Source organism: Streptomyces sp. RLA012 (assembly GCF_056270325.1).
In genome coordinates this window covers 8,297,963-8,355,633 of record NZ_JBWDPA010000002.1, presented here as the reverse complement: position 1 = coordinate 8,355,633, position 57,671 = coordinate 8,297,963, and the positions used below count along the sequence as shown (strand labels likewise).

The window sequence follows — 57,671 nt, the reverse complement described above, 5'->3', positions numbered from 1 at the left end:
GATCGACCTGGGTCAGGTGGGTGTCTGGCAGCTGCGCGGCGGCTGGCAGTGGCTGGCCGCGGTGGTGATCCTCCTCGGCTGGATCCTGGCGACGACGGTGGCGGCGGGGGCGACACGACTGCTGCGCCGCAGCTGAGGGGCTCGCAGGGGACCGGCCGACCACTCTGTTGACAGTGGTTCAATAGTAGAACAACAGTCACTTTTTACTCACCCTTGACTGATCAACGTACAACCAAACGAGGGTTACGAAAGTGTCACCGCCCACCCTCTGGTACAGCTCCGACCTGCGGTTTTCAATGGTCGACACCATGGCACTGCTGCGCGCGCTCATCCGTACGGCTCGGATGGCCAGGAACACTTCGCGCCTCGCCGCCGGACTGCCCGCCGACGACGAGGTACTGCTGGACGCCCCGGACGAACGGCTCGGCCCGGCCCTCGTCGCGGCGGGCCGCGGCGAGTACGACGCCGCCGCCAAACTGCTCGCCACCACCCGCGAGGCCGCCGAGTGGGAGAACCGCGACCGGTACGCGATGCGTCTGGCGGCCTTCGCGCGCTCCCGCGACGAGTGGCTCCAGGCCTGGCAGAACGAGTCCCCGCACGACCCGGACGCCCTGCTCGTCAAGGCCGAGCTCGCGGTGCGCCGCTGGTGGGACTCCCCCGCCCGCGCGGAACTGCTGCGCGAGGTCGGCCCGCTGATCGGCGCCGCCGCCGAGGGCGACCCGCGCGACCCGGTGCCCTGGCGGATCGCGCTCGACCACGCCCGTGGCACCAACGCCGGGCACACCGAGTTCGAGAAGCTGTGGGGCGAGGCCGTACGCCGCTCCCCGCACCACTACGGCTGCCATGTGGCCGCCCTGAAGTACCTGTCGGCCGCCTGGTACGGCTCGCACCGCGAGTGCTTCGACTTCGCCGAGCGGGCGGCACAGGACGCGCTGCCCGGTTCGCTGGTCCAGGCGCTGCCGGTCCGCGCGGCCTTCGCCTATCTGACCGAGACCGGCCGGGCGGTGGTACCGCGCGAGCGGCTCGACACGGCGGCCGACCTCGCGATCGCGGTCTCGGCGACCTACGCGGCCGCCGACCCGTGGCCCGCCGAGGTCCGCAACCTCCTCACCTACGTCCTGATCAGGCTGGAGCGCTGGCAGGACGCCCTCGACCAGCTCCGCCTGATCGGCCCGTACGCGACCTCGTTCCCCTGGGACCGGGTCTCCGACGACCCGCTGGGCCAGTTCCTGGAACTGCGCGACGGAGTCCGCCTGGAGGTCGCCGCGGGCATGCCCCTGCATCCACGGAGTGAGCACGGCGGACGTGCCCCCTCCGCCGACGACTAGGCTTTCGCGTCGTGACCACCGTCCGGCTCCCACTCTTCCCGCTGAACTCGGTTCTGTTCCCGGGGCTCGTGCTTCCTCTGAACATCTTCGAGGAGCGCTATCGCGCCATGATGCGCGAGTTGCTCAAGACCCCCGAGGACGAACCGCGCCGGTTCGCCGTCGTCGCCATCCGCGACGGCCACGAGGTCGCGCCCTCCTCGCACGGCTTGCCGGACCAGACGGCGGTGCCGCAGCGCGGTCCCGCGGCCGGTTTCGGCGACGACCCGCTCAAGGCCTTCCACGAGGTGGGCTGTGTCGCCGACGCCGCCACCATCCGGGAGCGCCCCGACGGCAGCTTCGAGGTCCTCGCCACCGGCACGACACGGGTACGGCTCCTGTCGGTGGACGCCTCCGGTGCCTTCCTGACGGCCGAACTGGAGGAGCTGCCGGAGCAGCCGGGCGACGAGGCGGGCGCGCTTGCCGAGGGGGTCCTGCGGGCCTTCCGCCAGTACCAGAAGCGGCTGGCGGGCGCCCGCGAACGCTCGCTTGCCACCGGCGCGGACCTCCCCGACGACCCGGCGGTGGTCTCCTACCTGGTGGCAGCCGCCGTGATGCTCGACATCCCCGCGAAGCAGAAGCTGCTCCAGGCCACCGACACGGCCACGCGCCTGCGCGAGGAGCTGAAACTCCTGCGCGCCGAGACCGCGATCATCCGTAATCTGCCGTCGTTGCCGGCGTCCGAACTGACGCGCGGCCCGACCAGTCTCAACTGAAGGCATCGGCACCTTGGCGAAGAAGTCGAAGAAGCAGCAGCAGTCCGGGGGCACGCCCGCGACGGTGGCCCTGACGGCGGCGGGCGTCACGTACACGGTCCACGCGTACGAGCACGACCCCGCCCACCCCTCCTACGGCGAGGAGGCCGCCGAGGCGATGGGCGTCTCGCCGGACCGGGTCTTCAAGACGCTGGTGGCGGACGTGGACGGCGCCCTGGTGGTCGCGGTGGTCCCCGTGGCCGGCTCCCTGGACCTGAAGGCCCTGGCCACGGCGGTGGGCGGCAAGCGCGCCGCCATGGCCGACCCGGCCGCCGCCGAACGCACCACGGGCTATGTCCGTGGCGGCATCTCCCCCTTGGGCCAGCGCAGGAAACTCCGCACGGTCCTGGACGAGTCCGCCCACCTGCACACCACGATCTGTGTCTCGGCGGGGCGCCGCGGCCTGGAGGTGGAGCTCGCCCCCGACGACTTGGCGACACTCACGGAAGCGGTGTCCGCCCCGGTCGCCCGTGCGTGACCCCTCGACGGGTGCCCCGTCCTCGGCTAAGCACAAAAGGCATGTCGAAGAAAACCCGCAAACGCAAGTGGCGCACCAAAAAAGGCCGCTCCAACCACGGCCACCGCCCGGCCTGACCCAGCCCGAAGGGGCGCGAGGAACTGCGCGACCAGCCCCCACCCACCCGCAGCCAAAACCCGACCACCGCAGGTCAAGGGGCGAAGCCCCGACCCGAGGGGCGCGAGGAACTGCGCGACCAACCCCCACCCACCCGCAGCCAAAACCCGACCACCGGGGGTCTGGGGGCGGAGCCCCCAGGTTCGGGATGGGTCGGGTAGGGGCGGCGGGGGCGAGAAAACCCGCCCGGCCCCGCCGGAGCCCCCCGCTCAGACCGCCGGAGGCTCCCGCTCAGACCGCCGGAGGCTCCGGCGGGGCCGCAGCCGCGTACGGACTCGCATAGGGATCCGGATCCCGGGGCCCGAACAACGCGGTCAGCCCAAGATGAACCACCAGCCCCGCCAGGGACCACGCCAACAACGCCCCCTTCGCCCCCAGCTTCAACGGCGCGGAGAAGGTCACCCCCTTGCCCACGGCCTTGGCATGGGCGACCACGTTCTGCGTGGGCCCGAGCCAGATCCCGACCCGCCAGGCGAGCAACGACCCGAGCACACCCCCGACCCCCAGCGCCACGACCAGCGGCACACCCCCACGCCGCCGCACCAGAAACACCACCACCGCACAGACCGCCCCGAACCCGAGCGCCAGCAGCGTGAACGTCCCGTCGACCCCGATGGCCTGCTCCCCCTCGGTGTCCTTCAGATACACCGCGCTGTCGTCCGCGACCAACGGCACATGCGGCGCCAGCCACGACCACAGCACCCCGAGCAGCACACCCGCGATCGCCACCGCCACCGTCACGACGGCGGCCTCCCGCACTTCCGTCTTCATCCCGGGCCCGTCCTGTTCGTACCCGACGCTCCCCGCGGCGCCACCGGCGGGCGGTGCCTGCCAGGCGTCGGCGTCGTCGGAGGGCGGTTGATGCGGCGGCGGAGGCGGCGTCAGCGGTGCGGTCACCCTGCCATCGTGCCAGGCGTGGCTGTCAGCCGCGTCACCGGACGGCCGCCCGACGGTACGCCCAGGTCGCCACGGCCAGCGAGGCCACCCCGACGCCCGCGCAGACCGCGAGGTCACCGAGGACGAAGGCCCAGTCCGGGTGCGCCCCGAAGCTGCGCGCGAAAGCCTCGACCCCGTACGTGGAGGGCAGCAGATCACGGGCGTACTGCACCACCGTCGGCAGCCGGTCCGCCGGCAGCACCCCGAGCAGCAGCGCCGCCGACATCCCGAGCTGTCCCAGCAGCGTGGCGAGTTCGGGCCGCGGCGCGAGCAGCCCGAGCGCCGCCCCGAGCCCGGCGAGCGCGGCCCCCGCGAGCGGGATCACCGCGGCGAGCACCCACAGGTGGGCCATCGGCAGCCCGAAGAGCACACAGCCGAAGACGGCGGTGACAAGGGTCCCGGGCACGGTGAAGGACGCGTACGCGCCCGCGGCGCCCAGCACGACGGCGGACGGCGGCACGGGCAGGGTCGCGTAGTGGTCGAGCCCGCCGTCGGCCCGCAGGTGTCCGAAGTACTGCGCGAGGAGGTTGAGCCCGACGAAGGCGACCACCAGGACCGACGCCCCGGCCACGATGGAACGGGCCTCGCCCCCGCCGTCCACCACGCCCCGCATCATGACCATGATCCCGACGGACTGCACCGTGGCCACGAACAGCAGCGGAATCCGCGCCACCCGCGCCCGGGAGAGCTGAGCCCGGTACACGGCGGCGAGCGCGGGCGCGAACCGCGCCCGCGGCCCGAGCTCCACCGCGTCCTCGAACTCCTCGGCAACGGACAGCGCGCTGCCGCCCGTCAGCACCTCAGCGGGTACGACACTCATGTCGAGCTGCTCCTCTGCACTTCGGCAGCCGTGCTGTTCCTGTTGCGCACACCGTGGGCCACGCCGTTCGCCCGGCCCACCACGCCCGTCCGCGTCCCCGTCCGTACAGACTCCCCTACGGATTCCGGGCCCCTCGTGCTCACGACTTCACCAGCCCCTGCGTGTTGCCGCCGAGCGCGAGGTACACGTCCTCCAGGCTCGGCGTGGTCAGGGTGAAGTCGTCGAGCGCGGCGAAGGCGGCGCCTCCGGTGACCGTGGCGACGGCCGCGCGGGCCTCCTCCGGGGCGAGCCGCAGCGTCCAGCGGCGGCCCGACTCGACGGCGCGGGCGCGCAGCGCGGCGACCTCGGGCACGTCCAGCGGAGCGTTCTCGCGCCAGACGAGTTCGACCCGCACCTCGCCCGCGACCCGCTCCTTCAGCCCGGCTGGGGTGTCGCAGGCGATGACACGGCCCCGGTCCAGGACGGCGACCCGGTCGAGGACGGTCTCGGCCTCGATGACGTTGTGGGTGACCAGCAGCACGGTCGTACCCTGCTCGGCCCGGCGCCGGTCGACGGCGGTCCAGACGGCGCGCCGGGCGACGGGGTCCATGCCGGTGGTCGGCTCGTCGAGAACGAGCAGCGGCCGCCGGCCGACCAGCGCGGAGGCGAAGCAGGCCAGCCGCCGCTGCCCGCCGGAGAGCTTCTTCAGGGGGCGGGAGGCGAGCGGCGTGAGACCCAGCTCGTCGAGCACGGCGTCCCGCTCGATCCGCGCCTCGCGCAGTTCCAGTCCGCGCAGCCGCCCGGTCGTCTCCGCGGCCAGCGACACGGTCAGCTCGTCGAGGGCGGTGGACTCCTGCCCGAGGTACGCGAGGATCCGCGCAGCCCGCTCGGGGTGGCGCACGATGTCGTGCCCGAGGATCTCGACCGTGCCGCTGTCGGGGCGCATCAGCCCGGTCAGTTGGCGTACGAGGGTCGACTTGCCGGCGCCGTTGGGCCCGAGCAGTCCGAAGATCTCACCGCGCCGGATGTCCAGTCGTACGCCGTCGGTGGCCCGCACCTCGGGTGTGCCGGGGGTGCCACGGCGTCCTCGTACGGCCGGGTACGTCTTGGTCAACGCGCGCACCGAGCACACGACATCGCCCCTGTGCCCGTTCCGGACTGCCTGTGCCGTGCGCGTACTCACGAAGGACGAGCCTACGGGGTCCGATGCCCCGTTATGCGCCCGGGGCCCTTGAGAGCCGCCCTGTGAGGGGCGCGGCGAACCGCGCGACCAGCCCCCACCCACCCGCGGAAAAAGAACACAGCCGGGGTTCCGGGGCTCGGCCCCGGTCGGCCCCGGTCACTCCCCGGCAGGGGCATGCTCGGCCGCCGTACGGACATCGATCTCGCGCCAGAACCCCGCCCGGATCGCATACCGGTCGTGCTCGTCGATCTGGTCGTCCTTGTGCGCGAGCAGTCCGAAGCGCGCGGCGTAGCGCAGCAGCTCGCCGTCCACGCGGTGCGGAACCCGCGGGTACATCGTGGACAGCTTCTGCAGATGGCTCGGGTCGGTGAGGCGCCCCATCCAACGGCGTGCGAAGACCTGTCCCACCTCGTACGGATCGCCGCCGACCGTGGTGATGTCCTCCTCGCGGTCGGCCCAGCGCTGCTCGGCGGAGGTGAGCTGGGCGAGCGTGGGCAGCGCGGCGGCCTCCTGCGACTCCGTGGCGCCCCCGGGCCGCTCGATCCACCCCTTGTCGGACGACCAGCGCAGCGTGGCGCTCGCGGGGGGCTGGGCGGTCTGGACGCCGGGTGCGCGCAGCGCGGCGAGGTCCTTCGGTGTGGGCACGCCCTTGGGGGCGGGAACCCGCTCCTCGGCGCCGTTCTGCGACTCGGCCGCCGGGCCGTGTTCGGGTTCCTGCGCGGGCCGCTCGGCCGCCCCGGTGAGCGCCGCGTCGGGCAGCGGCGCGGAGAGGATCGCGGCGATCTCGGGGCGCGGCACGGGCTGCGGCGCGCAGATCCCGCCGACTTCCTTGGCCCGTACGGCTTTGGTGATCCAGGCCCGGTCCAGCACCCGGCGCTCGTCGGCCTCGGCGACCAGGTCCTCGGACTGGTTGTAGTCGCCGTCCGCGGCCTGTACGGCCCACAGGTGTACGGCGACCCCGTGTTCCTTGGCGGCCATCATGCCCGGCAGCAGATCCCCGTCGCCGGTCACCAGGACCACGTCGGAGCAGGCGCGGTTGCGGGCCAGCTCGGTCAGTTCGGCGTGCATGGCGGCGTCGACGCCCTTCTGCGCCCACCGCCCGTCACTTCGGGTCAGGGCGCCCAGGCGGACCGTCACCCGTGGCATCACGCGCAGCCTGCGGTGTTCCGGCTGCGGTACGCGGTCGGGGGCGCCGTCGAACCAGTAGATGCGCAGCAGGGGCCGCTCCGTGTCGGACTCGGCGCGCTCGCGCAGGCCCTGGATCAGGGCGGCGTGGTCGACGGTGATCCGGGATCGCGAAGGTTCCCCGGCGAGGAGACTGGCGGCAGCCCCGAGCAGATACCCGGCGTCCACCAGGACGATGCAGCGGTCCACGCGGTCCACCCTCTTTCCGGTTCCGGGAGGTTTGCTTCGGGCTTCCTTCGAGTCTGCCCGACCGCGGAGAGGTTAACGGCCCGAACTCGATCTTCGGCGTGGCGTATCGGGAGATAACGCTCCGACGGGGCTTATTACGCACGGTAATTCTCCGAAATGCACTGCTTGTCAGGCTATGTGAATCTGGTTCCGGCCCTGGCCCCTAGAGCCCCACAGGAGGCAATCACCATGGCCAAGAACAAGAACCGCAAGCAGGGCGGCCAGCAGGACCGCTCCTCGCAGGCCGAGCGCGCGCAGGAGCAGGCGCAGCGGTCCTCGACGGAGGCGCACACGCCGATGTCGCAGGCGCAGGGCAACCCCTCGGATATCGCCCGCAAGCACCAGAAGCGCTTCGGCCACAACTGAGGCCGCGCGTAAGGGCTGTTGAAGCCCGGACACACACCGAGGGGCGCATCCGGCAGCGGATGCGCCCCTCGCGTACATCATCTGATCCTGTCGGCCCGCCCGATCCCGTCAGCCCGCCAGGCAGGACGGGCCGAGCAGCACCTTCAAGTCGCCGAACAGCGCCGGGTCCGGCTTCACCCGGTGCCGGTCGAGCCGCAGGACGGTGGTCTTGCGCGGGCCCTGGAGCCTGATGCGCACCTCGCTCTCGCCCCTGTGGTGGCTGAGGATCTCGCCGAGGCGGCTCACCATCGGCGGGGTGACCTTCAGCGCCGGGATGGTGAGGATCACGGGCGCGTTGGTGCCCGCGTTGGACAGGTCCGGGACCTGGAGCTCCATCGCGACCAGCCGCGGCACGTCCTCGCGCTTGTCGAGGCGTCCCTTGACGAAGACGACGGCGTCCTCGACCAGTTGGGTCGACACCAACTGGTACGTCGCCGGGAAGAACATGCACTCGATGGAGCCCGCGAGGTCCTCGACCGTGGCGATCGCCCAGGCGTTGCCCTGCTTGGTCATCTTGCGCTGCAGACCCGAGATGATGCCGCCGATGGTGACGACGGCGCCGTCCGCGTGCTCACCTCCGGTGAGCTGGGAGATGCCCGCGTCGGCCTTGTCGGACAGCACGTGTTCCAGGCCGAACAGCGGGTGGTCGGAGACGTACAGACCGAGCATCTCCCGCTCCTGGGCGAGCAGATAGCCCTTCTCCCACTCGTCGGTGGTGAACTCCACGTCGAGCCCGAAGCCGGGCTCGTCGGTGTCCTCCTCGCCCATGCCTCCGAAGAGGTCGAACTGGCCCTCGGCCTCCTTGCGCTTGACCGCGACCACGTTGTCGATCATCGAGTCGAAGTGCGCGGTCAGTCCCTTGCGGGTGTGCCCCATCGTGTCGAAGGCGCCCGCCTTGATCAGCGACTCCGTGGTCCGCTTGTTGCAGGCGACCGCCTCGACCTTGTCCAGGTAGTCCGGGAAGGAGCCGTACTTCCCCTTGGCCTTGCGGCTGCGGATGATCGACTCGACCACGTTCGTACCGACGTTGCGGACGGCTTCGAGGCCGAACAGGATGACGTCGTCACCCTGGGCGGCGAAGTTGTGCACCGACTCGTTGACGTTGGGCGGCAGCACCTTGATGCCCATGCGCCGGCACTCGTTCAGATAGATCGCGGACTTGTCCTTGTCGTCCTTGACCGAGGTGAGCAGGCCCGCCATGTACTCGGCGGGGTAGTTCGCCTTCAGGTAGGCGGTCCAGTACGAGACCAGGCCGTACGCGGCCGAGTGGGCCTTGTTGAAGGCGTAGCCGGCGAAGGGGACCAGGACGTCCCACAGGGCCTGGATCGCCTCGTCGCTGTAGCCGTTCTTGCGGGCGCCCGCCTGGAAGATGCTGAAGTTCTTCGCCAGCTCGTCGGGCTTCTTCTTGCCCATCACGCGGCGGAGGATGTCGGCCTCGCCGAGCGAGTACCCGGCGATGATCTGGGCGGCCTTCTGCACCTGCTCCTGGTACACGATCAGGCCGTAGGTGACCGCCAGGACCTCCTGGAGGGGCTCCTCCAGCTCCTTGTGGATCGGCGTGATCTCCTGCAGCTTGTTCTTGCGGAGCGCGTAGTTCGTGTGCGAGTCCATGCCCATCGGGCCGGGACGGTAGAGCGCCGAGACGGCGGAGATGTCTTCGAAGTTGTCGGGCTTCATCAGGCGCAGCAGCGAGCGCATGGGTCCGCCGTCGAACTGGAAGACGCCCAGGGTCTCGCCGCGCTGGAGCAGTTCGAAGGTCGTCGGATCGTCGAGCGGGAGGGCCAGCAGGTCGAGGTCGATGCCCTTGTTGGACTTCACCATCTTGACGGCGTCGTCCATGATCGTCAGGTTGCGCAGGCCGAGGAAGTCCATCTTCAGCAGGCCGAGCGACTCGCACTGCGGGTAGTCCCACTGCGTGATGGTCACGCCGTCGGTGTGCCGCACCCAGACCGGGGCATGGTCGACGATGGGCTCGCTGGACATGATGACGCCGGCGGCGTGCACGCCCATCTGCCGGACCAGTCCCTCGACGCCCTTGGCCGTGTCGATGACCTTCTTCACGTCCGGCTCGTTCTCGTACATCGCCCGGATCTCGCCGGCCTCGCTGTAGCGCGGGTGCGAGGAGTCGGTGATGCCGCTGAGGTCGATGCCCTTGCCGAGGACGTCGGCGGGCATCGCCTTGGTGAGGCGGTCGCCCATCGCGTACGGGTAGCCCAGCACGCGCGCGGAGTCCTTGATGGCGTTCTTCGCCTTGATCTTGCCGTACGTGCCGATCATGGCGACCTTGTCGGCGCCGTACTTCTCGGTCACGTACCTGATCACCTCGACGCGCCTGCGCTCGTCGAAGTCGATGTCGACGTCGGGCATGGAGACGCGCTCGGGGTTCAGGAACCGCTCGAAGATCAGACCGTGCGGGATCGGGTCGAGGTCGGTGATGCCCATGGCGTACGCGACGATCGAACCGGCCGCGGAGCCTCGGCCGGGGCCCACCGCGATGCCCTGCTTCTTGGCCCACATGATGAAGTCGGCGACGACGAGGAAGTACCCCGGGAACCCCATCTGGATGATGACGTCCATCTCGTACTCGGCCTGCTTCTGGCGGTCGTCGGGGACGCCGCCGGGGAAGCGGCGCTCCATGCCGAGGCGCACCTCCTCCTGGAACCAGGTGACCTCGGTGTACCCCTCGGGGATGTCGAACTTCGGCATGAGGTTCTTCGCCTCGAACATGCCGGTGGTGTCGATCTGCTCGGCCACCAGGAGCGTGTTGGCGCAGCCCTGCTGCCAGGCGTCCGAGGAGTCGACCGCGTACATCTCGTCCGTGGACTTCAGGTAGTAGCCGGTGCCGTCGAAGCGGAAGCGGTCCGGGTCGGAGAGGTTCTTGCCGGTCTGGATGCACAGCAGGGCGTCGTGGGCGGTCGCCTCGTGCGCGTACGTGTAGTGCGAGTCGTTCGTCACCAGGGGCGGGATGCCGAGCTTCTTGCCGATGTCCAGGAGGCCGTCGCGGACCCGGCGCTCGATCTCGATGCCGTGGTCCATCAGCTCCAGGAAGTAGCGGTCCTTGCCGAAGATGTCCTGGTACTCGGAGGCCGCCTTCAGCGCCTCGTCGTACTGACCGAGGCGCAGCCGGGTCTGGAGCTCGCCGGAGGGGCAGCCGGTGGAGGCGATGAGCCCCTCGGACCACTGGGAGATGGTCTCCTTGTCCATGCGGGGCCACTTCTGCAGCCAGCCCTCGGCGTACGCGTCCGAGGAGAGCCGGAAGAGGTTGTGCAGGCCCGTCGCGTTGGCCGCCCAGATCGTCTTGTGCGTGTAACCACCCGAACCGGACACGTCGTCGCGCTTCTGGTGCGGCTGGCCCCACTGGATCTTGCGCTTGTTGCGCCGGGACTCCGGGGCGACGTACGCCTCGATGCCGATGATCGGCGTGACGCCCGCCTTCTTGGCCGTATGGAAGAAGTCGTACGCCCCGTGGAGGTTGCCGTGGTCGCTCATGGCGATGTGGGTCATGCCCATCTCGTTGCAGGCATTGAACATGTCCTTGAGCCGCGCGGCACCGTCCAGCAGCGAGTACTGGGTGTGGACGTGCAGGTGCGTGAACGGCGGCTTTGACACGGCTTCGGCCTCCAAGAAGAACAGATGTCGACAGGCTGCGGACAGTCTGGGGGGACAGCGTCGAAGTCTATGACGCGGGACTGACACTCCGCGGCCGATCACCCGTACCTTCTGCGGGGGACGCGGGCACTCCCGCGTACCTTCGTCCGTTGGGACAGGACGGAAGCAACCGTCCCGGCGGACGGACACGTCCTTCCCTCATGTCACGCACCACCTGCACCAGGAGGCACCCAGCGATGTCGGTCCCGCAGCTCAGCGCCGAGCAACGCGGCGAGCAGATCCTCGCCGTCTTCGACACCGCCTTCGGCGAGCTCCTGGCCGCCGACCCGGCCGCGTTCCGCGTGAAGTTCCGCAAGATGGCGGCCTCCGCCTTCGCGTTCTACCGGGGCACGGCCGCGCTCTTCTACCACGACCTGACCGCGGACATCGGGTTCGGGTCGAAGCGCGGCGGTCCGTACCTGGACGAGCGCACCTCACGGGTCTGGATCCACGGCGACCTGCACGCGGAGAACTTCGGCACCTACATGGACGCCCAGGGCCGCCTGATCTTCAACGTGAACGACTTCGACGAGGCGTACGTCGGCCCCTTCACCTGGGACCTCAAGCGTTTCGCCGCCTCCGTGGCCCTCGTCGGGTACGCGAAGGCGCTCAGCGACGACCAGATCACCGCGCTGGTCAAGGTGTACGCGGCGGCCTACCGCGAGCGCGTCCACGCCCTGGCCACCGGCGCCAAGAGCGACGAGGTGCCGCCCTTCACGCTGGACACCGCCGAGGGCCCGCTCCTGGACGCGCTGCGCGACGCCCGCTCGCTGACCCGCTTCGGGCTGCTCGACTCGATGACCGAGATCCGTGACTTCGAGCGCCGCTTCGCGCCCGGCGGCGGCTCCATCGAGCTCGACGCGGCCACCCGGTACAAGGTGCTGGCCGCCTTCGACGGCTACCTGGAGACGCTCCCGGAGTCCTCCCTGACCCGCCCCGACTCCTACCGCGTGAAGGACGTCGTGGGCCGCCGCGGCATCGGTATCGGCTCGGCCGGCCTGCCGTCGTACAACATCCTTCTGGAGGGCAACAGCGACGCCCTGGAGAACGATGTGGTGATCTACATCAAGCAGGCACAGACCCCGGCCGTCTCCCGGCACATCACGGACTCCTCGATCCGCGAGTACTTCCAGCACGAGGGCCACCGCACGGTGATCTCCCAGCGTGCCCTGCAGGCGCACGCCGACCCGTGGCTGGGCTGGACCGAGCTGGACGGCGCGGGCCAGCTCGTCGCCGAGGTCTCGCCGTACGCGGTGGACCTCAACTGGGGCGACATCGACGACACGGAGGAGATCGCCTCGGTCGTCGCGGACCTCGGCCGGGCCACGGCCACCATGCACGCGGCGGCGGACGACGAGAGCGGCCACTCGGAGCTGGTCCCGTTCTCCACCGAGCGGGCCATCGACGCGGCGATCGCCGCCGACGAGGACGGCTTCGCGGGCCTCCTGGTGGACTTCGCGCACAGCTACGGCGCACGCGCGCGCGGTGACCACCAGATCTTCGTCGACCTCTTCCGCAACGGCCGGATCCCGGGCCTGTAGGCACCCCGGGCGACGGACTCACAACGCTCCCGTAACGCATAGGAACCCTTTAGGGAGGCCTTACGGGAGCCCGTGGGACACTCGGCTCCGCTATGGACATATCCGGGACCCAGCTCAGAGCCGTGCGCGCGGCGCTGTTCACGGCTGTCGTCGTGACGCTCTCCGCCGCGTCGCACGTGCTGCTGTCCCAGGTCCCGCTGCCGCTGGGCACGGTCGCCACGATCGCCGCCGCCGTCTTCGTCATCGCGTACGCGCTGGCGGGCCGCGAGCGCGGCTTCGGGCGCATCGCGGCCCTGCTGATCCCGCTGGAGCTGGCCGCCGACACCGTGTTCACCACGGGCCAGCACGTCTGTTACGGCAGGGCGGGCGGCCCCGTGGCGGGCCCGCTGCGCTCGGTCGGCCTCGACGTACTGTGCGGCGGCAGCCTGGGCACTCCGCTGGCCCGTGTGACCGGCGGCGGCACCGACCGCGCCACGGCCCTGCTCGCCCACGCCGACCCGGCCGCCGCCTGGCTGCTGCTCGCCGCGCACGTCACCGTCGGACTGCTCGCGGCCGCCTGGCTGCGCCGCGGCGAGCGGGCCCTGCAGCAACTGCTGCGCGCGCTGGCCGCGGCCACCTTCCGGCCCCTGCTGATCGCGGTCGCCGCGGTGACCGTACGCCTCGCCCCGGTACGCCGGCTCCCGCGCCCCGCACGCCGGAGCGCGGGCGCCCGCACCCGTCTGTTCGTGCACTCCCTGGGACGGCGCGGACCGCCTCGCTCGGCCGCTTTCGCCTGAGCAACCGCTCGTTTCGCCTGAGCAACCGCTCCAGAACGACAGCCCCTGAGCACCAGCAGTCCCCCATACGTATCCCGCGTACGACGTGTGCGCGTCCCCCATGGAGATCATCAAGATGAGCAAGCGGAACAGCCTGGCGTCGAAGTCGGCGGCCCGAGAGAAGCTGCGCCTCGAACGCGAGCGCCAGGCCAAGCGCGACAAGATCAAGCGACAGGTCATCGTGGCCTGTTCCATCGTCGGCGTCCTCGCGATAGCCGGCGGCATCGGCTACGCGGTCGTGCAGAACAACAAGCCGGGCTACTGGGAGGCCGCCAAGGACGACAAGCTCGTCAAGCCGGCCAACACCACCGGCACCAACGGCACGACCGTCGTGATCGGCAAGAGCACCGCCAAGAAGACCCTGCAGATGTACGAGGACCCGCGCTGCCCGATCTGCGCCCAGTTCGAGCAGACCGTCGGCTCGACGGTGAAGAAGGACATCGACGACGGCAAGTTCAAGGTCCAGTACATCGGCGCCACATTCATCGACAGCGGCAGCCCCGGCGAGGGCTCCAAGAACGCGCTCAGCGCCATGGGCGCCGCGCTGAACGTCAGCGGCGAGGCCTTCCTCGAGTACAAGACCGCGCTGTACTCGACGAAGTACCACCCGGAGGAGACGGACGACAAGTTCAAGAGCGACGCCTACCTGATCGAGGTCGCGAACACCGTGTCCGCCCTCAAGAACAACGCGGCGTTCCAGAAGGCCGTGAAGGACGGCACCTACGACAAGTGGGCGCTCGACATGTCGGCGACCTTCGACAAGAGCGGTGTGCAGGGAACTCCGACGCTGAAGATGGACGGCAAGACCCTGACGGGCTCCGACGGCCAGAACGCGCCGATGACCGTCGCCGACTTCACGACGGCGATCGACAAGGCACTCGCGGCCTGAGCCGTCCGGCGGGCTCCCCGGCTCCCGGCGGCGGGAGACCGTAGCCGTCCAGCAGTCGAAGAGCGGGCGAACTTTGTCGGTTCGCCCGCTCTTGGCGTGTACTCGTCGGTAACCTGATCGCTCGTGACCAGCCGTCTCAGCTCATCCGACTCCTCGGGCGCCGCCAACTCCCGCGCCCCGCGCCGCCGTACGGTCGTCAAGGCCGCGGCCGCCACCGCCGTCCTCGCCGCTCCGCTCGCGGCCGTGCTTCCGGCCCGCGCCGCCGAGGCACCCGCCTTCCTGCACGGCGTCGCCTCCGGCGACCCGCTCCCGGACGGCATCCTGCTGTGGACCCGGGTGACGCCCACCTCCGCCGCGATACCCGGCTCCGGTCTCGGTCCGGACACCGAGGTCAGCTGGACCGTCGCCAAGGACAAGGCGTTCACCACGATCGTCGCCAAGGGCTCCCTCACCGCGACGGCCGCCTCCGACCACACCGTGAAGGCGGACATCCGCGGCCTGGAACCGGCCACCGACTACTGGTTCCGCTTCTCCTCGGGCGGCACCGACTCCCCCGTCGCCCGCACCCGCACCGCCCCGGCCGCCGACGCCGCCGTGCCGGGCCTGCGCTTCGGCGTGGCCACCTGCGCCAACTGGGAGGCGGGGTACTTCTCCCCGTACCGCCACCTGGCCGCGCGCGGCGACCTGGACGCCTGGCTGCACCTGGGCGACTACATCTACGAGTACAAGTCCGGCGAGTACGGGACGCGCGGCACGGTCGTCCGGCCGCACTCCCCCGCCAACGAGATCATCACCCTCGCCGACTACCGCACCCGGCACGGCCGTTACAAGACCGACCCGGACCTGCAGGCCCTGCACCACAAGGCGCCGGTCGTGGCGATCTGGGACGACCACGAGTTCGCCGACAACGCCTGGTCGGGCGGCGCGGTCAACCACACCGAGGGCGCCGAGGGCACCTGGACGGCACGCCAGGCCGCCGCCAGGCAGGCCTACTTCGAGTGGATGCCGGTCCGCCCGGCGATCGAGGGCACCACCTACCGCCGGCTGCGCTTCGGCAAGCTGGCCGACCTCTCGCTGCTGGACCTGCGGTCCTTCCGCTCCCAGCAGGCGTCCACGGGCAGCGGCACGGTCGACGACCCGGACCGTACGATCACGGGCCGGGCCCAGCTCGACTGGCTGAAGGCCGGGCTCAAGGCCTCGGACACCACCTGGCGGCTGGTCGGCAACTCGGTGATGATCGCGCCCTTCGCGATCGGTTCGCTCTCGGCCGACCTGCTGAAGCCGCTCGCCAAGCTGCTCGGCCTGCCCCAGGAGGGCATCGCCCTCAACACCGACCAGTGGGACGGCTACACGGACGACCGCCGCGAACTGCTGGCGCATCTGCGCTCCAACGCCATCCGCAACACCGTCTTCCTGACCGGCGACATCCACATGTCGTGGGCCAACGACGTGCCGGTGGACGCCGGTACGTACCCGCTGTCCGCGTCCGCCGCCACGGAGTTCGTCATCACCTCGGTGACCTCCGACAACCTCGACGACATCGTCAAGGTCCCCGAGGGCGTCGTGTCCGCGATCGCCTCGCCGATCATCCGCGCCGCGAACCGGCACGTCCACTGGGTCGACACCGACCGCCACGGCTACGGCGTCCTGGACATCACCGCGGACCGCGCGCAGATGGACTACTACGTGATCTCGGACCGCACGAACGCGAACGCCACGTCGTCCTGGGCCCGTTCGTACCGCACGCCCACCGGCACGCAGAAGGTGGAGCGGACGTACGACCCGGTATGACCCCGTAGCGGCCCCGCGGGGGCTCTACAGGCTGTCGAGGAAGCCGAGCGCCACCTTCCAGGTGGCCTCGGCCGCCTCCGCGTCGTGGTCGGGCAGGTCGGGGTCGGTGTAGAGGTGCCCGGCACCGGCATACCGGTAGATCTCCACATCGGCCCCCGCTCTGCGCATCTGCAGATACCAGGCGCTCAGCCAGTCGTCCGTCTCGAACGCGTCGGGCTCCGCGACATGCAGCTGGACCGGGAGCTCGTCCACCGACGCGCTCTCGGCGATGTCCGACGTGCCGTGCAGGAGCAGCAGTCCGCGGGCCTTCTCGTCGCCGAGCGCCAGGGTCTGCGCGACGGAGGCACCGAGCGAGAACCCCGCGTACACCAGACCGCGTTCGGAATAGGGAGCCGCGGCCAGGACGGCACGCTTGAGCAGCTCCTCCTTGGCGATCCCCTCGTTGAAGGCTATGCCCTCCTCCACGGTCTCGAAGGTGCGCCCCTCGAAGAGGTCCGGCGTCCACACCTCGTGGCCCGCGGCACGCAGGCGGTCCGCCGCGGCGCGCACCGCGGGCCGCAGCCCGTAGGTCGAGTGAAAGAGCATGATGTTCATGAGCCCCATGGTGCCAGCCGGGACCGACAACGCCGGTTCGAGGCCCCGGTGCCCGGGCGACATGTTCAGGGCACCCCCGGGCCGGTTACGGTCTCAGGCATGGAGAACGTACTGCGTCCCCTGATCGTCGTCGGTGGCTCGGTCGTGCTCACGCTGCTCATCGGGTGGGCCGTGGACCGGCTGCTGCGACAGGCCGACGCCCGGCGGGAGACCCCGCTGTGGGGTCTGCTGCGCCGCGCCCGGATCCCCTTCCAGCTCGTGCTGTTCGCAGCCCTGCTGCGTGGCTCGTACGACCAGGCGAAGCTGCTCGTGGAGCACCGGGTCGGCGTCGGCCGCACCCTGACCCTGATCCTCATCGGGTCCGCCGCGTGGCTGGTGATGCGCATCGCGACGGCGATCGTCGAGACCTCCTACACCCGCTACGCGGCCGCCCACCGCGACCCGGCACGGGTCCGCCGGGTACGCACGCAGGTGACGCTGATCCAGCGCGTGGTGTCCGCGATCGTCGCCGTGGTGGCCGTCGCCTCGATGCTGCTCACCTTCCCCGCGATGCGGGCGGCCGGCGCCTCACTGCTCGCCTCGGCCGGCATCCTCGGCATCGTCGCCGGTGTCGCCGCCCAGGCCACGCTCGCAAATCTCTTCGCCGGGCTGCAGATCGCCTTCGGCGACATGGTGCGCCTCGGTGACACGGTCGTGGTGGACGGCGAGTGGGGCACGGTCGAGGAGATCACCCTGACGTTCCTGACGGTACGGACGTGGGACGAGCGCCGGATCACCATGCCGGTGTCGTACTTCACGTCCAAACCCTTCGAGAACTGGTCCCGTGGCACCCCCCAGATGACCGGGATCGTCTTCTTCCACGTCGACCACTGCGCGCCGGTGGAGGCGATGCGCGAGCACCTCCGCGACATCCTGCGTGAGTGTCCGGCCTGGGACGGCCGCGACTACGGCCTCGCCGTCACCGACTCCACCCCCAACACCATGCAGGTACGCGCCCTGGTCACCGCGAAGGACGCGGACGACATCTGGACGGTACGGGTCACCGTGCGCGAGCAGATGATCCGCTGGCTGACCGACGAGCACCCCTACGCCCTCCCCCGCGTCAACACGGCCGAGGCGGTCCTGCCCCCGGGATGGCCTGCCGCGCAGACCCCCCGCCCGGACCGCGACGACGCCGACGGCGCGCTGGCCCACTCGCCGACCCCCCACGCCCCGGATCTCCCGAGGACGGGCCCGGGAAGGGCCTGAACCCGGCCACAGGGCACCGATGGACCAACACTGATTCCGCAAGCCCGCAGCCCACAGCCCACAGCCGCCAACGGCGAATCCGCCCCACAGGCGACCTTCACTTGTCAGCGGGGTGGAAACGGGCGGTGCGCGGGCGGGAGAACAAGCCCCTCCCAAGCCCAGTGCAACGTCACCGCAGGCTGCGGACGTCCAGGTGCCGCAACACCCGGTCCACGATCTCCGGGTCGGCCCCCGGCTCGCTCCGCGCCGACAACACCTCGTGCCGCGCCGCGCTCAGCATCTCCCCCTGGATCCGCCGAATCCGCTTGATCCGCCGGGCCCGCTGCTGATGTGCCTCGCGCCGCTCCTCGTCGCCCAGATCCGGACTGATCCGCGTCCCGATGTCGAAGGCCCGCCGCAGCAACTGCTCGGTCACCTCCTCCGACAGCTCCTCGACCTCCTCGATCTCCCTGAGCCTCCGCTTCGCGGCCTTGGCCGCCCGAACCGCCAACTCCTTCTCGAACGCCTTCTCGACATCCGTATCGGCCCGCACCCCGAGCCTCCGCACCAGCCACGGCAGGGTGAGCCCCTGCAGCACGAGCGTCGCCACGATCACCCCGAACGCGATGAAGACGATCTCGTCCCGGTCCGGAAACGGCGACCCGTCGTCCGTCTTCAGCGGAATCGCCAGTGCGAGGGCCACGGACGCGACCCCGCGCATCCCCGCCCACCACATCACCACGGTCTCCCGCCACGAGGTGGGGATCTCCTCGTCGTAGTCCCGCTTGGCGTGCAGGCGTTTCGTCAGCCACGTCGCCGGCATCAGATACGCCAGCCGTACGAGCACGACGACGGCGACGATCGCGGCGGCCCACCCGAGCATCTCCGCCCACCGCCCCGCCGCCGTCCTGAGCGCGTTGTGCAGTTCCAGCCCGATCAGCCCGAACGCCACCCCGGTGACGAGCGTGTCCACCACGTCCCAGAACGTGTATCCGGCGAGCCGTGTCATGACGTCGTCGGCATCGGTGGCGTACTCCGCGAGGAACAGCGCGGTGGTGAGCACGGCGAGCACCCCGGACCCGTGCAGTTCCTCGGCCAGCACATACGAGACGAACGGCACCAGCAGCGTCAGCCCGATCTGCAGCGTGGCGTCACCGAGCGCCGACATCAGCTTGTTCGCCGCCCACCCCAGCGCCAGCCCGACGGCGACCGCGACGACGGCGGACAGCACGAGGTCCAGCCCGGCCCGCCACGGTGAGAAGGTGCCGCTCACCGCGGCGGCGATCGCGACGTGGTAGAGCACGATGGCGGTCACGTCGTTGAAGAGCCCCTCGCCCTCCAGGATCGACACCAGTCGGCGCGGCAGCCCGAGCTGCCCCGCGACGGCGGTCGCCGCGACCGGGTCGGGCGGCGCCACGAGGGCGCCCAGCGCGACGGCGGCGGCGATCGGCAGCCCCGGCACGACGGCGGTGGCGACAGCGGCCACGGCCGCCGTGGTGACGAACACCAGCGCCACGGCCAGCAGGAAGATCGGCCGTTTGTTGGCGGTGAACTGTCTCCACGACGTGCGCCGCACCGAGGCGTACAGCAGCGGCGGCAGCAGCGCGGGCAGGATCAGGTCGGGCGGGATGTCCACGTTGGGCACGAAGTCCAGGACGGCCAGCACGATCCCGAGGAGCGTCATCAGCACCGGAGCGGGCAACCCGAACCGCTCCCCCACCGGCACGCTCACCAGGGCCCCGAGCAGCAGCACGAACAACAGGGCCAACTGATCCACGGTCAGCGCTCCGACGGGTCTCGACGATCAAGCGAGCAGACGTCCAGCGTGCCATCGAAGAGCGGGTGGAGGGTGAACGACCGCCACGGACGGAGCCCGCTAGAGCGAACGCCGCATCGCCAGGTGCGCAATCCCGGCGTCGGGGAACTCCTCGCCGTACGCCACATACCCGAGCCGCTCGTAGAACCCCAGCGCGTGCGTCTGCGCGTGCAGGTCCACCGCGGCGAGCCCACGCGCGCGTGCCGCGTCCTCGATGGCCCGTACGAGGGTCACGCCGACGCCGAGCCCGCGCGCCGCCTTCGTCACGGCGAGCCGCCCGAGCGAGCCGACCGTCAGGTCGCCGTCGGTCTTCGCGGCCGCCTCCGGTCCGTACAGGAGCCGCCCGGTGCCCAGCGGCACCCCGTCCTCGCGGATCGCCAGCACATGCAGGGCACCGGCGTCGTAGGCGTCGTACTCGATGTCCTCGGGGACGCCCTGTTCGCCGACGAAGACCTCCTTGCGCACCGTGAAGCACGCCTCGCGGTCGGCGACGTCCTCGGCCACCCGCACCGTGTAGGAGCCGCCCCGCACCACGTAGGAGCCGCCCCGCGCCCCGTCCGAGCCGCTCACGCGTAGCTCTCCTCACGCACCTTGTCGAGCGCCTGCTGCAGATCCTCGGGGTAGTCGCTCTCGAACTCCGCCCACTGCCCGTCCCCGGGGTGCTCGAAGCCGAGCCGTACCGCGTGCAGCCACTGCCGGGTGAGGCCGAGCCGCTTGGCGATCGTCGGGTCCGCGCCGTAGGTCAGGTCTCCCACACAGGGGTGCCGGTGGGCCGCCATGTGGACACGGATCTGATGGGTACGGCCGGTCTCCAGCTTGATGTCGAGCAGGCTGGCCGCGCGGAACGCCTCGATCAGGTCGTAGTGCGTGACGGACGGCTTGCCCTCGGCCGTCACCGCCCACTTGTAGTCGTGGTTCGGATGCCGGCCGATGGGCGCGTCGATGGTGCCGCTCATCGGGTCGGGGTGTCCCTGGACCAGCGCGTTGTACCGCTTGTCGACCGTGCGTTCCTTGAACTGCCGCTTCAGCGAGGTGTACGCGCGCTCCGACTTGGCCACGGCCATCAGCCCGGAGGTGCCGACGTCCAGCCGGTGCACGATGCCCTGGCGCTCGGCGGCGCCCGAGGTCGAGATCCGGTATCCGGCCGCCGCGAGCCCGCCGATCACCGTCGGGCCGGTCCAGCCGGGGCTCGGGTGGGCGGCCACCCCGACCGGCTTGAGGATCACGACGATGTCGTCGTCGTCGTGCACGATCTCCATGCCCTCGACGGGCTCGGCGACGATCTGCACGGGAGCGGGAGCCTGCGGCATCTCCACTTCCAGCCAGGCGCCGCCGTGCACCCGCTCCGACTTGCCGACCACCGAGCCGTCGACCGTGACCTTCCCCGCCGCGGCGAGCTCGGCGGCCTTCGTGCGGGAGAAGCCGAACATGCGGGAGATGGCGGCGTCGACACGCTCGCCCTCCAGGCCGTCGGGCACGGGCAGGTTACGGATCTCGGGAATGGTGCTCACCCGTCGAGTATGCCGGACGGGTCGGACAACGCCGGACCATCGCCCGAACATCAGTGCCCGTGGACCGGCCTTCGGCGGCTCCGGTACCCCCGTACGTCACCCCGTGCGAGCCATGCGACCTGCGCCGGCCGTTCAGTCCTTGTGGACGGTCCCGTCGGGGTCGAGTCCGCGGAAGGACAGCAGCACGATCAGGATGCCGCCGCAGACGATCGCCGAGTCGGCCAGGTTGAAGACCGCGAAGTGCTTGGGCGCGATGAAGTCGACGACCGCGCCCTCGAAGACGCCCGGCGAGCGGAAGATCCGGTCGGTCAGGTTGCCCAGCGCACCGCCCAGCAGCAGTCCGAGCGCGATCGCCCAGGGCAGGCTGTAGAGCTTGCGCGCGAGCCGCGCGATCACCACGATCACGGCCGCGGCGATCACCGTGAAGATGATCGTGAAGGCCTCGCCGAAGCCGAAGGCGGCGCCCGCGTTGCGGATCGCCTCGAACTTCAGCCAGTCCCCGACGATCTGGATCGGCGCGTGGTGCTCCAGCTTCGCGACCACGATCAGCTTGCTGACCAGGTCGAGTGCGTACGCCAGGGCGGCGACCGTGAACAGGACGGCGATCCTGCGCCTGCCCCTGGGCTCCTCGGCCGGGGCCCCGGTCCCTTCCACGCCGGACTGCTCCGGCTCGGCGCCCCCCGCTCCTGGGGTATCCGGCGTACCGATGATGCGCTCCGCCTCTGCCACGTGAGTGAGTCCCTCGACCTAGGTGCCTGACTGAGGACGAGGGTACGGCACACCCCCCGGCGCCCACGTGCCCAGGAGCCCTCCCACGCCGTTCAGTAGCGGCGTTCCTGCTTCTGCTTGCACTCGACGCACAGGGTGGCCCGCGGGAAGGCCTGCATCCGCGCCTTTCCGATGGGATTGCCGCAGTTCTCGCAGAGTCCGTACGTGCCTGCCTCCAGCCGTTCCAGCGCGCGCTCGGTCTGCTCCAGCATCTCGCGCGCGTTGGCGTTGAGCGCCATCTCGTGCTCGCGCGTGATGTTCTTGGTGCCGGTGTCCGCCTGGTCGTCGCCCGCGCCGTCGCCGGAGTCGCGCATCAGGCCTGCCAGGGCCTCCTCGGACGACGAGATCTCGGTGCTCAGCCGCAACGCCTCGGACTGCAGCTCCGCACGCGCTTCCGCGACCTCCTCCGGGGTCCAGGGGTCCTCCCCGGGGCGCACCGCGAGTTCACCGGGCTCCACCGCGGCGAGCCTCGCCTTGGGAACCGCGCCGGGGTTCTTCGCCGCCGTGGCCGTGCCAGGAGTCTTCTTCGCAACCACCGTCGTGGCTCCCGTCGTCTTCGCGGCCTGGGCCGCGCCTTCGGCCGCGGAAGCGACCGACTTCTTCCTCGTACTGGTGCTTTTCCTTGTCGTACCGGTGCTCTTCGTCGTATCGGTGCTCTTCTTGGCCGCGCTCTTCGCTCCGGTTCTCTTCGTAGTGCCGCCCTTCGCGGGCCCGGTCTTCGCCGGCCCTGTCTCGTCCGGTGGGCCCTTCGCCGAAGCGGCCTTCTTCCCGGTGACCTTGCCGACCGCCGCTCTCCCGGCGGTCGTCTTCCCGTCCGCCGACTTCCTGGCCGACGCCTTCTTGTCCTTGGTGATCCCCTCCGTAGCGGCCGATTCCTCGACGGCCCCCTTCGCGGACGCCGTTTTCCTCCTGGACTTCGTGGCCGCCTTCACCGGCTTGGCCGCCGGACCCGTGGATCTGCCGGACGCCGACTGCTGTACGGCGGTCTTTTTCGCCACCATGGCCGCGGCCCCTTCACATATTGTGATTTTGCGCGCAAATCGTGCTGGGACGATAAATCGACTTCTGGCCCGCGGCAACGGGGCACACCAACGTTTTGCACGCCCCTCGGGTCCCGCGCGAGGAACCTGCATGCGTTGTGCCCAGCTCCCCGCCGGGTAATCCGCCGGGTCCGGCGTCCCGGGATCCGGACCCCCGCGCCTCGCCAATCGGGTCACGTCGCAGGCCACGGCACCGCCCCGGCCGCCCCCGGCACCGCGCCACGGAAAACCGGTCGGCCGCCGTCCGCGCGGCCCCGTACACTGGGCGCAGCGAGAAGCGTGGATGGGGACGAGTAGCGGCGTACGCAGCCAGGAGCGACCCGGGGACGGTGGAAGCCCGGGGGCGAGCGCGACGCGAAGATCACCCCGGAGCCGCCGGAAGAAAGCCGCAGCGAGCGAGCAGCGGCCGTTAGACCCGGCATCGCGACCCCAATGAGGGGGCTCACTGGTGCACAGCAAGCACCGGAGGGCCAAGGAGGGTGGTACCGCGGGAGCGCGCCGCGCACGGCGTCCGCAGCGGCTACGAAGTAGCAGCGCAGGCTCTCGTCCCTCCGGACGGAAGGCAGAAAGTCCGCCGGAGGAAGCTCGCTGATGACAACGCCGACGTACCGCCAGGTGCCCGCCCAGGTCGACCTGCCCGCCCTTGAGCACGCCGTGCTCGACTTCTGGCGCGAGCAGAAGATCTTCGCCAAGAGCCTTGAGCAGTCCGAGGGCCGCCCTGAATGGGTGTTCTACGAGGGCCCGCCCACCGCCAACGGCATGCCGGGCGCCCACCACATCGAGGCACGCGTCTTCAAGGACGTCTTCCCACGCTTCCGCACCATGCGCGGCTACCACGTGGCCCGCAAGGCCGGCTGGGACTGCCACGGCCTCCCGGTCGAGCTCGCCGTGGAGAAGGAGCTCGGCTTCACCGGCAAGCAGGACATCGAGGCGTACGGCATCGCCGAGTTCAACGCCAAGTGCCGCGAGTCCGTGACCCGCCACACCGACGCCTTCACCGACCTGACGAACCGCATGGGTTACTGGGTCGACCTCGACGACGCGTACCGCACGATGGACCCCGAGTACGTGGAGTCCGTGTGGTGGTCGCTCAAGGAGATCTTCAACAAGGGCCTGCTGGTCCAGGACTACCGCGTGGCCCCATGGTGCCCGCGCGACGAGACGGGCCTGTCGGACCACGAGCTGGCGCAGGGCTACGAGACGGTCGTCGACCCGTCCGTGTACGTCCGTTTCCCGCTCACCTCCGGTCCGCTCGCGGGCCGGGCCGCGCTCCTGGTGTGGACGACGACCCCGTGGACGCTGGTCTCCAACACCGCGGTCGCCGCGCACCCCGAGGTCACCTACGTCGTCGCGACGAACGGCGAAGAGAAGTTCGTCGTCGCCGCGCCGCTCGTCGACAAGGCACTCGGCGAGGGCTGGGAGACCACCGGCGAGACCTTCACCGGCGCCGAGATGGAGCGCTGGACGTATCAACGTCCGTTCGAGCTCGTAGAGTTCCCCACGGACGTGGAAACCCACTACGTGGTCAACGCCGAGTACGTGACGACCGAGGACGGTACGGGTCTGGTCCACCAGTCCCCCGCCTTCGGCGAGGACGACCTCAAGGTCTGCCGGGCGTACGGACTGCCCGTGGTGAACCCCGTCCGACCGAACGGCACCTTCGAGGAGAGTGTCCCGCTCGTCGGCGGTGTCTTCTTCAAGAAGGCGGACGAAAAGCTCACCGAGGACCTCCACAACCGCGGACTGCTCTTCAAGCACATCCCGTACGAGCACAGCTACCCGCACTGCTGGCGCTGCCACACCGCGCTCCTCTACTACGCGCAGCCGTCCTGGTACATCCGCACCACGGCCATCAAGGACCGTCTCCTCCAGGAGAACGAGAAGACCAACTGGTTCCCGGACTCCGTGAAGCACGGCCGCTTCGGCGACTGGCTGAACAACAACGTCGACTGGGCGCTGTCCCGCAGCCGCTACTGGGGCACCCCGCTCCCCCTGTGGCGCTGCGAGGAGGGCCACCTCACCTGCGTCGGCTCCCGCGCCGAGCTCACCGAGCTGACGGGCACCGACCAGTCGAACCTGGACCCGCACCGCCCCTTCATCGACGAGGTCACCTTCGCGTGCCCGCAGGACGGCTGCGGACGGACGGCGACCCGCGTCCCGGAGGTCATCGACGCCTGGTACGACTCGGGTTCGATGCCGTTCGCGCAGTGGGGCTACCCGTACAAGAACAAGGAGCTCTTCGAGAGCCGCTACCCGGCGCAGTTCATCTCGGAGGCCATCGACCAGACCCGCGGCTGGTTCTACACGCTGATGGCCGTCGGCACGCTGGTCTTCGACAAGTCCTCGTACGAGAACGTGGTGTGCCTCGGCCACATCCTCGCCGAGGACGGCCGCAAGATGTCCAAGCACCTGGGCAACATCCTGCAGCCGATCCCGTTGATGGACCAGCACGGCGCGGACGCGGTGCGCTGGTTCATGGCGGCCGGCGGCTCTCCCTGGGCCGCCCGCCGCGTGGGCCACGGCACCATCCAGGAAGTCGTCCGCAAGACGCTCCTCACGTACTGGAACACGGTCGCCTTCCAGGCCCTGTACGCCCGCACCTCCGACTGGGCCCCCTCCGAGGCCGACCCGGCCCCGGCGGACCGCCCCGTCCTCGACCGCTGGCTGCTCTCCGAGCTGCACGCTCTCACCGACCAGGTGACGCAGGCACTGGAGGCGTACGACACCCAGCGTGCCGGAAAGCTGCTCTCCGCGTTCGTCGACGACCTGTCCAACTGGTACGTGCGCCGCTCGCGCCGCCGGTTCTGGCAGGGCGACAAGGCCGCGCTGCGCACCCTGCACGAGGTCGTGGAGACGGTCACCCGGCTGATGGCCCCGCTGACCCCGTTCATCACCGAGCGGGTCTGGCAGGACCTGGTGGTGCCGGTGTCCCAGGGCGCCCCCGAGTCCGTACACCTGTCGTCGTGGCCGGAGGCGGACCTGTCCGCCATCGACCCGGAGCTGTCCAAGCAGATGGTGCTCGTGCGCCGGCTCGTGGAGCTGGGCCGTGCCACGCGCGCGGAGTCGGGCGTCAAGACGCGCCAGCCGCTCTCCCGGGCGCTGGTCGCCGCGACCGGCTTCGACTCCCTCGACCGTGAGCTGCACGCACAGATCACGGAGGAGCTGAACGTCACCGCGCTCGCCTCGCTGTCCGAGGTCGGCGGCTCGCTGGTCGACACCACGGCCAAAGCGAACTTCCGGGCGCTGGGCAAGCGCTTCGGCAAGGGTGTCCAAGCGGTGGCGAAGGCGATCGCCGAGACGGACGCGGCGGCGCTGTCGCTGGCCCTGCGCGAGGGCACGGCATCGGTCGCGGTCGACGGCGAGACCGTCAGCCTCGCCGCGGACGAGGTGATCATCACGGAGACCCCGCGCGAGGGCTGGTCGGTGGCGTCCGACTCGGGTGCCACGGTCGCCCTCGACCTGGAGATCACCGAGGAGCTGCGGCAGGCGGGGCTCGCCCGTGACGCGATCCGGCTGATCCAGGAGGCCCGCAAGAACAGCGGTCTCGACGTGGCCGACCGGATCGCGCTGCGCTGGACGTCCACCGACCCGGCCGTCATCGCCGCCCTGGACGAGCACACCGAGCTGATCTCCGACGAGGTTCTCGCCACGGAGTTCGCCCAGGGCGAGGCGGACGACACCTACGGTGCCCCGTTCACCGACGAGGGCCTCTCCCTCACCTTCCGCCTCCGCAAGGCGTAGCACCGGCGCCGGCCTCAGGGGCGCGGGGAACTGCGCGATCCGCCCCCGCCCACCCGCACCCGAAGAACCCAGAAGGCCCGGTCCCACCAAAGATCTTGGTGGGACCGGGCCTTCGGCGTTGCGTGCCCCGCACACACGCCCAACGCACAACAAGACAAAAGGGCGGAGCCCCGGAAAGAATCCGGGGCTCCGCCCTGAACGCTGCCGACGCCTAAGGCGTACTGATCGCCGTCAGTTGTCGTCCTCGTCGATGAGGAACCCACGCATCGGCGAGGGAGCCTGCTGCATCGGCGACGGGCCCTGCGGCCGCACCGGAGCCATCGGCTGGGTCATCGCCGGCGACATCTGCTGCTGTCCACCGTAGGACGGCGCGGCCGGCGCCGGAGCACCACCCATGCCCTGTCCACCGCCGTACGACGGCGCACTCGCACCGGCCGGAGCCATCGAAGGCGCCGAGGGCGAAGGCAGGGAGGCCGCGGCCGGGGCACGCGGCGGAGCCAGCGAGTCGTCCGCCTGCGTCTCCAGCTGGCGCAGCTGCGACTCCAGGTAGGACTTCAGACGCGTGCGGTACTCGCGCTCGAAGCCACGCAGGTCCTCGACCTTGCGCTCCAGCGTGGCGCGGGCGGACTCCAGGGAGCCCATCGCGACGCGGTGCTTCTCCTGCGCGTCCCGCTCCAGCGCGTCAGCCTTGGCGCGGGCGTCGCGCTCAAGACCCTCGGCACGGCTGCGGGCCTCGCCGACGATCTTGTTCGCCTCGGAGCGGGCCTCGGCGATCGCCTGGTCGGCGGTCTGCTGGGCCAGCGAGAGCACGCGGGCGGCGCTGTCGCCACCGGGGCCCTGCTGCGGCATCTGCGGGCCGTGACCGCCCATGGGGCCGCCCATCGGGCCACCCATCTGCTGCATCTGCGGCGGCTGCATCTGCCCCATCTGCTGCTGCATCTGCTGGCCGGGACCCTGGCCCATCGGACCCTGGCCCATCTGGCCTTGCCCCATGGGGCCCTGGCCCATCGGACCCTGACCCATCGGACCCTGGCCCATGGGGCCCTGACCCATCGGACCCTGGCCCATCTGGCCCTGGCCCATCTGGCCCTGACCCATCTGGCCCTGGCCCATCTGGCCCTGACCCATGGGGCCCTGACCCATCGGACCCTGGCCCATGGGGCCCTGGCCCTGCTGACCGCCCTGCGCGCTGGGGCCTGCGGGCAGCTGCGGCGCACCGCTCGGCAGCTGGGGCGGGCCTCCCATGGGGCCACCCATCTGCTGCTGCGGCGGGCCCGATATGCCGGCGGGCACCGGGGCGCCGGGACCTCGCATGCCCTGCGGCGGGCCCTGCTGCTGGTCCTGCTGCTCGGGCGGCTTGCGCATGCCCTGCTGCTGGTTCTGCGCAGCCGCGCGCGTGGCCGCCGCCAGTTTGGCGCGCAGGTCCTCGTTCTCGCGGAGCAGTCGCGTCAGTTCGGCTTCGACCTCATCGAGGAAGGCATCGACCTCGTCCTCGTCATAGCCTTCTCGGAGGCGGACGGTCGTGAACTGCTTGTTCCGCACGTCCTCGGGGGTCAACGGCATCTCTTCACCTCAACGTAGTCGTCGGCATTCGGCAAGACCGTATCGTTCACAGCCGGCTCACGACGGAGATCAGGATGTAGACGATGATCATCAGTACGAAGAAGGACAGGTCTAGCGCCACGCCCCCGAGACGCAGCGGCGGAATGAACCGCCGCAGAAGCTTGAGCGGTGGATCGGTGACAGTGTAGGTGGCCTCAAGAACGACCACCATCGCCTTGCCGGGTTGCCATGAGCGGGCGAACTGGAAGACGTAGTCCATGACCAACCGGAAAATCAGCACGATGAGGAAACACATCAGCGCGATGTAGAGAACCTGCCCGACCACGCTCATGATCCCGTGCTTCCCTCTCCCCTGTTTCCGTACCTTGATTCCGGTCCTGCGTCTCAGCTCTGGTTGAAGAACCCGCCCTCTGCGATGCGGGCCTTGTCCTCCGCCGTGACATCGACGTTAGCAGGCGACAACAGGAACACCTTCTGCGTCACCCGCTCGATGCTGCCGTGGAGACCAAACACCAAACCAGCCGCAAAGTCGACAAGTCGCTTCGCATCTGTGTCATCCATCTCAGTCAGATTCATGATCACCGGGGTGCCCTCGCGGAAGTGTTCCCCGATGGTACGGGCTTCGTTGTAGGTCCGCGGGTGAAGTGTGGTGATCCGGTACGGCTCTCGTTCCGACACGACCTTGGGCATGATCACCGGTGCGTTCTTCTCCAGGCTTGCGCGTTCTTGTGTGATGGATGCCACGGGCGCGATACGCGCCGGACGCCCGGATTCCGCAGATAGCGAAGCGGAATGCGGCACCGGATCGCGCTGCGCAGGGGGCTGTACCACTCGTACCGATTCGTCCCTTTGAGACTGATGCGCCTGATGCGCCTGATGCACCTGGTGCGACTGATGGGGCGGCTCGTGCCGCCGACGGTCCCGCTCGGGTTCCGGATCGAGCTCGGGCTCGAACTCGTCATCGGGGTCGAATCCCCTGCCGTCGTACCCATCGTCCTCCACGAGGCCGAGGTAGACCGCCATCTTGCGCATCGCGCCGGCCATGCTCTGAGTCCTCCGCTCTGTGGTGGATCGGCTGACGAATTGCCAAGTGCCCGCGATCCACGAGGTCGTTATGCCCGCCAGTGGCGGTAATGACCATATTTTCTGCTGTGGTCCGACTTCTTGGCGACGTTACCCGAGCCTGGGTCGGACTCCGAGTACCGCCGTACCGACGCGCACATGTGTCGCTCCGGCCGCCACGGCCTGCTCGAGGTCCGCACTCATCCCTGCGGACACCATGTTCGCAGCCGGATGCGTGCGGCGCATAGCAGTCGACAAATCCATCAGCCGCTCGAACGCAGCTTGTTGGCGCCCGACGTACGCCCCGGCGAGCGGAGCGACGGTCATCAGCCCGTCGAGCCGGAGCCCCTCGGCCCCGGCGACCAGGTCGGCCAACTCCTCGACTCCGCCGACTCCCACGCCTCCCCGCTCACCGTGGCCGCCCTCCGCCGCGTCCAGCGCGACCTGGATGAGACACCCCACCTCGCGCTCCGCCCGCACCGCCTCCTTCGACAGGGCCGCGACAAGCCGGGAACGGTCGACCGACTGCACCACATCCGCATAACCGACCACAGAACGCACCTTGTTGGTCTGCAACTGACCGACAAAATGCCACAAGAGGGGTAGATCCGAGCAAGCCGCGGCCTTGGGTGCCGCGTCCTGATCCCGGTTCTCGGCGACATGGCGCACGCCGAGTTCCGACAGGATCCGCACATCACTCGCGGGGTAGGTCTTGGTGACCACGACCAGGGTCACCTCTTCACGTTTGCGCCCGGCGGCCACGCACGCCGCCGTGATGCGCTCTTCCACTTTCGCCAGATTTGCGGCGAGTTGAGCCTTACGGTCCGTCATGCCCCATCAGTCCAACCAGACATAGCCCGCGAGCCGCCCGGTGGTGCGGTCCCGTCGGTACGAGAAGTGGTCGTCCGACTCCAGCGTGCACACCGGCGACTGCTCCCGGTCGCACACCCCGAGCCGTTCCAGTTGCGCGTGCACTCCGGCGGTCACATCGACAGCGGGAGTGCCCCAACCGGTCTCGGCGAACGCCGCCGGCTCGACGGCGGCGACTTCGGCGCGCATCGCGTCCGGCACTTCGTAGCACCGGCCGCAGACCGCGGGTCCGGTGCGGGCGACGATCCGGGCGGGCTCGGCGCCGAGTTCCACCATGGCCCGTACGGTCGCGGGGACGACCCCCGCGACCATCCCGGGCCGTCCCGCGTGGGCCGCGGCCACGATCCCGGCGACCGGGTCGGCGAGCAGGACCGGGGTGCAGTCCGCGGTGAGGACGGCGAGCGCGAGGCCTCGCCGTGCGGTGACGATCGCGTCGACGGAGGGGATCTCCGAGGAGCCCCACGGTCCGTCGACGACGGCCACGTCCGGTCCGTGCACCTGCTTCATCCAGACCACCTCGGCCGGATCCAGTCCGAGCGACTTGGCGGCCAGTTCACGATTGGTCCGTACGGCGTCGGGGTCGTCGCCGACCGCTCCGCCGAGGTTGAGCTCCTCGTACGGAACGGCGCTCACCCCGCCCCACCGGTCGGTGAAGGCGAAGTGCGCGCCGCTCACGGTGCTCGTTTCGGAGCGCTGTCCTATCACTTCAGGAAGTCCGGCACGTCCAGCTCCTCGGCCGCGCTGTCCGAGTAGGAGCGGGACGGCGGGACCGGCGGAGAGACCGGGATCTCGCTCACCGGCTCCGGAGCGGGGGCCGGGGCCTCCTTCGGCGTGACGCTGCCGAGGGAGCCGAAGGACGGACGGCTCTCGGCGGCCCGTACCGGCGCGGGCTCCTCGCGCTGCTTTGCGGCCGTGGAACCGAGGATGTTGTCCCGCTTGGCCGGCGGCTGACCGCCGTCGAAGCCGGCGGCGATGACGGTGACCCGCACCTCGTCCCCGAGCGCGTCGTCGATGACCGCGCCGAAGATGATGTTGGCCTCGGGGTGCGCCGCCTCGCTGACCAGCTGGGCGGCCTCGTTGATCTCGAACAGGCCGAGGTCGGAGCCGCCGGAGATGGAGAGCAGGACGCCCCGGGCGCCGTCGATGGAGGCCTCCAGGAGCGGCGAGGAGATCGCCATCTCGGCCGCCGCCACCGCGCGGTCGTCGCCGCGGGCCGAGCCGATGCCCATGAGCGCCGAACCCGCCTCGGACATCACGGACTTGACGTCGGCGAAGTCGAGGTTGATCAGACCGGGTGTGGTGATGAGGTCGGTGATGCCCTGAACACCGGAGAGCAGGACCTGGTCCGCCGACTTGAACGCGTCGAGGACGGAGACCTGGCGGTCCGAGATGGACAGCAGCCGGTCGTTCGGGATGACGATGAGGGTGTCGACCTCTTCGCGGAGTTCCGCGATGCCGTCCTCGGCCTGGTTGGCGCGGCGCCGTCCCTCGAAGGTGAACGGACGCGTGACCACGCCGATGGTGAGGGCGCCGAGCGAGCGGGCGATGTTGGCCACGACGGGCGCGCCGCCGGTGCCGGTGCCGCCGCCCTCGCCGGCCGTCACGAAGACCATGTCGGCCCCCTTGAGGACCTCCTCGATCTCCTCGCGGTGGTCCTCGGCCGCCTTGCGGCCGACGGCCGGGTTGGCTCCGGCGCCGAGTCCGCGGGTGAGTTCGCGGCCGACGTCGAGCTTGACGTCGGCGTCGCTCATCAACAGAGCTTGCGCGTCCGTGTTGATGGCGATGAACTCGACGCCCTTGAGACCGACCTCGATCATCCGGTTGATGGCATTGACACCACCGCCGCCGACACCGATGACTTTGATGACTGCGAGGTAGTTCTGCGGTGCTGCCACGTCGAAGGCCTCTCGCCTCGAGTTACGTGTCGTCGCCTCGCACGATCGCGATCCGACGACTGATGCCGAATGGGACGGTCCGAACGCCGACCCGAACCCTAACGCTGAAGTTTAGGGTTACCAGTGTGTCTGTTCCTTGGACTCTTCCGAACAGGACACTAAGTCGACAAGTGGCGCACGTTCAACGAACACGCCGAACCTCCCGTTTTTCTTTTCACCCTATGTGATCAGGCGTAGCGCTGCCCAACCAGGGTGCTGGCCTGCGCAGATGTGCGTCAACTCCCCGATGACGCAGGGGCCGTGGGGGCGCTGACGTCGAAGTACCTGGCCCCTGGAGCTGCTTTCATGAGAGCGATGAGCGTCCTGGCCTTCGCACGGCCCTTCTCGCCGCTCCCCCACTCGACGGTGCGGCCACCGCTCAACTCCAGCGAGATGGAGTCGTACGAACGGACCTTGACGACCTGGGTGTCGCGGGCGACGGCGCCCGGAATGTTCGCGGCCACCCCCACCGCCTCGCGCACCAGCCGGTCGACCGGGAAGCGGCGCAGCCCGGCCGCGTCGGACTTCCCCGACACCGCCAATTCCAGCGTGGGCACCCCCTTCGGGGCGGCCGAAACCGTCGCGAATCGCACACCCTTGGCGTCCACTTCGATGTACTTGGCGCCGTTTCCGGAGTTTTTGAGAATGAGGACCGGGGTACGTTCGGTCACTTTCAGCACGATTCCGTGCGGCCAGGATCGGACGACATCAACCGCGTCAATTCGGGGCAATTTCCGAAGCAATCGCGCCTCAATGGCATCGATGTCGACGGAAATCAGTGGCGATCCGACCGACACCGCGGCCGCTTCGCGCACCTGCTGCTCCGCCAGGACCTGGGTGCCGGAGACCGACACCTTCTCGACCCGCAGCCACTGCGAGCCGTACAGAACCCAGATCGCGGCGGCGCCGGCCAACACCACCGCGATCAAAAGGCTGATGAGCATACGAAGGCGGCGCAGCCGCACGAGACGGGGCGGCCGGGGCCGGCCCGACTCCAGCTTCTGCCGTTCACCGCGGTCGGCGGTCGTCGGTCCGGCCACGCTCCCTGCCTTCCCTCACCTGTGCCTAGTGGTGGCGAGAGGCGATCGCCTCGTACACCATGCCGACGAGCAGGTCGTCGGCGTCCCGGCGGCCGAACTCGCTGGCGGCGCGGGACATCTCGTACAGCCGGTGCGGGTCGGCGAGCACGGGCAGCACATTCTGCTGCACCCACTGGGGTGTCAGTTCCGCGTCGTCGACCAGCAGCCCACCGCCGGCCTTGACCACCGGCTGGGCGTTCAGCCGCTGTTCGCCGTTGCCGATGGGCAGCGGGACGTAGGCGGCGGGCAGCCCGACGGCGGAGAGTTCGGCGACGGTCATCGCGCCCGCGCGGCAGAGCATCATGTCGGCCGCGGCGTACGCGAGGTCCATCCGGTCCACGTACGGTACCGGGATGTACGGGGGCATTCCCGGCATCTGGTGGACCTGCGGCAGTTCGTTCTTCGGGCCGACCGCGTGCAGGATCTGGATACCGGCCTGCTGGAGGTACGGCGCCGCCTGCTGGACGACCTCGTTGAGGCGCCGGGCGCCCTGCGAGCCGCCCGACACCAGCAGGGTCGGCAAGGCGGAGTCCAGACCGAACGCGGCGCGCGCCTCGGGGCGTACGGCGGCCCGGTCGAGGGTGGCGATGGAGCGGCGCAGCGGGATCCCGATGTAGCGGGCGCCCCGGAGCTTGTTGTCCGGGGTCGAGACGGCGACCTGGGCGGCGTACCGCGAGCCGATCTTGTTGGCGAGGCCGGGCCGGGCGTTGGCCTCGTGGATGACGATCGGCACGCCGAGGCGCTTGGCCGCGAGATAGGCGGGCAGCGCGACATAGCCGCCGAAGCCGACGACCGCGTCCGCCTTGGTGCGCTCCAGGATCTGCTCGGCCGCCTTGATCGTGCCGCGCAGCCGCCCGGGGACGGTGATCAGCTCCGGGGTCGGCTTGCGTGGCAGCGGCACGGCGGGGATCAGCGCGAGTTCGTACCCACGCTCGGGTACGAGCCGGGTCTCAAGTCCGCGCTCCGTGCCCAGGGCCGTGATGCCCACACTCGGGTCCTGCCTGCGCAGGGCGTCCGCGAGGGCGAGCGCGGGCTCGATGTGGCCGGCGGTCCCCCCGCCGGCGAGTACGACATGCACCGAAATTCACCGCTCTCCGGACGAACGCGCCGCCGAGGCACGCCGTCGCATCGTGTTCCATCTCCGAGGCCCCGCGGCCCCCGCGGAGCCTCTCACCGCAGCACGCTTTCTGCCAAAGCGGGGTTGCCGCATCGCCAGCGCCGCCCGCGCAGCGGGCTCGTCGCGCGCGAACGCGATCAGCAGCCCGATGGCGAACATGGTCGGCAGCAGGGCGGAGCCCCCGTAGGAGAACAGCGGGAGCGGGACTCCGGCGATCGGCAGCAGACCGAGCACCGCACCGATGTTGATCACGGCCTGGGCCGTGATCCAGGTGGTCACGCCTCCCGCGGCATACCTCACGAAGGGGTCCTCCGTGCGTCCGGCCACGCGGATACCCGCATAGCCTAGAGCCGCGAAGAGGGCGAGCACCGACAGCGTCCCCGCGAGGCCCAGTTCCTCCCCGGTGATGGCGAAGATGAAGTCGGTGTGCGCTTCGGGAAGTTGGCCCCATTTCTCCACACTGGCACCCAGGCCGGATCCGAACAGTCCGCCGGAGGCCAGGGCGTAGATGCCGTGCACGGCCTGCCAGCAGGAGTCGTTCGGGCCGGGCTCGGTGGCGCCGATGCAGGCGAGCCGGGACATCCGGTTGGGGCTGGTCTTGATGAGGATGAAGCCGATCGTGAGGGCGACCGACAGCACGCCTCCGAACAGCCGCGTGGGCGCTCCGGCCAGCCACAGCAGCCCGAAGAGGATGGCGGTGAGGATGATCGCCGTACCCATGTCGCCGCCGAGCATGATCAGCCCGAGCAGCAGGAAGGTGACCGGGACAAGTGGCACCAGCATGTGCTTCCACTGCGCCAACATGGCCCTGTCCTGCTTGCGGGCGAGCAGGTCGGCTCCCCAGAGCACGAGCGCGAGCTTGCCGAACTCGCTGGGCTGGATCTGGAACGAGCCGCCGAGGGAGATCCAGTTCTGGTTGCCGTTGACCGCCATCCCTATCCCCGGGACCTGTACGAGGATCATCAGGAAGACGGCGCCGGCCAGGATCGGGTACGCCAGCGCCCGGTGCAGTTTCACCGGTACCCGCATGGCGATCAGGAGCAGCACCGTGCCGATCGAGGCCGCGAGGAACTGTTTGCGGAAGAAGAACGACCCCGGCAGCGACAGCTGCAGCGCGGTGATCATCGAGGCCGAGTAGACCATCACCAGGCCCAGCACGGTGATCAACAGGCTGCTGCCGAAGATCAGATAGTACGCGGTGAGCGGCCGGTCCCAGGCCTTGTGGGCACGGGTGTAGAGCACGCGCAGGGGGTTGTCACGGGGGGACCGGGGCGTGGCGGGCCGTCCGGGGGCACGCCGGACGGGGGGACGGCCTGTGCGGCTATCGGCCATCACCGGCTCCCTCCGGCCCGCCGTGGGAAGGCGTCCCCCAGGGCGATCCACAGGGCGTTGGGGATCCCCAGCATGGCGTCACGCGTCCCTCCCAAGGGTCCCGGGCGCGCCCGGACCGTCCGAGACCCGCCGTCAGGCGCTCGCGTCGAGTGCGCGAACCGCGTCCGCGAAGGCGTCCCCGCGCTTGTTGTAGTTGGCGAACATGTCCATGGAGGCGCAGGCGGGCGCCAGCAACACCGTGTCGCCCGCGTGAGCGAGCCCCCGCGCCTCCCGAACCGCCGCGAGCATCGCCCCAGTGTCGGTCCGGTCGAGGTCGACGACGGGTACTTCCGGCGCGTGTCGCACGAGGGCTTCACGGATCAGCGCACGATCCGCACCGATCAGTACGACCCCCCGAAGTCGCTTGGCCGACTTGGCGACCAGCTCGTCGAAGGTCGCGCCCTTGGCGAGCCCTCCCGCGATCCACACGATGGACTCGTACGCCGCCAAAGAGGCTTCCGCGGCATGTGTGTTGGTCGCCTTGGAGTCGTCGACGTACGCGACCCCGTCCACGTCGGCGACGTGCGCGATGCGGTGGGCGTCCGGCGTGAAGGCCCGCAGTCCGTCCCGTACGGCCGTCGCGGGCACCCCGAAGGCGCGCGCCAGGGCCGCCGCCGCAAGGGCGTTGGCGATGTTGTGCGGGGCGGGCGGGTCGACGTCGGAGACCTGGGCGAGCTCCTGGGCGTTCTTCTGCCGGTTCTCGACGAAGGCGCGGTCGACCAGGAGGCCTTCCACGACGCCGAGTTGGGAGGGTCCGGGCGCGGAGAGCGTGAAGCCGACGGCCCGGCAGCCCTCCTCGACGTCTGCCTCGCGCACCAGGTCCTCGGTGGCCTTGTCGGCGACGTTGTAGACGCAGGCGACCCGATTGCCTTCGTAGACACGGCCCTTGTCGGCGGCGTACGCCTCCATGGAGCCGTGCCAGTCGAGGTGGTCGGGCGCGAGGTTCAGTACGGCCGCGGAGTGCGCGCGCAGTGAGGGCGCCCAGTGCAGCTGGTAGCTCGACAGCTCCACCGCGAGGACGTCGTAGGTCTCCTCGCCCAGCACGGCGTCCAGCAGCGAGACGCCGATGTTGCCGACGGCGGCCGTGCGCAGTCCGGCCGCCGTCAGGATGGAGGCGAGCATCCGGACGGTCGTGGTCTTGCCGTTGGTGCCGGTGACGGCGAGCCAGGGGGCCGGCTCTCTGCCGTCGAGGCCCCTGAGCCGCCAGGCCAGCTCGACGTCGCCCCAGACCGGCACGCCCGCCGCGGCGGCCGCGGCGAACAGTGGTTTGTCCGGCTTCCAGCCGGGCGCGGTGACGATCAGCTCGGTGCCCCCGGGCAGGGTGTCGCCGTCACCGAGGCGCACGGTGACGCCGAGCGCCTCCAGCTCCGCGGCCTGGGCCCGGGAACGCTCGTCGTCGCCGTCGTTGACGACTGTGACGAGCGCGCCGAGCCCGTGCAGGACACGTGCCGCCGGGATCCCGGAGACGCCGAGTCCGGCGACGGTGACGTGCTTGCCCTGGAACTCCGAGGAGGTCACTTCTCGGCCGCCCATCCCGCGTAGAAGATGCCCAGTCCGACAATCACACAGATGCCCTGAATGATCCAGAAGCGGACCACGACCAGGACTTCCGACCAGCCCTTGAGTTCGAAGTGGTGCTGGAGTGGTGCCATCCGGAAGACGCGCTTGCCGGTGAGCCGGAAGGACCCGACCTGGATGACCACCGACATGGTGATCAGGACGAAGAGGCCGCCGAGCAGCGCGACCAGCAGCTCGGTGCGGGAGCAGATCGCGAGGCCGGCCAGCGCGCCGCCCAGGGCCAGCGAACCGGTGTCGCCCATGAAGATCTTCGCGGGCGAGGTGTTCCACCACAGGAAGCCGAGGCAGGCTCCCATCAGCGCGGAGGCGACGATCGCGAGGTCCAGGGGATCTCGTACCTCGTAGCAGGCGGCCGGGTTGGTCAGGGTCTGCGTGTTGGCGCAGGACTCCTGGAACTGCCAGACGCCGATGAACGTGTAGGCGCCGAACACCAGCACGGAGGCGCCGGTGGCGAGGCCGTCCAGACCGTCCGTCAGGTTCACGCCGTTCGACATCGCCAGGATCATGAACAGCGCCCAGACCACGAACAGCACCGGGCCGATGGTCCAGCCGAAGTCCTGGACGAAGGAGAGCTTGGTGGAGGCCGGGGTGTTGCCGCGGTTGTCGGAGAACTGGAGTGCGAGCACCGCGAAGGAGATGCCGACGATCAGCTGTCCGGCCATCTTCGCCTTGGCCCGCAGACCGAGCGAACGCCGCTTGACGATCTTGATGTAGTCGTCCAGGAAGCCGACCAGGCCCATGCCGGCCATCAGGCCGAGCACCAGCAGACCCGAGAAGGTCGGCGCGTAGCCCGTGATCACCTTGGACAGGAAGTACGCGGCGATCGTCGCCAGGATGAAGGCGATACCACCCATGGTCGGCGTACCGCGCTTGTGGTGGTGCTCGCGCGGGCCGTCGTCGCGGATGTACTGGCCGTAGCCCTTGCGGGCCAGCAGCTTGATCAGCAGCGGAGTGCCGATCAAGGTGAGGAAGAGGCCAATGACTCCTGCGAACAGGATCTGCTTCATCATCGGGCAGCAACCTCACCCTCGGCACCGCTGTCGAGCAGCGCCTGCGCCACCCGTTCCAGCCCGACCGACCGGGACGCCTTCACGAGTACGACGTCCCCCGGGCGCAACTCGCTGCGCAACAGGTCGACAGCCGCCTGTGCGTCGGACACGTGCACCGACTCCTCACCCCACGAACCCTCGTTATATGCGCCCAGTTGGAGCCAGGACGCTTCCCTGCCCCCGACCGCGACGAGCTTGCTGACGTTGAGTCGGACGGCGAGCCGCCCGACCGCGTCGTGCTCGGCGAGCGCCTCGTCCCCGAGCTCGGCCATCTGACCGAGCACCGCCCACGTACGACGCCCCTGACCCATGGCCGCGAGTGCCCGCAGGGCGGCTCGCATGGACTCGGGGTTCGCGTTGTAGGCGTCGTTGACGACCGTCACGCCGTCCGGGCGCTCGGTGACCTCCATCCGCCAGCGGGAGAGGGAGCCCGCCTCGGAGAGCGCCACTGCGATCTCGTCTGCGGACATGCCCAGCTCATGGGCGACGGCGGCCGCGGCGAGCGCGTTCGACACGTGATGCTCACCGTACAGGCGCATGGTCACGTCACTGCACCCGGAGGGTGTGTGAAGCCTGAATAGAGGCTGTCCGGCAGCCGTGAGACGCACGTTCTCTGCGCGTACGTCCGCTTCGCCGGACTCTCCGAAGAGGATCACGCGGGCCTTGGTCCGGGACGCCATGGCGCGTACGAGGGGGTCGTCGGCGTTGAGGACCGCGGCACCGTCCTCCGGGAGGCTCTCGACGAGCTCACCCTTCGCCTGTGCAATCTGTTCGCGTCCGCCGAACTCGCCGATGTGGGCGGTCCCGACGTTGAGGACGAGGCCGATCTTCGGAGGGGTGAGGTCCGTGAGGTAGCGGATGTGGCCGAGGCCGCGGGCGCCCATCTCCAGCACGAGGAACCTGGTCTCCTCGGTGGCGCTCAGCGCGGTCAGCGGCAGGCCGATCTCGTTGTTGAACGAGCCCGGCGTGAAGACGGTCGGCGCCTTGCTCCGCAGCACCTGGGCGATCAGGTCCTTGGTGCTGGTCTTGCCCGCGGAGCCGGTGAGGGCCACGAGGGTCGCGCCGAGCCGCTCGACGACATGGCGGGCGAGGGCACCGAGAGCCGTCTGCACGTCCGGCACGACGATCGCGGGGACGCCGACGGGCCGGGAGGCCAGTACGGCGACCGCGCCCGCCTCGACGACGGCCCCGGCGAAGTCGTGGCCGTCCACGCGCTCGCCGGCGAAGGCGACGAAGAGGCTGCCGGACTCCACCTCACGGGAGTCTCTGACGACCGGTCCGGTGACCTGTACCGCCGGATCCGGTATGTCGTACGTCTGCCCGCCGACGACTGCTGCGATCTCGGCGAGAGAGAGGGCGATCACAAGTTCATCCCTGGGTCTTCTGGATAGCTTCGCGAAGCACCTGGCGGTCGTCGAAGGGACGCACCACCCCGGCGATGTCCTGGCCCTGCTCGTGGCCCTTGCCCGCGACCAGCACGGTGTCGCCGGGCCGCGCCCGGGCGACGGCGGCGGCGACGGCGGCGGCCCGGTCCTCGAAGACCTGGACCTCGCCGCGCTCGTGCGCCGGCACCTCGGCGGCGCCCGCGAGCATCGTCGCGAGGATCGCGAGGGGGTCCTCGGAGCGGGGGTTGTCCGATGTCAGTACGGCGATGTCGGCGAACCGGACCGCGGCGGCGCCCATCGGCTTCCGCTTGGTCCGGTCGCGGTCGCCGCCGCAGCCGAGCACGATGAGCAGTCTGCCCTCGGTGACCTTGCGCAGCGCGCGCAGGACCGATTCGACGGCGTCCGTCTTGTGGGCGTAGTCGACGACCGCGAGGTAGGGCTGGCCCGCGTCCACGCGCTCCAGGCGGCCCGGCACGCCCGGGACGGCGGCGATGCCGTCGGCGGCGGTCTGCGGGTCGATCCCGGCGACGGCGAGGGCGACGATCGCGGCGAGGGTGTTCGCCACGTTGAAGGGGCCCGCGAGCGGCGACCTGGCGGTGATCCGCTCGCCCTTGGGGCCGACCGCGACGAAGGCCGAGTCCATGGGACCGACCTCGACGCCCTCGGCGCGCCAGTCGGCGTCCGGGTGGCCCTCGGCGGAGAAGGTGACGACGGGGACGGTGGCCTCCTCGGCCAGCCTGCGCCCGTACTCGTCGTCGAGGTTGACGACGCCGAGTTTGCTGCGTTGCGGTGTGAACAGCTGCGCCTTGGCCCGGAAGTAGTCCTCCATGTCGGAGTGGAACTCCATGTGTTCCGGGCTGAGGTTGTTGAAGACGGCGATGTCGAAGACACAGCCGTCGACCCGGCCGAGGACCAGCGCGTGGCTGGAGACCTCCATCGCGACCGCGTCGACGCCGCGCTCACGCATGACCGCGAACAGCGCCTGAAGGTCGGTGGCTTCGGGGGTGGTGCGCTCCGACTTGATGCGCTCCTCACCGATGCGCATCTCCACCGTGCCGATCAGACCGGTCGAGCGGACCGTCTTCAGACCGCCCTCGACGAGGTACGCCGTGGTGGTCTTCCCGGACGTGCCGGTGATGCCGATCTGCAGCAGGTCGCGGCCGGGGTGGCCATAGATGGTGGCCGCGAGCTCGCCCATCCGGCCGCGCGGGTCGTCGACCACGAGCACCGGCAGGCCGGTGGCGGCCGCGCGGTCGGCGCCGGTCGGGTCGGTCAGCACGGCGACGGCGCCGAGACCGGCCGCCTGCGTCACGAAGTCGGCACCGTGCAGACGGGCGCCGGGCAGCGCGGCGTAGAGGTCGCCCGGGCGCACGGCGCGGGAGTCATGGGTGATGCCCGTGACCTCCGCCGCGCTCCCGGGCGTCTCGGCACCCAGCTGACCGGCGAGTTCCGCCAGGGGTGTGGCGGAGACGTCAACCGGTCGCGGCGGCCCCGGATATGTCACAGGAACGCCCTTCTGGGTGGTTTGGGACTGATCAGCGTGTGGCACGGCGGTGAGCGTACCGGGCGCACCCCCGCCGGAGCGAAGCGAGGGGCGTGGCGGGCCATGGTTCCCGTGATCGGGAGTGATCGTTGTCACGAGCAGGTTCCTGGTCGGTGGTCCGGACGGTGCTGGATTTCCGTCGGTGCTGGTCAGGGCGGTGTGCCGGGCGGATGGGGAGGTGCGGCCGGGGCGGATCGCAGCGTGCGGGTTCAGGGGGTGAAGGTCACGGGCAGATTGGCGGCCCCGGCCCCGGTGGGCGGGATCTGGAGGGTCTTGAGCGCGAACTCCATGACCTGCTTGTAGATGGGTCCGCAGATCTGACCGCCGAAGTAGCTGCCCTTGGTGGCGTTCTGGATCGCGCAGTAGACGGTGATCCGGGGCTTGTCCGCGGGGGCGAAGCCGGCGAACGACGAGGTGTAGCCGTGGTACTTGCCGGTGGCCGGATCCACGCGGTTGGCCGTACCCGTCTTGCCCGCGACCCGGTAGCCGGGGATGCGCGCCTTGGTGCCGGTGCCCTGCTCGTCGTCCACCACGGACTCCAGCATCTGGGCGAGGGTCTTCGCCGTCTTCTCACTCACGACCCTGGTCTTCCCGGGCTCGGCGGCCGGGGTGAAGCGGCCGTCGGGCCCCTTGGTGCCGCGTACCAGCGTCGGCTCGACGCGTACGCCGCCGTTGGCGATCGTCGAGTAGACGGAGGCCGCCTGCATCGCGTTGAGCGACATGCCCTGGCCGAAAGGAATCGTGTACTGCTGCGATGTCGACCACTTGTCGGCGGGCGCGAGGATGCCCTTCGTCTCGCCGGGGAAGTCGAGCCCGCTGTAGCTGCCGATGCCGAACTTGCGCAGATACGAGTAGAGGACCTGGTTCGCCTGCTTCTGCGTCTTGCCGAGCTGGCCGGTCGCCAGGATGGTGCCGATGTTGCTGGACTTGGCGAGCACGCCGTTGAGCGTCAGGTTCCAGGTCGCGTGGTCGATGTCGTCCTGGAAGAGGCGGTCGCCGCGCTGCAGCCGGTTGGGCACGACCACGTGCGTCCCGGGCGTGGCGACGTTCTCCTCCAGCACGGCGGCCATCGACATGATCTTGGCGGTGGAGCCGGGCTCGTAGGCGTCCTGGACGGCGGCGTTGCCCAGGGCCGCCGAGTTGGCCTGGGAGAGGTCGTTGGGATCGAAGCCGGGCGAGTTGGCCATCGCCAGGATCTCGCCGGTGCGGGTGTCCTGCACGATCACGTACCCGCGGTCCGCCCTGGACTCCTTCACCTGCTCGGTGATGGCGTTCTGCGCGGCCCACTGGAGGTCGCGGTTGATGGTCAGCTCGACGTCGGAGCCCGCCACGGCGGGCGTCTCCGTCGACCCCACGGTCGGCACCTGACGGCCGCCGGACTGGGCGTAGCGGATCTTGCCGTCCTTGCCGGAGAGCTCCTTGTTCAGCTCCTGCTCGACTCCGCCGCCGCCCTTGCCGTCGGCGTTGACCCAGCCCAGTATCCCGGCGGCGAGATCGCCGTTCGGGTACACGCGCTTGCTCGCCGGGACCGCGAGGACGCCACCGAGGAAGTTGACCGTGCCCTTGTCGGTCTCCGCCTTGGCCGCGAGCGTGTTCTTCAGGTCCTTGATCTGCTTCCAGACCTGGGGGGTCTGGCGGTGCGCGAGCAGCGTGTAGCGGGTGTTCTTCGTCCGGAGCTTCTGGGCGACGCTGTCCGCGCTCTGGCCGAGGATCGGCCCGAGCAGCGCCGCGGCCTGCTCGGGCGCGTCCGTCGCCTCCGTCGCGGCCTGCGTGAACATCGTCGGGTCGGCCGTGATGTCGTACGCGTCCACACTCGTCGCGAGCTCCACGCCGTCGCGGTCCGTGATTCCGCCGCGGGTGGCGGCCAGGGTGCGGCCGACATACCGGTTCTGCTCGGCCTTGGCGGCGTACGCGCTCGCGTCCACCGCCTGTACCTGGAGCAGCCGTACGACGAAGGCGACCATCACCAGCGTCAGCGCGAGGCTGACCATGCGCAGCCGGGGGCGGGGGCTGCCGAGCCGGAGGGCTTTCGGGCCGCCGGGCCGGGGCGCGCCCGGGCGGCGGGCGGGGCGGGCGCCGGGGCCCGGGCGCTGCCGGCCGCCGGGGCGTACCGGCCTGGCCGGTCCGGGCACACGGCGGCGTGGCGGTTCCCTGTCGGACACTTCCGTCACCTGCCGGGGGTCGAGGAGAGCTGCGCGGACGGGGTGGGGGTGGGCGTCGGGGTGGGAACAGGCGTGGGGGTGGGGGGCTGCGTACTGGGAGCGATCTTGGCGGGCGCGCCGGTGGCCGGGGGCGGGCTCATGGCCTGCGAGGCGGCGACGACCTCCGGCGGGCGCACCACCGTGGTGCGGACGGAGGACTGCCGGGCGGCCGCTCCGGGAACGCCCTTGACGGTGCCGTCCGGGTTCAGGAAGGCCGGGTCGCCGCCCGGGACCATGCCCAGCTCGCGGGCGCGGAGCTGGAGGGCGTCGGGCGCGGAGTAGGCGTCCACGTCCCGCTGCAGCGCCTGCTCCTCGTCGGTGAGGCTCTTGGTGTCCTTCTGCAGGTCGTCGAGGCGGAACGAGCCTTCGCTCAGTGCGGAGTTCAGCACGAGGAGGCCGATCAGACCGCCGCCGAGCAGGAGCACGACGAGCAGGACGAAGGGGGTGCGGGCGGCGTGGCCCCCGCCGGCGGGGAGCAGCCGGGCCAGCCGGGCCGCCCGTCCCCTGAGTTCGGGTTTCCTGCTCACAGGCCCTCCCTGCGGGTTTGCTTTCCCAACTCGCACACGCGCCGCGGGGTCGGATTCCCCACCCGGGATCGCGTCGTGCGTCTGCCGTCCGGACGCACGGGCGCGCCGTGCGTCCGCAGTCGTGACTCGCGGGCACCGGCGGCGAGTCCGGGTTTCCCACTCACTCGCTCTCCCCCTCCCGTCGTCTCACTCGGCGTCCTCACGGATGCGCTGCGCGCCACGCAGCCGCGCGGGAGCCGCGCGCCGGTTCTCGGCGACCTCTTCTTCGGTGGGAAGTTCGGCACCGCGGGTGAGCAGCTTGAGCCGGGGCTGGTAACGCTCGGGCACGACCGGCAGACCGGGCGGCGCGGTGGTGGTGGCGCCGGCCGCGAACACCTGCTTGACCAGCCGGTCCTCCAGCGAGTGGTACGACAGGACGGCGATCCGGCCGCCGACGGCGAGCGTCTTCACGGCCGCGGGAATCGCCCGCTCCAGGACGCCGAGTTCTCCGTTGACCTCGATGCGCAGCGCCTGGAAGGTGCGCTTGGCGGGGTTGCCGCCGGTGCGCTTGGCGGCCTGCGGCAGGGCGTCACGGATCAGCTCGACCAGCCGTGCGCTGTTGCTGAAGGGCTCCTTGTCGCGTTCGCGCACGACGGCGGAGACGATCCGCTTGGCCTGCTTCTCCTCGCCGTAGGCGCGCAGGATCCGCACCAGTTCGCCCGCCGGGTAGGTGTTGAGCACCTCGGCCGCGCTGATGCCGGTCGTCTGGTCCATCCGCATGTCGAGCGGGGCGTCCTGGGCGTAGGCGAACCCCCGGTCGGCCTCGTCGAGTTGCATGGAGGAGACGCCCAGGTCGAACAGCACGCCCTGGACGCGCGGGATGCCGAGGCGGTCGAGCACGTCGGGCAGTTCGTCGTAGACCGCGTGCACGAGGGTGGCGCGGTCTCCGAAGGGGGCGAGCCGCTCTCCGGAGAGGCGCAGCGCCTCCTTGTCGCGGTCGAGGGCGACGAGGCGCGCCTCGGGGAACCGCGTCAGCAGTGCCTCGCTGTGACCGCCGAGTCCCAGGGTGCAGTCGACGACCACGGCGCCCGGCCCGGTGAGGGCAGGGGCCAACATGTCCAGGCACCGCTGGAGCATCACCGGGACGTGTCGACTGTGGCTCAAGGGGCCCTCTCAGGTCCGGCGCGGCCGTACGCACCACCGGGTCCCCACCCGCTCCAGAAGGGGAGGCCTGCCGGCGCCGGGTGAGTGGCGTCAGCCGACCGGGAGCGGGAGGAGGCCGAGCCGTACGTACGCGCCGCGCACGCGGGGGAAGACGCCGGAAAATCGCCGGGTCTCCGGGGGAAAACAGTCCAGCAGGGAGAGTCTCGCCTCCCGCTTCGCGTCACTTTAGTCCACGGTGTCTCGCGGTCAATCAACCGGCATGCGCGTCGCGGACCACTCCTCGACGAACCCCCGGACGACGCCATGAATCAGCAAAAATCATCCGTCCGGACGGTCTGGGACCGCCCATGTGGGTTACCTCACAACAAGACACGATGACGTTCTTTGTCCCCTCTCACAGCAGGCCTACTTCATTTGTGACCAGTACCGTCGTACCTATGACGACTTCTGCATCCGTGCCCACAGAGCCCGAAGACGCCATAACCGCCGGCGGGATCTCCACGGACAGCCTCTCCTCGGACGGCACCGTGACCGACCGCCTAGTCGAAGCGAACCAGCGGTACGCCGCCGCGTTCACCGACCCGGGGATGGACGCCCGCCCCGTGCTGCACGTCGCCGTGGTCGCGTGCATGGACGCCCGGCTCGACCTGCACGACGCGCTCGGCCTGGAGCTGGGCGACTGCCACACCATCCGCAACGCGGGCGGGGTCGTCACCGACGACGTGATCCGCTCCCTCACCATCAGCCAGCGGGCGCTGGGCACCCGCAGCGTCGTCCTCATCCACCACACCGGCTGCGGCCTGGAATCCCTCACCGAGGACTTCCGGCACGACCTGGAGATGGAGGTCGGCCAGCGCCCCGCCTGGGCGGTCGAGGCCTTCCGTGACGTCGAACAGGACGTACGGCAGTCGATGCAGCGCGTGCGCACCTCGCCGTTCCTCCTGCACCGGGACGACGTGCGCGGCTTCGTCTTCGACGTGACCACGGGTCTGCTGCGCGAGATCGATCCCGTCTGAACGCTCCCGCGGGGCCCCTCGTAAAACTTCCCGGGGCCCACGTGGGACCCTCTCATCACGAAAAACCCCGACCTTCCGGCGCCCAAAGGCCCGTAAGACCTGACATATCGCTGCCAGTTATCCACAGGCGAGTGACACGAACCGGTAACGGCAACAAGAATGCGGGTGTGACGTCACGCGGAACTTCTCCTGCGTGGTGTCCGTGTTTCGGGGTGGGCCGGTCCGCACAGGGCGTCGGCCCGGGAAAGGGCCGAGGAGGGCCGGGTGACGACCTATGACGATCGAGCGAGCCTTACAGATCTGACCGCCACTGTGGAGCGTGTCCGCAGTTCGGTGGAAGGAGTGATCGAAGGCAAGCCAGAGGTCGTACGGCTTTCGCTGACCGTGCTGCTCGCCGAGGGGCATCTTCTGATCGAGGATGTCCCGGGCGTCGGCAAGACCATGCTCGCCAAGGCATTGGCGAGGTCCATCGACTGCTCGGTGCGGCGTATTCAGTTCACGCCCGACCTGCTGCCCTCGGACATCACTGGTGTGTCCATCTGGGACCAGCAGCGCCGGGACTTCGAGTTCAAGCCGGGTGCGATCTTCGCGCAGATCGTGATCGGCGACGAGATCAACCGCGCCTCGCCCAAGACACAGTCCGCGCTCCTGGAGTCGATGGAGGAGCGCCAGGTCACCATCGACGGGCAGACCTACGAACTGCCCACCCCCTTCATGGTGGTGGCCACCCAGAACCCGGTCGAGATGGAGGGCACCTACCCGCTGCCGGAGGCCCAGCGCGACCGCTTCATGGCCCGCGTCTCCATCGGCTACCCCAGCGCGGAAGCCGAGCTCCAGATGCTGGACGTCCACGGCGGGGTGAACCCGCTGGACGACCTCCAGCCGGTGGCGCACGCGCACGAGATCGTGAAACTGATCGACGCGGTCCGCACGGTCCACGTCGCCGAGACGGTCCGGCGGTACGCGGTCGATCTGGTCGCCGCCACCCGCACCCACCCCGACCTCAGACTCGGCGCCTCGCCGCGGGCCACGCTGCACCTGCTGCGCGCGGCCAAGGCCTCCGCGGCGCTCAGCGGCCGGGAGTACGCGCTTCCGGACGATGTCCAGGCCCTCGCCGTGGCGGTCCTGGCCCACCGTCTGCTCCCCACGGCCCAGGCGCAGTTGAACCGTCGCACGGCCGAGCAGGTCGTCCAGGAGATTCTTCAGCACACCTCCGTGCCCGCGGCTCCCCAGCAGCAGGCCGGCCTCACGATGGGCCGCGGCGCGCCCGCGTACGGCCAGCAGCCGCCCCGGAGGCTGTGATGGTGCCCGGGGTGCCCGGGGGAATGGGCGACGCCGAGGAGGACAAGGGTGGGCTGCGCACCGCGCTCGCCGGTCTCACCACCCGCGGGCGTTCCTTCCTGGCCGCCGGAATCGCGGCCGCGATCTGCGCGTACGTCCTGGGGCAGAGCGATCTGCTCCGGGTCGGACTGCTGCTCGCGGTGCTCCCGCTGGTCTGCGCGACGGTGCTCTACCGCACGCGCTACCGGGTCGCGGGCAGCCGCAGGCTCTCCCCCGGGCGGGTGCCCGCCGGTTCCGAGGCCCGCGTCCATCTGCGGATGGACAACGTCTCTCGGCTGCCCACCGGACTGCTGATGCTCCAGGACCGGGTGCCGTACGTGCTCGGCCCGCGGCCCCGGTTCGTCCTGGACCGGGTGGAGGCGGGCGGTAGACGCGAGGTGTCCTACCGCGTGCGCTCCGATCTGCGCGGCCGCTACCCGCTGGGGCCGCTGCAGCTGCGTCTCACGGACCCCTTCGGGATGTGCGAGCTGACCCGTTCCTTCTCGACGTACGACACCCTGACGGTCATCCCGCGGGTGGAACCACTGCCGCCGGTGCGGCTGAGCGGCGAGGCGAAGGGGTACGGCGAGGGACGGCAGCGCTCCCTGGCGCTGGCCGGCGAGGACGACATAATCCCGCGCGGCTACCGCTACGGGGACGACCTGCGCCGGGTCCACTGGCGGCTGACCGCGCGCTACGGCGAGCTGATGGTCCGTCGTGAGGAGCAGCCGCAGCGCTCCCGCTGCACGGTGCTGCTCGACACCCGGGGCATCGCCTACGACGGCGCGGGCCCGGACTCGGCCTTCGAGTGGGCGGTGTCGGGCACCGCGTCGACGCTGGTGCACATGCTCGAACGGGGCTTCTCGGTGCGGCTGTTGACGGACGACGGCAGTTCGGTGCCCGGCGAGGGGACCGACGGTTTCGCCGGCACGAGCCAGGGCTCGGCGGACGCGGCCGGGCTGATGATGGACACGCTCGCGGTCATCGACCACTCGGACGGCACCGGGCTCTCCCGCGCGTACGACGTGCTGCGCAGCGGGAACGAGGGGCTGCTGATCGCCTTCCTCGGCGACCTCGACGAGGAGCAGGCGTCGGTGCTCGGCAGGATGCGCCAGCGCAGCGGCGGAGCCGTCGCCTTCCTGCTGGACAGCGATACATGGGTACGGGAACCGACCGACGTCCCCGGACCGTTGAACCAGAACGAGGATCGACTGCGCATGCTGCACGAGGCGGGCTGGACCGCCGTGACGGTACCGCGGGGGGCTGAGTTCGCCGACCTGTGGCGGCAGGCGGACCGGCAGCGCACGGGTGTCGCGTCGACGGGGAGTACGGCGGGAGGTGGAGGCTCATGAGCGGGCGTGCGCGACTGACGCTCTGCTCGGCGGCGGCCACGCTGTTGGCGGCGTCCGCCCTGCTGCCGCTGGTCTCACCGGTGACCTGGCTCTTCCAGGCGGCGTTCCTGCTCACGATGCAGTCCGGTGTGGGCGCGCTGACCCGGCGGGTTCCGCTGGCCCGGCCGCTGACGGTGGCGGCGCAGGCGCTGGTGACGCTGATGCTGCTGACGCTGGTCTTCGCCCGACAGCAGGCCTTCGTCGGGTTCGTTCCGGGCCCTGAGGCCTTCCGGCACTTCGGCGATCTCCTGCAGACGGGCACGGACGACGTCGGACGGTACGCGATACCGGCGCCGCTGTCCGACGGCATCCGGCTGATGCTGATCGGCGGCGTGCTGGTGATCGGACTGGCGGTGGACGCGCTCGCGGTGACGTTCCGCAGCGCGGCCCCCGCCGGACTCCCCCTGCTCGCGCTGTACTCGGTCGCCGCGGGACTGGCGGGCGGCAGCGCGGCCTGGCTGTGGTTCCTGCTCGCGGCCGCGGGCTATCTGATGCTGCTCCTGGCGGAGGGCCGCGACCGGCTCTCGCAATGGGGCCGGGTCTTCGGCGGCGCGCCCCGCACCCAGGGGCCGGACGCCTCGGCGGCCGCGATCGCACCGGTCCGCACCGGGCGGCGCATCGGCGCGGTCGCCCTGGGCATCGCCCTGGTGGTGCCGCTCGGCCTGCCCGCACTCGACGGCGGTCTGCTGGACGCCGCGGGCACGGGCGTCGGCTCGGGCTCCGGGGGCGGCGGCACGATCTCCGCCGTGAACCCGCTGGTCTCGCTCCGCGACAGCCTGAACGTCAACGAGGACCGCCAGGTCATGTCCTACCGCACCAACTCCGAAGACACCCAGGACATGTATCTGCGGATCGTCTCGCTGGACGACTTCGACGGCACGGCGTGGAAGCCGGCCCAGCGGCACATCGAGGACGTGCCGGACAGGTTCCCGACGCCGATCGGGCTCGGGAGCGACGTCCAGCGCGGTGAGATCCAGACCAGTATCTCGGCGGCCGACTGGTACGCGCAGGACTGGCTCCCGATGCCGTACCCGGCCAGCAAGGTGAACATCAAGGGCAGTTGGCGCTACGAGCCCGTGGGGCGGACGCTCGTCGGCGACCACGGTCAGAACACGCGCGGTGCGCAGTACACGGTGACGAGCCTGATAGTGCAGCCGACCGCGGAGCAGTTGGCGAGCGCGCCGGAGCCCTCGGCCGCCCTGAAGCGCGAGTTCACCAAGGTGCCCGATTCGCTGCCCGGGTTGGTGGCGAAGACCGCGCGCAAGGTCACCGAGGGCTCGACGAACCACTACGAGCAGGCGGTCAAGCTCCAGGACTACTTCGCGGTCAACGGCGGGTTCACCTACAACACCCAGGTGCAGGTGGGCAGTGGCTCGGCCGCGATCGCGCGCTTCCTGAAGGACAAGGAGGGCTTCTGCGTCCACTTCTCCTTCGCGATGGCCTCGATGGCCCGCACGCTGGGGATACCGGCCCGGGTCGCGGTGGGCTTCACACCCGGCTCTCCGCAGGCGGACGGTTCGATGTCGGTGGGGCTGCGCGACGCGCACGCCTGGCCCGAGCTGTACTTCGAGGGAGTGGGCTGGACCCGCTTCGAGCCGACCCCGAACCGGGGCTCGGTGCCGGAGTACACCCAGACGGACACGCCCGGTCTCGACGCGCCGATCCTGCCGAGGCCTTCGACGTCCACGTCCGCGGCGCCGTCCACCTCGGCGTCCGCCGGGAGCGACTGCCAGGCCCAGCAGCAGAAGCCGGAGGCGTGCACGAGCGAGACCGCGCCGGCCACGGTGGGCTCCAAGGACAACGGCACACCGTGGCTCCAGATCGTGGGTCTGACCCTCGCGGGTCTCCTCGTGCTCGTGGTGCCGCTGCTGCCGATGCTGTGGCGGATCCGGGTCCGGTCCGTACGGCTCGGTGCGCACGGCCGCGGTGAGGCGGACGCGGCGGCGTACACACTGGCGGCCTGGCTGGAGGTGACCGACACGGCATGGGACTACGGGATCGTGCCGGACGAGTCACAGACACCGCGGAAGGCCGCCGCGCGGATCGTGCGGCTAGGTCTCCTCGACGCGGAGGCGTCCGAGGCGGTGCACCGGGCGGCCGCCGCGGTGGAGCAGGTGCTGTACGCCCCGCATCCCCGTCCGACGGCGGGGCTCGCGGAGGACGCCCGTCGTGTCGCGGCGGCGCTGCGCACGCAGGGGAGCCGCGGCGTCCGTCTGCGCGCCCTCCTGGCGCCCCGCTCGGCGGCGCGGGTGGTCTGGGCGGCATCGGCCCACTGGGGAGCTCTGAGCGCGCGTGCCGCGGCCCGCAGAGAGTCCCCGCTGAGGCGCCCTTCCGGTCAGAACAGCTGACGCCGGGTTGAACCGTGTGTGGCCCGTATCCCCAGCCGGGGGTACGGGCCACACGGGTTCTCCGGAGGGTCTGTGCCCACCACCACATGTGAGGGGGTGCCCACCCGAACCGGGTGGACACCCCCTCACACTCACACGATGTCTTCGACTGCGGGCACCCGCAGGGTCACTGACCCTGTTCGTCCCGGCGTCGCTGCCAGCGTTGTTCGATGCGGTCCATCATGGAGCGGCGCTGTCGGCCCTGACGGCGCGCGGCGGGTGCGCCGGGCGCGGCCGGCTGTTCACCCGGCTTGGGGGCCTTGCGCCAACCGGTCACGGCAAGCACCGCGCAGCCCAGCATGACGAGGAAACCCACCACGCTGACCCAGATCTGCTTGGAGACCATTCCGGCCATGAGGAGCGCGATACCCACCAGAAAGCCAGCGACCGCCTGGTAGACCCGTCGCCGGGTGTACGTACGCAGCCCGCTTCCCTCAAGCGCTGTCGCGAACTTGGGATCTTCGGCGTACAGCGCTCGCTCCATCTGCTCGAGCATTCGCTGCTCGTGCTCCGAGAGCGGCACGGCGTCCTCCTCATCGTGCAGTCGCCGGGGCGACCGGGGGTCCCCTTCAGGATAGGCAGGGAATCGCCCCCGTGAAACCCGCCCCTCTGCGCCAATTCGCCAACCGGAACCCGCCATGGCACCCCGATCCGCTGAGGCGTGCATTCCCCAGCAACCGGCCCGTCATGCCGGACGGTCTCCCTCGATCATACGGCGCCGAGCGCCCGATCGGGGGGCCTGTGGCGTACTCCATCTGCCGCCCCGCCCCTGATCAGGGGCGCACCACGGGAGGCGGCTCAGCTCCCGTCGGCCTCCCGCGCCTCACCGAGCACATGAAGCTGCGTGGCCACGGAGTGGAACGCGGCGAGTTCGGCGGCCGCGGCCTCCAGCTTCAGCAGGGCTTCCAGGGCGCCCGGCTGGGTGTCCACGAGGACGCCGGGGACCAGGTCCGCGAAGACCCGTACGCCGTGCACCGCGCCGACGCGCAGGCCCGCGCCCTCGACGAGTGCCGTGAGCTGTTCGGCGGTGAAGCGGTGGGGTACGGGATCACCCTCGCCCCAGCGTCCGTCCGGGTCGTCGAGCGCCTGCCTGGCCTCCTTGAAGTGCCCGGCGAGGGCGCGGGCGAGCACGGCGCCGCCCAGGCCGGCGACGAGGAGGCTGAGGACGCCCTCGGGGCGCAGCGCGTCCACCACGTTGCGCACGCCCTCGGCCGGGTCGTCCACGTACTCGAGGACTCCGTGGCACAGCACCGCGTCGTAGCCTCCGCGCTCGACGACGTCGAAGAGGCCGTGCGCGTCGCCCTGGACGCCCCTGACACGGTCGGCGACCCCAGCCTCGGCGGCCCTGCGCTCCAGCGCGAACAGCGCGTTCGGGCTGGGGTCGACGACGGTGACGCGATGGCCGAGGCGGGCCACGGGCACCGCGAAGTTGCCGCTGCCGCCCCCGGTGTCGAGGACGTCCAGCGACTCCCGCCCGGTGGCCTTGACCCGGCGGTCGAGGGCGTCCTTGAGGACCTCCCAGACCACGGCGGTACGGAGAGAAGCGCGGGGGCGCATCGGTTCCGACACGGAGTTGACTCCTCGGCGCGGCACCGCCTCTGACATGGCGGAGCGATCGGGGGGCCTCCCGGTGAGGAGGCTTCAGGCGACTCCACCCTATTGCCTCCGCCGCCGTACCCGATGACCCGTCCCACCCCGGCGGATCACGCGGCGTGCGCCTGCCCCGGCCCTGCCGTGCCGCCGGTCAGCCCGCGTCCGGGATGTCCCGCTCACCGTCCTCCCGGTCTCCGTCCCGCCGGGGCTGGGGCAGCACGGGCTGCAGCACCAGCATCCGCTCGACGAGGCGCAGGAACATCGCCACGTCCCGTATCAGGTCGTCGGCGTCACGGGTGCCGGCCGCGCCCTGAATGCCCGCCTCGGCGCGGGCGCGGCGGGTGGCTCCGGAGGCGAACAGGGCGCTCCACTCGGTGAGTTCGGGAGCGATTTCGGGGAGCACCTCCCAGGCGCTCCGGATGCGGGCCCGGCGTCGGGGTGTGGGCTCCGGGCGGCCCCGCGCGGCGAGGACGGCGGCGGCGGTGCGCAGGGCGGCCAAGTGGGCCGTCGCATACCGCTCGTTGGGCGTTTCGAGAACCGCCGCCTCGTCGAGTCCGGCGCGCGCCTGGGCGAGCAGGTCGAGGGCGGCGGGTGGCGCTGTGGCCCGGCGGAGCACGGGGTGCACGTCGCCCGCCGGGCCGGTCAGTGAGGGGGCAGGGCCGGAGGCGCGGCGCCGGTGGGCGGCTGCGGAAGAGGTGGCCATGACGAACCTCCTGTCGTCTGTGTGACGGCACTGTGGCCGTATGTGCCCATCGTGAGGTATGCCACTGACAATCCGTTCTGACCTGGTCTTTTGCTTCGATCGAAAGTTCGGGTTAGTTTTTGCACTGACCAGTCAGTTCAATAATGTTCAGGGGATGGGGACGCTGTGGACGGTCCGCACGGACTCGCTGTCGGCGCCGAGGGACTCGGGATCGAGGGCCCCCGCGGCTGGGCGTTCCGCGGGATCCGCTTCGATGCCGGACCGGGCTCGCTGATCGCGGTCGAGGGACCCTCGGGATCCGGCCGTACGTGCCTGCTGCTGGCGCTCACGGGCCGGATGCGGGTGACCGAGGGGACGGCCACCGTGGGCGGGGCGGAGCTGCCGAGGCAGCCGGCCGCGGTGCGCCGCGCGAGCGCGCTGGCGCATGTCCCGGGCGTCACCGACCTGGACCCGGCCCTGACCGTCGGGGAGCACCTGCTCGAACGGGCGCTGCTGCAAAGGCGGTTCGGGGGTTCGCTGCGGGGGTTGCTGCGGCCCCGCGAGCGGGCGGCCGAGGTGAGGCTGCGGATCGACTCCGCGCTGGCCGCCGCCGGGCTGGACCGGGAGGCCCTGCCCAAGGGCTCCCGGACCGCCGTCCGCGACCTGGAACGGCTCGAAGCCCTGCGGCTGTCCGTCGCGCTGGCCCTCATCGGCCGCCCGGGACTGCTGGGCGTCGACGACACCGACCTCAAGCTGTCGGACGCCGAACGGGCCGAGGCGTGGGCCCTGTTGAAGTCGCTCACCGAGTCCGGGACCACCGTCCTGGCGGTGTGCAGCGAGGTTCCGGAGGGAGCCGTCCGCGTATGCACAGGCAAGACCGGTGAGACCGGTGAGACCGGTGACACCGGCAGGACCGACGAGAAGGAGACGGCCTATGCGCTCGCCGAGACTGGCCGCTCTTGAGCTCAGGCGCTTCGGCCGGGGCAAGCTCCCGCGCGCCGCGCTGGCCGCGCTCCTGCTGCTGCCGCTGCTGTACGGCGCCCTGTACCTGTGGTCGTTCTGGGACCCGTACGGCCGTCTGGACCGCATCCCCGTGGCGCTCGTGAACGACGACGAGGGGGCGCGCGTCGCGGGCGGGAAGCTCTCCGCGGGCGACGACATCACCAAGGGGCTGCGCGACAGCGACACCTTCGAGTGGCACGAGGTGAGCGCGGCCGAGGCCCGCCGGGGCGTCGAGGACGGCACGTACTACCTCTCGCTGACCGTGCCGTCCGACTTCAGCCGGCGGATCGCCTCCGGTTCGGGCGACGCGCCGGAGACGGGCGCGCTCCAGGTGCGCACGAACGACGCGAACAACTACATCGTCGGGCAGATCTCGCGGACCGTGTTCGGCGAGGTGCGCACGGCGGCGTCCACGAAGGCCTCCCGGTCGTTCCTCGACAAGATCTTCATCTCGTTCTCGGACCTCCACGGGGCGACCGAGAAGGCCGCCGAGGGGGCCGACACGCTCAAGAGCGGGATCGGCACGGCGAAGCGGGGCTCCGAGGACCTCGCGGGCGGCCTGAAGGACGCCAAGGACGGCAGCGGCGAGCTCTCCGGGGGCCTGAAGAAGCTCGACAAGGGTGCGGGCGCCCTGGAGGACGGATCGCGGCAGGTCGCCGACGGTACGCAGGCGCTGGCCGACAAGGTCGACGGGGTCGCGGACAAGGTGGGCCCCTTCCTGAAGGACAACGAGAAGTCAATCGGCGACACGGCCCGGCTCGTCGCCGACTCCGCCGCGGGGATCCGCCACAACCTCGACACCCTGGTGAAGACGGCCCCGGCCGCCGCCAAGGGCGCCCGCACGGCCTCCGACGCGCTGAACGCCGTCCACAGGGCACGCTGCGAGGCCCCGCCGATTCCCGACGCGGCATGCCCCGACCTGAAGAAGGCCGAGCAGGCGGCAGCGGACGTGGCCGCGGTCGCCGACGACGTGAACACGCTGATCGGCGACCAGGGCGGCGATCTCGACAGGCTCGACAAGAACCTGGGCGCGCTCCAGAAGCAGGCCCAGGCGCTCGCCGACCGCTCACCGCACCTCTCCGAAGACCTCGGCGACGCCGTCTCCAGGATCAACAAGCTGAACGAGGGCGCCGCGAAGGTCGCCACGGGGGCGCGGAAGCTGCACACCAAACTCGGCACGGCCGAGGACGGCGCGGCGGACCTCGACACGGGTGTCGGCAGGCTGAAGACGGGCGCGGGCGACCTCGACGAGGGCATGTACAAGCTCGTCGGCGGCTCGGGAGAGCTGGCCGGCGGACTGCACGACGGCGCCGACCGGATCCCCGACTACGACCGGCAGGACCGCGACCTGCGCACCCAGGTCATGGCCGACCCGGTGCGGCTCGCCTCCAAGGACCTGCACAAGGCGCCCAACTACGGCACCGGTTTCGCCCCGTACTTCATCCCGCTGTCCCTGTGGGTGGGCGCGATGGTGGCCTACATGCTGATCCAGCCGCTCAACCGGCGCGCGCTCGCGCTGGGCGCCTCGGCCTGGCGCATCGCGCTGGCGGGCTGGCTGCCGGTGGCCGCCCTGGGCGCACTCCAGACCGTGGCCCTGATGTCCGTGCTGCACTGGGCGATCGGCCTGGAGATGGCGCGGGCGGCCGGGACGGTCGGCTTCCTGTGCCTGGTGACGGCGTGCTTCGCGGCGCTCGTGCAGTGGCTGAACGCACGCTTCGGAGCGGCGGGCCGGATCCTCGTGCTCGCCCTCCTGATGCTCCAGCTGACCTCCGCGGGCGGCACGTACCCCGTCCAGACCAGTCCGGGCTTCTTCAACGCGATCCACCCCTTCCTGCCGATGAGTTACGTCGTCGGGGCCCTCAGGAGGCTCATCACGGGCGGCGGTCTCGGACCGGTCTGGCAGGCGTGCGCCGTCCTCGCGGGGTTCACCGTGGGCGCGCTCGCGCTCACCGCCCTCTCGGCACACCGCCGGCAGGTGTGGACCCTCGACCGTCTGCACCCCGAGCTGAGCCTGTGACAATCAGGGCCATGGAAAGCAGCAGCACCACGGCAGGCGGTGGCCGCCGCGAGGCGACCCGGCAGAAGCTCTACGAGGCGGCCGTCACCCTCATCGCGGAACAGGGCTTCTCCGCCACCACCGTGGACGAGATCGCCGAGCGGGCCGGAGTCGCGAAAGGCACGGTCTACTACAACTTCGCGAGCAAGTCCGTCCTCTTCGAAGAACTGCTGCGGCACGGCGTGGGGCTCCTCACCGCCTCCCTGCGCGAGGCGGCGGAGCGGACCGAGCGGGACGGCGGGACCAAGGTCGACGCGCTGGACGCGATGATCCGGGCCGGGCTCTTCTTCATCGACCGCTACCCGGCCTTCACCCAGCTCTACGTGGCCGAGCTGTGGCGCACCAACCGGGCCTGGCAGTCCACGCTCATGGTGGTCCGGCAGGAGGCGGTCGCGGTCGTCGAGGGCGTACTGCGCGAAGGGGTGGCGAACGGCGAGCTCAGCGACGAGATCGACATTCAGCTGACGGCGGCCGCACTGGTCGGGATGGTCCTGGTGGCCGCCCTGGACTGGCAGGCCTTCCAGCCGGAGCGTTCCCTGGACGACGTCCACGCGGCGCTGTCGCGGCTGCTCCAGGGGCGGGTGAGCGGCAACCGCTAGCGGCCCCCGCGCCCCCTGCGGGGCGCCACGAGAACGGAACACGAAAGCGCCGGTTCGCTCTGGCCGCATCCCCCGCGGGCCACCTCGAACCGGCGCTTCGCCGTGCTCCCCCGTTGCTTCCCCCGTACTCCCCCGTTGGGCCCCCGTTCGGTCGTCCCCCGGGTTCCCCCGTGCCTCACTCCCGCCGACGGTGTCGGCGGAAGGAGCGGCCAAGGGCGAGGACCGTTCCGCCGCCCCGTGTCGGCGGTACCGGAGCCGCGCCCTCTTCCGTGCCCCCACTCTCTCGTTCGCGCAGGTCGGGCCTCATCCGCGCGCGTACTCATCTCGCTCACT

Annotated in this window: 48 protein-coding genes (1 of these 48 cut by a window edge); 18 read left to right on the top strand and 30 right to left on the bottom strand. The window is 70.6% G+C overall.

Translation table 11 applies throughout. The features are described from left to right. The 4 genes from RV986_RS38325 to ybaK all read left to right on the top strand — a co-directional run. Nucleotides 1-136: the end of an oxidoreductase gene (locus RV986_RS38325; protein WP_475921770.1), read on the top strand. The gene continues 1,445 nt to the left of window position 1, outside the view; the window shows 136 of its 1,581 coding nt (coding positions 1,446-1,581); its start codon lies beyond the left edge, outside the window; its stop codon occupies nt 134-136. Nucleotides 137-308: 172 nt separating this feature from the next. Next, the gene (locus RV986_RS38320; protein WP_475924583.1) at nt 309-1,328 is read left to right on the top strand and encodes a hypothetical protein; all 1,020 of its coding nucleotides are present in this window, start codon (nt 309-311) and stop codon (nt 1,326-1,328) included. Between the two features lie 11 nt (nt 1,329-1,339). Further along, nucleotides 1,340-2,080: an LON peptidase substrate-binding domain-containing protein gene (locus RV986_RS38315; RefSeq protein ID WP_475921769.1), complete on the top strand. Its 741-nt coding sequence runs from the start codon at nt 1,340-1,342 to the stop codon at nt 2,078-2,080. A 13-nt stretch (nt 2,081-2,093) separates the two neighbouring features. Continuing rightward, nucleotides 2,094-2,597, top strand: coding sequence for a Cys-tRNA(Pro) deacylase (gene ybaK, locus RV986_RS38310; protein WP_475921768.1), 504 nt, complete (start codon nt 2,094-2,096; stop codon nt 2,595-2,597). A gap of 387 nt (nt 2,598-2,984) precedes the next feature. On the opposite strand, the gene RV986_RS38305 is transcribed toward ybaK, so the two are convergent. The 4 genes from RV986_RS38305 to RV986_RS38290 form a co-directional block, all read right to left on the bottom strand. Continuing rightward, on the bottom strand, nt 2,985-3,650 hold the full coding sequence (locus tag RV986_RS38305) for an AAA family ATPase (protein WP_475921767.1): 666 nt from the start codon (nt 3,648-3,650) through the stop codon (nt 2,985-2,987). A gap of 34 nt (nt 3,651-3,684) precedes the next feature. Continuing rightward, complete coding sequence (locus RV986_RS38300; RefSeq protein ID WP_475921766.1) at nt 3,685-4,509, bottom strand: ABC transporter permease; 825 nt, start codon at nt 4,507-4,509, stop codon at nt 3,685-3,687. A gap of 139 nt (nt 4,510-4,648) precedes the next feature. After that, entirely contained in the window at nt 4,649-5,671 is a 1,023-nt protein-coding gene (locus RV986_RS38295; protein ID WP_475921765.1) for an ABC transporter ATP-binding protein, read from the bottom strand. A 156-nt stretch (nt 5,672-5,827) separates the two neighbouring features. Further along, nucleotides 5,828-7,045, bottom strand: coding sequence for an NYN domain-containing protein (locus RV986_RS38290; protein ID WP_475921764.1), 1,218 nt, complete (start codon nt 7,043-7,045; stop codon nt 5,828-5,830). A gap of 228 nt (nt 7,046-7,273) precedes the next feature. Between RV986_RS38290 and RV986_RS38285 the strand changes: the two genes are divergently transcribed. Beyond that, nucleotides 7,274-7,450 carry a hypothetical protein gene (locus tag RV986_RS38285; RefSeq protein WP_475921763.1) on the top strand — a complete coding sequence of 59 codons (177 nt, stop codon included), beginning with the start codon at nt 7,274-7,276 and terminating at the stop codon, nt 7,448-7,450. Nucleotides 7,451-7,558: 108 nt separating this feature from the next. Here RV986_RS38285 and dnaE read toward each other — a convergent pair whose 3' ends face one another. After that, entirely contained in the window at nt 7,559-11,098 is a 3,540-nt protein-coding gene (gene dnaE / locus RV986_RS38280; RefSeq protein WP_475921762.1) for a DNA polymerase III subunit alpha, read from the bottom strand. 236 nt (nt 11,099-11,334) lie between these two features. On the opposite strand from dnaE, the gene RV986_RS38275 reads away from it, so the two are divergent. The 4 genes from RV986_RS38275 to RV986_RS38260 all read left to right on the top strand — a co-directional run bounded on the left by RV986_RS38275 (nt 11,335) and on the right by RV986_RS38260 (nt 16,173). Beyond that, nucleotides 11,335-12,678, top strand: coding sequence for a DUF2252 domain-containing protein (locus RV986_RS38275; protein WP_475921761.1), 1,344 nt, complete (start codon nt 11,335-11,337; stop codon nt 12,676-12,678). A 92-nt stretch (nt 12,679-12,770) separates the two neighbouring features. Further along, nucleotides 12,771-13,454, top strand: coding sequence for a hypothetical protein (locus RV986_RS38270; protein WP_475921760.1), 684 nt, complete (start codon nt 12,771-12,773; stop codon nt 13,452-13,454). Between the two features lie 115 nt (nt 13,455-13,569). After that, complete coding sequence (locus RV986_RS38265; protein WP_475921759.1) at nt 13,570-14,382, top strand: thioredoxin domain-containing protein; 813 nt, start codon at nt 13,570-13,572, stop codon at nt 14,380-14,382. A 123-nt stretch (nt 14,383-14,505) separates the two neighbouring features. Further along, nucleotides 14,506-16,173 (top strand): alkaline phosphatase D family protein, encoded by a 1,668-nt coding sequence (locus RV986_RS38260; protein WP_475921758.1) that lies wholly within the window; start codon nt 14,506-14,508, stop codon nt 16,171-16,173. 24 nt (nt 16,174-16,197) lie between these two features. Here RV986_RS38260 and RV986_RS38255 read toward each other — a convergent pair whose 3' ends face one another. Then, nucleotides 16,198-16,767, bottom strand: a complete 570-nt coding sequence (locus RV986_RS38255; protein ID WP_475921757.1) for a dienelactone hydrolase family protein — start codon at nt 16,765-16,767, stop codon at nt 16,198-16,200. A gap of 99 nt (nt 16,768-16,866) precedes the next feature. On the opposite strand from RV986_RS38255, the gene RV986_RS38250 reads away from it, so the two are divergent. Next, nucleotides 16,867-18,015: a mechanosensitive ion channel family protein gene (locus RV986_RS38250; protein ID WP_475921756.1), complete on the top strand. Its 1,149-nt coding sequence runs from the start codon at nt 16,867-16,869 to the stop codon at nt 18,013-18,015. 169 nt (nt 18,016-18,184) lie between these two features. On the opposite strand, the gene RV986_RS38245 is transcribed toward RV986_RS38250, so the two are convergent. The 5 genes from RV986_RS38245 to RV986_RS38225 all read right to left on the bottom strand — a co-directional run bounded on the left by RV986_RS38245 (nt 18,185) and on the right by RV986_RS38225 (nt 23,090). Beyond that, nucleotides 18,185-19,771: a Na+/H+ antiporter gene (locus RV986_RS38245; RefSeq protein WP_475921755.1), complete on the bottom strand. Its 1,587-nt coding sequence runs from the start codon at nt 19,769-19,771 to the stop codon at nt 18,185-18,187. A 99-nt stretch (nt 19,772-19,870) separates the two neighbouring features. Further along, nucleotides 19,871-20,380, bottom strand: coding sequence for a GNAT family N-acetyltransferase (locus tag RV986_RS38240; protein ID WP_475921754.1), 510 nt, complete (start codon nt 20,378-20,380; stop codon nt 19,871-19,873). Further along, complete coding sequence (locus tag RV986_RS38235; protein WP_475921753.1) at nt 20,377-21,321, bottom strand: RluA family pseudouridine synthase; 945 nt, start codon at nt 21,319-21,321, stop codon at nt 20,377-20,379. The genes RV986_RS38240 and RV986_RS38235 overlap by 4 nt, the downstream gene beginning before the upstream one ends. A gap of 132 nt (nt 21,322-21,453) precedes the next feature. Beyond that, nucleotides 21,454-22,050, bottom strand: a complete 597-nt coding sequence (gene lspA / locus RV986_RS38230) for a signal peptidase II (RefSeq protein WP_475921752.1) — start codon at nt 22,048-22,050, stop codon at nt 21,454-21,456. A gap of 92 nt (nt 22,051-22,142) precedes the next feature. Next, the gene (locus tag RV986_RS38225) at nt 22,143-23,090 is read right to left on the bottom strand and encodes a TraR/DksA family transcriptional regulator (protein ID WP_475921751.1); all 948 of its coding nucleotides are present in this window, start codon (nt 23,088-23,090) and stop codon (nt 22,143-22,145) included. A gap of 630 nt (nt 23,091-23,720) precedes the next feature. Between RV986_RS38225 and ileS the strand changes: the two genes are divergently transcribed. Further along, nucleotides 23,721-26,870: an isoleucine--tRNA ligase gene (gene ileS / locus RV986_RS38220; RefSeq protein WP_475921750.1), complete on the top strand. Its 3,150-nt coding sequence runs from the start codon at nt 23,721-23,723 to the stop codon at nt 26,868-26,870. A gap of 231 nt (nt 26,871-27,101) precedes the next feature. Here the strand turns inward: ileS and RV986_RS38215 are convergent, their stop codons facing one another. From RV986_RS38215 to rsmH, 16 genes are all read right to left on the bottom strand, one after another. Beyond that, nucleotides 27,102-28,433, bottom strand: a complete 1,332-nt coding sequence (locus RV986_RS38215; RefSeq protein ID WP_475921749.1) for a DivIVA domain-containing protein — start codon at nt 28,431-28,433, stop codon at nt 27,102-27,104. A 46-nt stretch (nt 28,434-28,479) separates the two neighbouring features. Further along, on the bottom strand, nt 28,480-28,764 hold the full coding sequence (locus RV986_RS38210; RefSeq protein ID WP_028803186.1) for a YggT family protein: 285 nt from the start codon (nt 28,762-28,764) through the stop codon (nt 28,480-28,482). A gap of 53 nt (nt 28,765-28,817) precedes the next feature. Next, nucleotides 28,818-29,477, bottom strand: a complete 660-nt coding sequence (locus RV986_RS38205; protein ID WP_475921748.1) for a cell division protein SepF — start codon at nt 29,475-29,477, stop codon at nt 28,818-28,820. A gap of 129 nt (nt 29,478-29,606) precedes the next feature. Continuing rightward, nucleotides 29,607-30,326, bottom strand: coding sequence for a YggS family pyridoxal phosphate-dependent enzyme (locus tag RV986_RS38200; RefSeq protein ID WP_475921747.1), 720 nt, complete (start codon nt 30,324-30,326; stop codon nt 29,607-29,609). 6 nt (nt 30,327-30,332) lie between these two features. After that, the gene (pgeF, locus tag RV986_RS38195) at nt 30,333-31,070 is read right to left on the bottom strand and encodes a peptidoglycan editing factor PgeF (protein WP_475921746.1); all 738 of its coding nucleotides are present in this window, start codon (nt 31,068-31,070) and stop codon (nt 30,333-30,335) included. Further along, the gene (gene ftsZ / locus RV986_RS38190; protein WP_475921745.1) at nt 31,067-32,260 is read right to left on the bottom strand and encodes a cell division protein FtsZ; all 1,194 of its coding nucleotides are present in this window, start codon (nt 32,258-32,260) and stop codon (nt 31,067-31,069) included. The genes pgeF and ftsZ overlap by 4 nt, the downstream gene beginning before the upstream one ends. Before the next feature lie 275 nt (nt 32,261-32,535). Continuing rightward, nucleotides 32,536-33,339, bottom strand: a complete 804-nt coding sequence (locus tag RV986_RS38185) for a cell division protein FtsQ/DivIB (protein WP_475921744.1) — start codon at nt 33,337-33,339, stop codon at nt 32,536-32,538. Nucleotides 33,340-33,364: 25 nt separating this feature from the next. Further along, nucleotides 33,365-34,456 carry an undecaprenyldiphospho-muramoylpentapeptide beta-N-acetylglucosaminyltransferase gene (gene murG / locus RV986_RS38180; protein ID WP_475921743.1) on the bottom strand — a complete coding sequence of 364 codons (1,092 nt, stop codon included), beginning with the start codon at nt 34,454-34,456 and terminating at the stop codon, nt 33,365-33,367. A gap of 6 nt (nt 34,457-34,462) precedes the next feature. Beyond that, entirely contained in the window at nt 34,463-35,827 is a 1,365-nt protein-coding gene (ftsW, locus tag RV986_RS38175) for a putative lipid II flippase FtsW (RefSeq protein WP_475921742.1), read from the bottom strand. Nucleotides 35,828-35,959: 132 nt separating this feature from the next. Next, nucleotides 35,960-37,399: a UDP-N-acetylmuramoyl-L-alanine--D-glutamate ligase gene (gene murD / locus RV986_RS38170; protein ID WP_475921741.1), complete on the bottom strand. Its 1,440-nt coding sequence runs from the start codon at nt 37,397-37,399 to the stop codon at nt 35,960-35,962. Next, the gene (gene mraY / locus RV986_RS38165; protein ID WP_475921740.1) at nt 37,381-38,454 is read right to left on the bottom strand and encodes a phospho-N-acetylmuramoyl-pentapeptide-transferase; all 1,074 of its coding nucleotides are present in this window, start codon (nt 38,452-38,454) and stop codon (nt 37,381-37,383) included. The genes murD and mraY overlap by 19 nt, the downstream gene beginning before the upstream one ends. Beyond that, nucleotides 38,451-39,857, bottom strand: a complete 1,407-nt coding sequence (locus RV986_RS38160; protein ID WP_475921739.1) for a UDP-N-acetylmuramoyl-tripeptide--D-alanyl-D-alanine ligase — start codon at nt 39,855-39,857, stop codon at nt 38,451-38,453. Before RV986_RS38160 ends, mraY begins: the two co-directional genes overlap by 4 nt. 4 nt (nt 39,858-39,861) lie before the next feature. Beyond that, nucleotides 39,862-41,517 (bottom strand): UDP-N-acetylmuramoyl-L-alanyl-D-glutamate--2,6-diaminopimelate ligase, encoded by a 1,656-nt coding sequence (locus tag RV986_RS38155; protein ID WP_475921738.1) that lies wholly within the window; start codon nt 41,515-41,517, stop codon nt 39,862-39,864. 113 nt (nt 41,518-41,630) lie between these two features. Continuing rightward, complete coding sequence (locus RV986_RS38150) at nt 41,631-43,583, bottom strand: peptidoglycan D,D-transpeptidase FtsI family protein (protein ID WP_475921737.1); 1,953 nt, start codon at nt 43,581-43,583, stop codon at nt 41,631-41,633. Nucleotides 43,584-43,588: 5 nt separating this feature from the next. Next, on the bottom strand, nt 43,589-44,149 hold the full coding sequence (gene ftsL, locus RV986_RS38145; RefSeq protein WP_475921736.1) for a cell division protein FtsL: 561 nt from the start codon (nt 44,147-44,149) through the stop codon (nt 43,589-43,591). Nucleotides 44,150-44,335: 186 nt separating this feature from the next. Beyond that, on the bottom strand, nt 44,336-45,292 hold the full coding sequence (rsmH, locus tag RV986_RS38140) for a 16S rRNA (cytosine(1402)-N(4))-methyltransferase RsmH (RefSeq protein ID WP_475921735.1): 957 nt from the start codon (nt 45,290-45,292) through the stop codon (nt 44,336-44,338). Nucleotides 45,293-45,729: 437 nt separating this feature from the next. On the opposite strand from rsmH, the gene RV986_RS38135 reads away from it, so the two are divergent. From RV986_RS38135 to RV986_RS38120, 4 genes are all read left to right on the top strand, one after another. Further along, nucleotides 45,730-46,308, top strand: a complete 579-nt coding sequence (locus RV986_RS38135) for a beta-class carbonic anhydrase (RefSeq protein WP_475921734.1) — start codon at nt 45,730-45,732, stop codon at nt 46,306-46,308. Between the two features lie 264 nt (nt 46,309-46,572). After that, nucleotides 46,573-47,610: an AAA family ATPase gene (locus tag RV986_RS38130; protein WP_475921733.1), complete on the top strand. Its 1,038-nt coding sequence runs from the start codon at nt 46,573-46,575 to the stop codon at nt 47,608-47,610. Continuing rightward, nucleotides 47,610-48,980, top strand: coding sequence for a DUF58 domain-containing protein (locus RV986_RS38125; RefSeq protein WP_475921732.1), 1,371 nt, complete (start codon nt 47,610-47,612; stop codon nt 48,978-48,980). The genes RV986_RS38130 and RV986_RS38125 overlap by 1 nt, the downstream gene beginning before the upstream one ends. Beyond that, the gene (locus tag RV986_RS38120) at nt 48,977-51,367 is read left to right on the top strand and encodes a transglutaminase TgpA family protein (protein WP_475921731.1); all 2,391 of its coding nucleotides are present in this window, start codon (nt 48,977-48,979) and stop codon (nt 51,365-51,367) included. The genes RV986_RS38125 and RV986_RS38120 overlap by 4 nt, the downstream gene beginning before the upstream one ends. Before the next feature lie 166 nt (nt 51,368-51,533). Here the strand turns inward: RV986_RS38120 and RV986_RS38115 are convergent, their stop codons facing one another. The 3 genes from RV986_RS38115 to RV986_RS38105 all read right to left on the bottom strand — a co-directional run bounded on the left by RV986_RS38115 (nt 51,534) and on the right by RV986_RS38105 (nt 53,702). After that, nucleotides 51,534-51,929, bottom strand: a complete 396-nt coding sequence (locus RV986_RS38115) for a DUF3040 domain-containing protein (protein ID WP_475921730.1) — start codon at nt 51,927-51,929, stop codon at nt 51,534-51,536. Nucleotides 51,930-52,204: 275 nt separating this feature from the next. Further along, nucleotides 52,205-52,975: a methyltransferase gene (locus tag RV986_RS38110; protein ID WP_475921729.1), complete on the bottom strand. Its 771-nt coding sequence runs from the start codon at nt 52,973-52,975 to the stop codon at nt 52,205-52,207. Between the two features lie 175 nt (nt 52,976-53,150). Continuing rightward, nucleotides 53,151-53,702, bottom strand: coding sequence for an SAV_6107 family HEPN domain-containing protein (locus RV986_RS38105; RefSeq protein ID WP_475921728.1), 552 nt, complete (start codon nt 53,700-53,702; stop codon nt 53,151-53,153). 165 nt (nt 53,703-53,867) lie between these two features. Between RV986_RS38105 and RV986_RS38100 the strand changes: the two genes are divergently transcribed. Genes RV986_RS38100 through RV986_RS38090 form a run of 3 tightly spaced genes read left to right on the top strand, consistent with a single transcriptional unit; the run spans nt 53,868 to nt 57,338 of the window. Further along, on the top strand, nt 53,868-54,644 hold the full coding sequence (locus RV986_RS38100; protein WP_475921727.1) for an ATP-binding cassette domain-containing protein: 777 nt from the start codon (nt 53,868-53,870) through the stop codon (nt 54,642-54,644). After that, complete coding sequence (locus RV986_RS38095; RefSeq protein WP_475921726.1) at nt 54,616-56,700, top strand: YhgE/Pip family protein; 2,085 nt, start codon at nt 54,616-54,618, stop codon at nt 56,698-56,700. Before RV986_RS38100 ends, RV986_RS38095 begins: the two co-directional genes overlap by 29 nt. 11 nt (nt 56,701-56,711) lie before the next feature. Next, complete coding sequence (locus RV986_RS38090; RefSeq protein ID WP_475921725.1) at nt 56,712-57,338, top strand: TetR/AcrR family transcriptional regulator; 627 nt, start codon at nt 56,712-56,714, stop codon at nt 57,336-57,338. The last annotated feature ends 333 nt before the right edge of the window (nt 57,339-57,671 follow it).

What these genes read in the sequence shown, in the direction of transcription:
- ileS (WP_475921750.1), top strand. Translation starts at nt 23,721, where the DNA reads ATGACAACGCCGACGTACCGCCAGGTGCCCGCCCAGGTCGACCTGCCC.
- RV986_RS38120 (WP_475921731.1), top strand. Translation starts at nt 48,977, where the DNA reads ATGAGCGGGCGTGCGCGACTGACGCTCTGCTCGGCGGCGGCCACGCTG.
- RV986_RS38125 (WP_475921732.1), top strand. Translation starts at nt 47,610, where the DNA reads ATGGTGCCCGGGGTGCCCGGGGGAATGGGCGACGCCGAGGAGGACAAG.
- RV986_RS38200 (WP_475921747.1), bottom strand. Translation starts at nt 30,326, where the DNA reads ATGACGGACCGTAAGGCTCAACTCGCCGCAAATCTGGCGAAAGTGGAA.
- mraY (WP_475921740.1), bottom strand. Translation starts at nt 38,454, where the DNA reads ATGATGAAGCAGATCCTGTTCGCAGGAGTCATTGGCCTCTTCCTCACC.
- RV986_RS38300 (WP_475921766.1), bottom strand. Translation starts at nt 4,509, where the DNA reads ATGAGTGTCGTACCCGCTGAGGTGCTGACGGGCGGCAGCGCGCTGTCC.
- RV986_RS38270 (WP_475921760.1), top strand. Translation starts at nt 12,771, where the DNA reads ATGGACATATCCGGGACCCAGCTCAGAGCCGTGCGCGCGGCGCTGTTC.
- RV986_RS38265 (WP_475921759.1), top strand. Translation starts at nt 13,570, where the DNA reads ATGAGCAAGCGGAACAGCCTGGCGTCGAAGTCGGCGGCCCGAGAGAAG.
- ftsW (WP_475921742.1), bottom strand. Translation starts at nt 35,827, where the DNA reads ATGGCCGATAGCCGCACAGGCCGTCCCCCCGTCCGGCGTGCCCCCGGA.
- RV986_RS38285 (WP_475921763.1), top strand. Translation starts at nt 7,274, where the DNA reads ATGGCCAAGAACAAGAACCGCAAGCAGGGCGGCCAGCAGGACCGCTCC.
- RV986_RS38250 (WP_475921756.1), top strand. Translation starts at nt 16,867, where the DNA reads ATGGAGAACGTACTGCGTCCCCTGATCGTCGTCGGTGGCTCGGTCGTG.
- murD (WP_475921741.1), bottom strand. Translation starts at nt 37,399, where the DNA reads ATGGGCGGCCGAGAAGTGACCTCCTCGGAGTTCCAGGGCAAGCACGTC.
- RV986_RS38215 (WP_475921749.1), bottom strand. Translation starts at nt 28,433, where the DNA reads ATGCCGTTGACCCCCGAGGACGTGCGGAACAAGCAGTTCACGACCGTC.
- RV986_RS38210 (WP_028803186.1), bottom strand. Translation starts at nt 28,764, where the DNA reads ATGAGCGTGGTCGGGCAGGTTCTCTACATCGCGCTGATGTGTTTCCTC.
- RV986_RS38105 (WP_475921728.1), bottom strand. Translation starts at nt 53,702, where the DNA reads ATGGCCACCTCTTCCGCAGCCGCCCACCGGCGCCGCGCCTCCGGCCCT.
- RV986_RS38135 (WP_475921734.1), top strand. Translation starts at nt 45,730, where the DNA reads ATGACGACTTCTGCATCCGTGCCCACAGAGCCCGAAGACGCCATAACC.
- RV986_RS38275 (WP_475921761.1), top strand. Translation starts at nt 11,335, where the DNA reads ATGTCGGTCCCGCAGCTCAGCGCCGAGCAACGCGGCGAGCAGATCCTC.
- RV986_RS38090 (WP_475921725.1), top strand. Translation starts at nt 56,712, where the DNA reads ATGGAAAGCAGCAGCACCACGGCAGGCGGTGGCCGCCGCGAGGCGACC.
- RV986_RS38320 (WP_475924583.1), top strand. Translation starts at nt 309, where the DNA reads ATGGCACTGCTGCGCGCGCTCATCCGTACGGCTCGGATGGCCAGGAAC.
- RV986_RS38225 (WP_475921751.1), bottom strand. Translation starts at nt 23,090, where the DNA reads ATGGTGGCGAAAAAGACCGCCGTACAGCAGTCGGCGTCCGGCAGATCC.
- RV986_RS38095 (WP_475921726.1), top strand. Translation starts at nt 54,616, where the DNA reads ATGCGCTCGCCGAGACTGGCCGCTCTTGAGCTCAGGCGCTTCGGCCGG.
- RV986_RS38205 (WP_475921748.1), bottom strand. Translation starts at nt 29,477, where the DNA reads ATGGCCGGCGCGATGCGCAAGATGGCGGTCTACCTCGGCCTCGTGGAG.
- RV986_RS38255 (WP_475921757.1), bottom strand. Translation starts at nt 16,767, where the DNA reads ATGAACATCATGCTCTTTCACTCGACCTACGGGCTGCGGCCCGCGGTG.